Below are 57,612 nucleotides of genomic sequence, written 5' to 3' on the forward strand. Positions count from 1 at the left end.
ATGTTTTTGTTCTCCGGCTGATGTTTTTGTTCTCCGGCTGATGTTTTTGTTCTCCGGCTGATGTAGCAGCTTCCCCAACAAGTGGGGAGCTGCTCACTACCTAGTTTTATTTTTTAATTCCTTAGAAACTTTCTTCCATTTATTCTTTTCCTCTAACCGGGCTTTTTGATCTCGCTTTCTTTTTTCAAAGGCCAGTTCACGCTGGAGCTTTAAATAACTTTGAAATCGCTCATTAACTAATTCCCCGGATTCTAACGCTTCCTGTACGCGGCAACCAGGCTCTGTATCATGTTGACAATCGGTGAACCGACATTCCTTCGCCAATGCATCGATATCTTGGAATGTCGTTTCGATTGCTGAATCTCCTTCCCACAGTTGCAATTCGCGCATTCCGGGTGTGTCGATTAATAATGCTCCGTTTGGCAGAATAAACATTTCCCGATGTGTAGTTGTATGACGACCTTTACTATCAGCTTCCCGGATATCATTGGTTTCCTGCACAGTACCACCGAATAATTTGTTCACTAATGTGGATTTCCCAACACCGGATGACCCTAGTAGCGCAACAGTCTTTTGTGCTGGTAAATATTCCATTAATTCTTCCATGCCTTCTCCGGTTATACTGCTTATTGCAACAATTGGAACGCCCATCGCAACTTCTTCCACTTGAACAGTTATCCGTACCACATCTTCAGGCGTCGACTCATCTAGTTTTGTAAGCACTACAACGGGGGAGGCACCACTTTCATAGGTAGCCAAAATATATCGTTCAATTCTGCGTACATTTAAATCATGATTAAGTGAATTCACAATAAAAACCAGATCCATATTTGCAGAAACAATTTGTCCCTCGGTTTTCAATCCTGCAGCTTGTCTGACAAACTGACTTTCACGGGGGAGAACACGCTGAATAACAGCTTTTCGTTCATCCAATAATTTCTGCGCCTCAACCCAATCACCAACTGCAGGGAAATCGAGCGCAGTAGTTGCTTGATTTAAAAATTTTCCACTCAAATGTGCAAAATATTCCATTTCCCCATCAGAAATACGATAACTATTTTTCTGTACAGCTATCACGCGTGCTAATTTGCCTTTTTCCACATCTTGAACGGAGACATCGACATCTCTTCCCCATCCAAGTTTTTCAATACTATTCAAATACATTTTCCTCCTTACGATTGGAGGAAAAGTCCACATTAAGCTGACCATTCCTCCATTTTGATCTGTGTGTTCAGGTTTTTAAAGATTTGATAAGTTAACATCATAAAACACCACTCCTTTCAAAATAGATGAATAAAATATTCTTATTACACAGTCTATATCGGTTATTATTCCAAAATATTTAAATCTTTCTAACAAAATAATGTAATTCATGCTCTATGCGAAATCCGGCCGATTGATACAAACCGATTGCCTGATCATTATCGGCTGCCACACATAGTTGAATTTCATTGATGGAATCAAATGTAAAAAGCCACTTAACAGCTGTTGATAATAAGTTTTTCCCGTAACTATTTCCTCGATACACTGAGTCGACTCCAATGAATTCAATCGACCCTTCTCCATATTCCGGATTAGCTTCAACATAGGCATATCCAGCTAAACGCTCATTATCTTTTACCACAAATACTTTTTGTGTGTCAGTTAACCGGTCAATAATTTCACGGCCGCTAAAATATGTATCTGGGAAAATCTTATCATGCAGGTCTATGAATGAACTGTGATCTTGTTGCGTTAATTCTTGAGCCCAATACTTTGGCAATTTTTCTGATTGATCCCTTTCGAATAGAAGAATAATTTGATCCCTCTTTTGTTCAAAATCAAGCCTTTCAGCAAATTCCATTGCGAGATTATTTTCGATATCGGAAAAGATACTAACGTATTTTATTTCTGGTGGTATGATGCCTAACAGCTCATCCCACAACCAAAAGGCAATATTCGTATCATATTCCGGATCAACAAACGGACCCCATAACTCTGCTTGTGCATCCTCCAGATCAGCATCAAATCCTAGTAAACCAATCATCTTCCCCTCATCAATCACACCTACAAAACTATTTTCATAGGAAACATCAGTAAGATCGGTAGACAAGAAGTCAATAACCTCCTCTACATCTGTTCCACAGTACCCAATGTGATGTTCACTCTGCCGATTTAAATCCACTATAAAATTCGCTGCGTCCTTAATTGACATATCTTTTCCACTAATTTTGTTCATTGGTCTCTCTCCATTAAAGTTTTGAAACAATCTACATACAGTATTCGCCATTAATACAATTAATCCTTCTTAAAACTAAAAAAACAGATGTGCCTATCCACATCTGTTTTCTTATTCTATCGTTTATTCATTTCATTAGGAACTGAGTTATGACGAAGGTTGCGATCTAACCCAGCAATTTGCTCCATATCCGTTTCGCTAAGTTTAAAATCAAATACATTTAAATTTTCTTCCATGCGAGACGGTGTTACTGTTTTTGGAATAACAACGACATCAGATTGCAAGTGCCAGCGGAGAATAATTTGTGCTGGTGTTTTTCCATACTGATTGGCCAGCTCTTGGATAACACTGTCCTGCAAAACGTCAGTACCATTCATTAACGGACTGTATGCTTCTACCCGAATACCGTGCTTCCTGCAGAATTCTTTCAATTCCTTCTGTTGTAAATATGGGTGACATTCTACTTGATTAACAGCCGGAACAACATCACATTCATCCATTATCCGCTCTAAGTGTTCGATATCAAAGTTACAAACTCCGATCGCCTTAGTACGCTCATCTTTATAAAGCTTTTCTAATGCTTTATATGTTTCAACATATTCATCATATTTTGGTGTTGGCCAATGAATTAAGTAAAGATCCACATAATCCAGACCAAGTTTCGCAAGACTTTCATCAAATGCCTTTAGCGTATTTTCATAGCCTTGATCACTATTCCACACTTTTGTAGTAATGAAGAGATCTTCACGCGAGATATTGCTATTTGCCAATGCTTCTCCAACACCACGTTCATTCCCATAGACTTTTGCAGTATCGATCAGACGATAACCGGTTTCTAACGCTTTTTTTACTGAAGGTGCCGCTTCTTCATTTGGAACCTTCCATACACCATAACCTAGCTGCGGCATACGGAGGTCATTGTTTAGGGTAATGTATTGCATGGACTTACTTCCTTTCTTCAATTATTTATTCTTTAAGCTTATCGTTGAATAGGTTCATCTTCAAGAAATTGAATTATTGCCTAAATAAGAAAAGCGCAAGCGCCCTTACAGGCTAAAAACGCGACGTCCTGTCGCAACGCCTGCACTAGCACGTCCTGTGCGTTGTAACAACGTACAAACTGGAGCACTCTGGGACTGCACTCCGTTAGTCCCACCAAAATGACTCGCAATGAGATAAAGGAAACATGCCACTAAAAAAGGGGGATGCCGGCGCCTGAGCGCAAGCCGGTTTTAGTCGGCCTTCCTTCAAATCTAAGCCGATGTTGACTTATCGTAGTGCATTGAATACTCCCCTCAAATAACAACACACGAAGAAAAAGCGAATTAATTTTTTCGAGGAGAGGAGTGTGAAGTTTGAGACTGCGCTAAATGCTCGTCCCACCGAAAAGATCTGCTAGTTGCTGGGCGCTGGAGCTGGACATGGCCTACTCCGGGACTACGATTACTCATTCCCCCACCGAAAACCCTTGCCATGAACTTAATTGCGCCTGAATTTTTATACTTTCCTAGCTTTTTAAGAAATGCAAAAGTTGACCCGACCGTACTACAACTGTTTGCGTTTTTATCAATTCACACAGTAAAATTTCCATACACCGCGTCCGTCACTCTTTGTAACTCATTTGGGTTCAGCTCTACTTGCATTCCTCTTTTTCCGGCAGAGAAGATAATGGTATCCAGTGATTCAGCCTGTGCTGCCACATAAGTTGGAAAATGTTTTTTCATTCCAATCGGGGAACAACCACCGCGAATGTAACCTGTCGTGTCTTCCAGTTCCTTCATCGGCAACATTTCAACTTTTTTATTGCCACTGACTTTAGCTAATGCTTTCAAGTCCAGTTCGCTTTCAGATGGGATACAGGCAACAGTAGGACCTGATTTATCACCAATCGTCACCAGCGTTTTGAAAATCTTCTCATGTGGCTTATCAGCCCGATCTGCAGCTGAAATCGCATCTAAATGTTCTTCATCCCAAGCGTATTCATGTACGTCATAAGTAATCTTTTCTTTATCTAATATCCGCATTACATTTGTTTTCTGGATTCTTTTCTTTTTCATCTTAGATTCCTTCCTTTGGATGACCATCTATATCGAGCTGTATTTGCACACATCTTATCCTATAGTAAGCTAATTATAATTACACAAATCATCTTTCCTTTATTATATTAAGAGGTGTATTTATGTCAAAACGGCAAGCAATACAGAGTTTGACTAACTTGGGGAAGGCACTTGATAACTTGAAGAAGCATTAGATGAAGATACCAATTTAACATTTAAACAGGCGCAAGATTCGTCTTGCGCCTGTTTTTCTACTTTCTATCGTGCATTCATTTCACTCGGCTCAGGCCCTTTACGCTGATTACGGTCAAGCTCGGCCATTTTCTGCATATCTCCATCACTCAATTCGAAATCGAACACATCGAAGTTTTCCTCAATGCGTGATGGTGTTACAGATTTCGGAATCACGATGTTGTTATATTGCAAGTGCCAGCGAATAATAACTTGTGCTGGTGTTTTACCGTGTTGATCTGCAATCGCTTTTACTTCAGCACTATTTAAAACATCTCCTCCGCTCATCAGTGGACTCCATGCTTCTAAGTAAATATCATGTTTTTCACAGAAATCTTTCAGTTCTTTTTGCTGTAAGAATGGGTGGCATTCAACCTGATTTACAGCTGGTACCACTTCACACTCATCCAACAAGCGCTGTAAATGTTCAATATTGAAGTTACAAACACCAATTGCTTTCACACGACCATCTTTATATAGCTTTTCCATTGCCTTATATGTCTCTACATATTCATCATATTCAGGTGTTGGCCAATGAATCAAATAGAGATCCACATAATCCAATCCTAGTTTTTCTAGACTTGTATCAAATGCCTTTAGTGTATTTTCATATCCTTGATCACTATTCCAAACCTTTGTTGTAATAAAAAGATCTTCTCGTGGCACATCACTATTTGCCAATGCACGCCCAACCCCAAGCTCATTTTCATATACTTTTGCTGTATCAATTGAACGAAATCCAACTTCCAGTGCTTTAGTTACCGATGGTGTTGCTTCCTCATCCGGTACTTGCCATACACCGAATCCTAATTGTGGCATCTTCAAGCCATTGTTTAGTGTAACGTATTGCATTTCATCGACTTCCTTTCTTGCTGTAGTGTAGTTTAGTTTACCATAACCCTTTATTAGAAAAAAGCGTTCAAAACAAGAAGCACATCTTGATTAGGAAGTTGAAAATGAAAACATTAGCGAAAACAATTACTAACTAACACAGGTCCAATTTAGTTATTACGTTTTTCTCTGGCAAACGTATAGCTACCTTCGTATCTAGTCAACTTTTTGTCAGCCAGCCAATAAGTAATCGGAAACAATTGATTCAAAAAATAGCGATCATGGGAAACAGCAATGATGGTTCCAGTAAATTGCGTAAGCGCCTCCTCCAGCACTTCTTTTGATTCAATATCCAAGTGGTTAGTCGGTTCATCCAGGATAAGCAGATTGTGATTCTGATGAACTAATTGCGCCAATCGTAACCGCATTTGTTCCCCACCGCTCAAGCTTTTAACCTTTTGAAATACTGTTTTTCCGTAAAAGAGGAACTTGGCTAGTATCCCGCGAGCTTCTCCTTCCGTCACATGGACCTGATCCCGGAATTCGTCCAATATTGACCGCTCACCATTCAACTCAAGCATATGCTGGGAGAGGAATCCAACTGATAAATTGCTGCCTGATTCTATCATCCCCTCATCAGCCTTCTCCATTCCTAAAATCATCTTCAGTATAGTTGACTTTCCGCTTCCATTCTCACCTACAATCGCAATCCGCTCCTGAAAACGCACATGCATATTAACTCTGGAAAACAGTTCCTTTTCATCGAATCCCTTCGATACATTTTCCATAACAAACACATCTTTACCACTGCGTTTATCCATCTGAAAATCAAGATCAATTTTTCTCTGTTCTAATATTGGTCTTCTCATGATTTCCATCCGAGCGAGTGCTTTCTCCATACTTTTTGCTCGGCGATGAAGCCCATCATTAGGCGGATTTGCTTGATTGGCCCACTCTTTCAGCTTTTTAATCGTGTCTTTCATCTTTTTTATTTTCTTTTGTTGATCCTGATATTGTTGAAATTCCCGTAATAATCGAGTCTCACGTTCCTTTACATAATCCGTGTAGTTGGTCGAATAACGAATCAGCTCGCCTTGATCCATTTCGAAAATGGATGTTACGGTCTCATCTAAGAAATATCGGTCATGCGAGACGATCATGACTGTTCCCGCATATTGCTTGATAAAATCCGTCAGCCATTCAATCGCTGGTAGATCCAAATGATTGGTTGGTTCATCAAGTAGAAGTAAATCGGGCTCTGTTAATAACAGTTTGGCTAGCCCAACCTTTGTACGTTCACCGCCACTTAATTGTTGCCATTTCTTTTCAGCTAAATCGGTTAGTTGCAACCCACTCATGATCCGTCTTATCCGAGAATCAATTTCATACCCTCCATCTTCTTGGAACTTTTCCTGCATAATTCCATATTTTTCAATAATACGTTCTAGTTTATCTGGGTCTGTTTCGTGCGACATGGATTGTACTAAATCTACCATTTTCCTTTTTACTTCATTAGTAGATGAAAAAACATCATACAGAATTGCCTCGACTTTCTCCACTGGATCTACCTCTGGGGATTGTTCTAAAAGTCCGACCTTTAATCCCTTTTTCCAAGTAATAGTCCCTACTGCCGGCTCAGTCTTCCGTGCCAGCAAATCAAGTAATGTTGTTTTACCTTCTCCATTTCTTCCAATTAAACCGATTCGATCCCCTTGGTTTATTTCACATGTTAAATCACTAAAAATCATATTCGCACCAAATGTCTGTGTTACGTTCTGTAAGCTTGAAACAATCATCTTCTCTTCCTCCGTATTGAAGAGATCTTACCCTTTTAAAAACTCGAAAAAAAAGACGACAGAGCAAACAACTCCACCGTCTTTTTAGCAATTCCGTTCGTGGATAGATGTCTCTTACTGGTATTTTTTCCATATATTTCTATTAAAAAAGTACACACTTGTCCCTTGAATGGAAATATCGGAAAAAATTGCATAACGCATCCAAAGGTATTCTTTGAACTTGGTTATGCCGCTACCAGTATGAATCATCTTATCCACCTCCTTTTTTGAATTATAATTAGTTTATTAGAAAAATTTCACGAAGTCAATGGCTAGAAGTAAACTTAGATTAGTGTGGAGACAAATGGATAGTTAATGTACCAAAACGTAATTAGCTTTCACCAGGGAATTTAACGGCGATAATAACTAAATCATTTCCAATACGCTTGTAATAAATTTTAAATTTGTTAAGAACTACTCTAAACGCACCCTTATATTTACCTTTTCAACTACAAATCTCCTACTGATCATTAAATTAAAAAGTGCTTTCTCTAATATAATTCCGATGTGAAACGTCTCGATCTAAACGATAATAACTTATTTTTCACAGGCGATGGCCAAATTACCTTCATTTTTGAAAATCCTCTTTTGATAAGGACTTTAATAAATCAGAAGTTGTTTGAGCATCACCTCTCTCATAGGCCTCAAGACTTTCGTGGATCATCTTCTTTAAATCTCCATCATTTTCGATTTCGTCTTGTAAAGAGCTATCATCGTTCTGATAAACCAGGGTAAACTTTCCTTTCTCAGGTACTAAGAACTGTAAAATGGAATTTTCTCTATCCATTTTGTTAAGTTCAGAAAATAGTTCATTAGCGGTCTTTATATTCTTCATTGTAGGAACCTCTCTCCTTGTTATTATCAGTTTACTTCGATAATAAGTTATTTGCAATTTACTGAATGGCTATAAAAATTGCATTTGAGGTGCTTTTTCATCAAAAATATCAATTCCCATACAACGACGAATTATATTTCCGTTTTTTATGAAGGAAAAACATCATTATAATTAGAATATATCAATATAACAAAATATTTTTTTCGGAGGAGAAACTATGTCATTCCAATTCATACTAAACGAAGCAACCATTAGCGACATGCAACAGGCCATGGAATCCGGCAAACTGACGTCAAAACAACTGACCATAATGTACCTAGAGCAAATCGCCAAATACAATAACACCAGCCAAAAAATAAATGCCGTTCTTGAGATTAACCCTGATGCATTGCATATCGCCGAAGCACTTGATACGGAAAGGGAAAAAGGCAACATTCGCGGACCACTTCATGGAATCCCGATTTTATTGAAAGACAATATCAGTACGGGTGATAAGACGCATACTACTGCAGGATCACTTGCACTTGCAAACCATTATGCCACTGGGGATGCTTTTATCACGAAAAGGCTTCGAGAAGCAGGGGCAGTACTGCTAGGGAAAACCAATTTAACCGAATGGGCAAATTTTATGGCAGCGAACATGCCTAACGGATTTAGCTCCATAGGTGGGCAAGTGTTAAATCCTTATGGGCCTGGGAAATTTGATGTGGGTGGATCTAGTTCCGGATCTGGCGCCGCAATCGCTGCAAATTTTTCTGCCGGAGCAATCGGTACGGAGACAAGTGGATCAATTATAAGTCCGGCAAGCAGTAATTCATTGGTTGGAATTAAACCTACAGTTGGGTTAGTTAGCCGCACTGGTATCATCCCAATTGCAAATAGCCAAGACACAGCTGGTCCAATGACACGAACAGTAGAAGATGCAGCCATTTTGCTTGGTGCACTAGCAGGAGTTGATGCAAATGATCCAGCAACAGAAATAAGTAAGGAGATCGTTACGGATTACACACCGTTTCTAAATGAGAGCGGGCTAAAATCCAAACGTATTGGCGTGTCACAGCAACATCTTAAGCACTTCACCGATGATGAAATAGCTATTTTTAATAACGCATTAGCGAAAATGAAAAAATTAGGCGCAGTAATCGATGATTCTATTAAACTTCCGGTTGACCTTCCACAGTCAAGTGTCATGTTCCACGAGTTTAAAAATGGATTAAACGCATATTTGGCGGATCTATCGTCAAATGTCCCTGTTCACTCTCTAACAGACGTGATTCATTATAATTACACACATGCTAAGGAAGCGCTAAAATACGGCCAAACCGTATTACTAGAATCCGAGGCAAAAAGTGGATTGCTGACAGAGGAACAATATATTATAGACAGGTTATCGGATCTTAGACTATCCCAGGATGAAGGAATTGATAAGGTCATAACGGAGCATAATCTGGATGCATTACTCTTTATCAATCATGGTGGCTGTGATATTGCAGCAAGAGCAGGTTACCCTTCCATCACCATTCCAGCCGGTTATACAACAGGTGGCAGGCCAGTAGGAATAACGTTTACAGGTCACGCGTTTTCGGAGTCGCAACTGATAGAATTAGCCTATGCGTATGAACAAGCAACGAAACATAGGAAAGCGCCTATATTGAGATGATAAACTTTAAAACTGTGGTCTACGGGACATGGGGACAGGTTAGGTGTCCCAGTTGAGTTTTGAGGCGGGACATGGGAAGACGGGTGGGACACTTAACCTGTCCCCATGTCCCAGTCCCAAACAATCGCACCTTTCTGCTCATCGTGGTTGATCTGTACGTCAAAATTGTGCTTGCTGTAGAAATACTCTAGTCGGTTAACATGGTCGAAGTCTCGCTTTACAATGTCCCCTGTTATATATTGGACATTTTCGTCACGGGCCATCTCTTTAAGATGCTTCATCAGGACAGATCCGTATCCTTTATTTTGCTCCCCTTTTATATCCGCAATATGCAGCGTATCGTCTCCTTTAAACTCAACCTGAATTGCGGAATGCCACTTACCACGATAGGAGGAGTTACAGTCATGTAACATCAATTGAAAAGTATCTTCCTTTTTATCTGCATAAATCACGACCAATTGCTCATCTCTAGCCCGATCAATGCTAATAACTTCTGACTTTTTAGCAATTTGTTTCATATTGTTTTGCATCCTTGCTAATTGTACTTCTAGTGTATCCAATTCTTCTTTTATTTCCGTTTTATCTTTTTCCTTTTCCAAAAAGGCCGAATAAGTCATTTATCTCACCTGCCAACTTAAATTCATTCCGTTTCAATGCACACAATTTGCTATTCTACTAGAATAATTGCTTTGATTTCAAGTGTTAGAAAATTATGTTTCCGAAAATAAAAATAGTACTTAATACTTAGACGAAGTATGCCGATATAATAAAAAAATGTGTTTTTGGGGGGATTGTATGAAGAAAAATAAGGTAAAGAAACCAAAGGCAACTAAAAAGACTGAAAAGGTACGTAATTGGCATAATATGACGATTGGCAAGAAATATGTGACTGTTTTTTTGCTGACAGCGGTCCTGTTTTTAATTGCCGGTGGTATCGTATATTTACAGTTATATAAAGGACAGCAAGATATTGATGCCATAGAAAGAAGAAGTGCACGCACGAATGACATGTCCAAAATGGCTGAACTTATCCAAGCAAAAGATGTACAAATTGCGGACTTTATTATTACTGGTAACGAAAAATACGTCAATGAATTCAAAAAGTACCAAAAACAATTTAATACGCTAGAGAGTAAGATTGAGCCCAAAATGGATACAGAGAAACAAAAAGAGCTGTTTGCTGAGATTCAAAAAGCGGATCAAAAGATTAATGATATGTTTCTAAACGATTTGACTGCGTCCATTGATTCTGGTCAGGAGTACATGACACAATCACTAAGGGATCAATCAAGCACGTTGAGGATGAAGAACACAGAACGAATGGGCGAATTAATGGAAATTGTGAATCAGTCACAAACAAAGGCTGTTCATAGTGCAAAATCCAATATGACCTACAGTATTGTAACACTTGCTATAGCAATCGCATTAGCAATAGGAGTCGGGATTCTTTTGATGATTGTTATCAGTAGAAGGATAACAGGTAATTTAAAGAAGGTTGTCGGTATCACATCACAAGTAGCAAATGGAAATTTGTTAATTGAATCAATGGATTATCATGGCAAGGATGAAATTGGGCAATTATCCAATGCAGTGAATCAAATGAAAGATAACATCCGTAACATTCTAGTTAAGGTATCATCCGCTTCTGAATCTGTTTCATCTAGAAGTGAAGAATTGACGCAATCATCCAACGAAGTAAAAGAAGGAAATGAGCAAATTGCTACAACGATGCAAGAAATATCATCCGGTGCGGAAACACAAGCAAACAGTGCATCAGATCTGTCAGAGAACATGAATGACTTTGTACAGAAAGTGCGTATTTCGGAACAAAATGGGCAAGAGATTGCTACAAATTCAGACAATGTCCTTGCACTAACAACAGAAGGTGCAAACATGATGAAAAAATCTGTTGATCAAATGAAGCGAATTGACACGATTGTTACGGAAGCAGTTGATAAAGTACAGGGATTGGACAAACAATCCGATCAAATTTCCAAATTGGTCCTTGTTATTAAAGATATTGCTGATCAAACGAATCTTTTATCACTGAATGCAGCAATTGAAGCTGCTAGAGCAGGTGAACATGGGAAAGGATTCGCAGTTGTTGCCGATGAAGTAAGAAAACTTGCCGAACAGGTAACAGATTCCGTTACAGAAATCACAGGGATTGTCACAAATATCCAAACAGAGACAGATAACGTTGTCAATTCTTTAAACACAGGATATAACGAGGTTAAGGAAGGAACTGGCCAAATTGAGGCCACCGGTAAAAGTTTTGAAACAATCAATGAATCCGTGTCCGATATGGTTCATAAAATCTCTGAAATTTCAACCAACCTAAAAGATATTGCGGAAAACAGTAACGATATGAACAATCTAATCGGGGATATTGCTTCTGTTTCAGAGGAATCAGCAGCTGGTGTTGAACAAGCAGCAGCATCTGCACAACAAACATCCAGTTCAATGGAGGAAGTTTCAAGCAGCGCTGATGAGCTAGCTAAACTAGCAGAACAGCTTCATGATGAATTAAGAGTATTTAAACTGTAAATAGAAGGCTGCTTTCGCATAGATTATTGCTAGCTGTCCACAACAATCTTTTATAAAACTTTCAATAGGAAAACAGCTACTTCTCAATGAAGTAGCTGTTTTCCTATTTATTCTTCCCATGATACAAAAAGCAGTCCATCGTATGATCATTCACCATTCCAGTAGCCTGCATGAATGCATAACAAATGGTCGGTCCAATGAATTTAAATCCACGCTTTTTCAAATCCTTGCTCATTTGTTCTGATTCCTTAGTCGCAGCAGGAACTTCAGCATGTGTAGCCAAGTCATTTAAAATAGGCTTACCACCAACAAACTGCCATATATAAGAATCAAACGTGCCAAACTCCTCCTGCACCTGCAAAAAAGCTTGTGCATTTGTTATAACTGAATGGACTTTCCGTTTGTTCCGGATTATTCCTTCATCCTGGAGTAACCCATTTATTTTACTTTCATCATATGCACTTACAACTCTCGGGTCAAAATTATCAAAGGCGACACGATAATTTTCCCGTCTTTTTAAAATCGTAATCCAGCTTAATCCTGCCTGTGCCCCTTCTAAACAAAGCATTTCAAACAATTCCCGATCATCATGGGTTGGCCTTCCCCATTCATCATCGTGATAATCAATATAAATTTGATCTGATGTTGCCCATTCACAACGCTTCTTCATTGTTTGTATTCCCCATTCTATGTTTACTCAGCATCCTTTTCTACTTCGTTTTCTTCATAGGATATCCAATCACTGAAACTCCCAGGATATAGTTTCACATTTTCATAACCAGCCAATTTTAACGCTAATACGTTGGGACAGGCTGACACACCAGACCCACAAGAGACAATGATCTCATCATCTTTGGAAAGTGCCGCAAAATGAGAAGCTAGCTCCTTGTCCTTCTTCCACAATCCGTTTTCATCAAGTACATCTTTCCAAAAGTAGTTTTTTGCCCCAGGTATGTGACCAGCTTTTGCATATAATGGTTCCGTCTTACCTAAGTACCGATCGTTTGCACGCGAATCCAGCAAGATAGCTGACTCACTTTTCAGCTTTTCCTTTACACCATCGATATGAACAACTTCATTTGTAAGTACGGATGGTTTAAATTGTTTCACCGATGGGACTGGGATCTTATTCGTCGTTACATGGCCTTGTCGCACCCAACCTGTTAAGCCGCCGTCTAAAATATGTGACTGTTCATGACCGGCATACTGAAGTAGCCACCATAATCTTGCTGAAAACATGTCGTTATCCTGATCGTAAATGACAACAGCTGTTTCATTGTCAATGCCGATCTCACCCATTTTTTCCGCAAAGTCGTTCATATCAGGCAATGGATGGTTGCCCCCATGCTCTTTCACAGGTCCTGATAGATTTTTGTTCAAATCCAAGTAAACCGCACCAGGGATATGAGATTTTTCATATGCTGTTTTCCCTGCTTTCGGATCAGTCAGGGAAAATCGGACATCAATAATTACTGTACTTTCCGGATGATTCTTCAAGCGTTTTACCAACCAATCAGAAGATACCAAAACTGACATGAAAATCCCTCCATTTCTTATTTCCATCATAACAATTTAGCCATGTAATATTCATCCTTGAAAACTCCTTCAATACATAAGGAATGTTTTTTCACACCTTCTATCACAAACCCAGCTTTTTTATATAGGCGAATCGCTGCGTCATTTTCGATAACAACCGTTAGCTCTAGACGATGCAGTCCGTGCTCCCGTGCCCATTTCTCTGCCTTTGTAAAAAAGGCTGTACCAATTCCTTTCCCGCGTTGTTCCCTAAGAATTCCGATAACCAAATAGGCACTATGTCTTGTCCGATTCACCTTACCACCAACAACTAAAAAGTAGCCAACCAATTTATCCGATTCTTCGGCGACTAAAATTATTGAATTGTGCTCATTAGTGAAAGTTGCGATCATTTTCTTCAGCGATTCCTCCGTTGTTTTTCGTTCATTTGCGTCATGTAGCATATACTTACTTTCACTATCCACCTGTTTGATCAATTGCAGTAATGCTTCTTTGTCATGTTCCTTAACTTCTCTGATCATCGCTTTCCACCTCACCTTCCCTACCTAAAAAACAGTTCGACAAACGTGATGCTGATACCTTTTCATTACAAAAAATAATCTACCTTGTGATATGCTTATTTTAGGAAAAGTGTTCAAAAAACTCCAAATTAGAAGAAAGAACATCGAAGTGATGCGGGATTCAGCAGCGAAGAAACAAACCAACCAAGAAATTCATCGCTTTCATTTGGTGGCTTTTTGAACAGCCTTCAGAAAAAGGAGATGACTGAAAATGAAAGACGAACTAATCAAACGGTTCACTACATATGTTAAAGTGGATACACAGTCAAACGAGGATAGTGAAACAACCCCATCAACCCCCGGCCAGTGGGATCTTTTAAACATGCTTGCCGATGAGTTGAAGCAAATTGGTATGTCCGATGTAACGATCGATGATAATGGGTATTTGATGGCGACGCTACCTGCCAATTCGGAAAAAGATATTCCAACGATTGGGTTCCTTGCCCATGTAGATACAGCAACAGACTTTACCGGAAAAAATGTCAATCCACAAATCATCGAAAACTTTGATGGAAACGATATCGCGCTTAACAAGGATGTTACGTTATCAGCTAAAGACTTCCCGGAACTGCCTAGTTATAAAGGGCATACATTAATTACAACTGATGGAACAACATTACTTGGAGCGGATGACAAAGCTGGTGTCACTGAAATTATGACGGCAATGGCATATCTAATTAACCATCCAGAAATAAAACATGGAAAAATCCGTATTGCTTTTACACCAGATGAAGAAATTGGCCGCGGACCACATAAATTCGATGTGGACCGATTCAATGCTTCTTTTGCCTATACAATGGACGGCGGTCCCCTTGGTGAACTGCAATATGAAAGCTTTAATGCTGCTGCAGCGAAAGTTACTTTTAAAGGAAACAGCGTACATCCCGGAACAGCAAAAAACAAAATGATTAACGCAGGACGTTTGGCAGCTGAATTTATCACCAAATTCCCAGAAGCAGAAACACCAGAGCAAACGGAAAAATATGAAGGATTTTACCATCTAATTTCGGTAAATGGTGATGTAGAAAATACCAATGTCTCCTATATTATTCGCGATTTCGACAAAGACAATTTTGCCAAACGAAAAGAAACAATGGAAGCGAATGTACAAGCAATGAAGGACAAATACGGAGAAAATACAGTGAAATTGGCCATGAAGGATCAATACTACAATATGGGTGAGAAAATAAAACCGGTAAAAGAAATTGTTGATATCGCATATCAGGCAATGGAAAATCTAGATATTAAACCAATCGTTCAACCGATTCGCGGTGGTACGGATGGATCCCAGCTATCCTACAAGGGACTACCAACACCTAACATTTTCGCTGCCGGTGAAAACTTCCATGGTAAATTCGAATATGTCTCCGTTGACAATATGGAAAAAGCGACAAATGTAATTGTAGAGATTTGCAGATTGTTTGAAGAACGGGGTTAAGCTATTTGCTGTCAGGCTCTCCAGCCGCCCCCGGAAAGCGAAGTGTATTTCCGTAGCGGTAATTACCGCTGATTTTATTTCAACTACGAAATTATAAAGCGACAAACTTTACGAAAAGGGTTTTTTGTGAAAAATTACTCATAACGTTTCCTCCATCCTCGTGCTATAATAGTAGACGGTAAATTTAGCACGAAAAAGGGAGATTTTATTCAGATGGTTAAAAAGTCGCTGCCCGTCTTCATCATGGTGATCATGGGTATTTTCATTCTAACAGCATGTACAAATGAACAACAATTAGACCAGAGTGAAAAAAAGGATAACGACGGTACAAAGAACACAGAATTAGTACTGCCAGATCCTCAATTAAAAGAAGGTTCGAAGGGTGAGGATGTAAAACAATTAAACAGCATACTCGCTAAAATTGGCTACACAATCACTGAAAGCAACACGTTCGATTCTGAAACAAAACTAGCAATCAAAGACTTTCAATCACAGCAAGTTAAACTCGCCGCGACTGGCATTTATGATCAGGACACAAAAAAATGGCTAAAGAAAGCATTGGATGGAACATTTAAGATAGAACCCGGGAATGGATTCACAAAAGAGGATGTGACAGCCAGCAAAGCTGAAACCATTACGGTAACAAATCCGAAAGATACGCTTGTCCTGGTGAATAAACATCACGCATTACCAGCTAATTTTGAACCGGAAGATCTTGTTATTCCAAATGTCCGCTTTCCGTTCACAGAGGATATACCCAAAAAATATATGCGCAAAGAAGCAGCTGGTGCACTTGAGAAAATGTTTGCTGCTGGTGATAAAGCTGGAATAGATTTATTTGCGCAATCAGGCTATCGTTCATATGACAGACAGCAGAACTTGTTTGATGCCTATGCTGCAAAAGATGGTATGGAAGCAGCAAACAAATATAGTGCACGACCTGGTGAAAGTGAGCATCAATCCGGACTGACAATGGACATTACAAGCCCTGACATAGACTATCAGTTAACGATTGAATTTGGTGACACCGATGAAGGAAAATGGGTCAAAGACAACGCACACAGATTCGGATTTATCATCCGATACCCAGAAGACAAAGAAGCAATCACTGAATATCAATATGAACCATGGCATTTACGCTACGTAGGGAAAGATGCCGCAACAGTTATTTATGAAAAACAGATCACGCTTGAGGAGTACTTAGGCGCAGTGTAAAACAGGAAAAGGTCCTGCATCCGTTTGGGTGCAGGACTTTTTTATTTCCTTAGAGGGAAGCCGTAATAACTTTAATCATACGTGCTGATGTAAATGTTTTTGAATGAAATTGATTGTTTTTGGTTGTTTTATGTAACTGCTCCCCTTATAATAAAGTTATTAAAGGAAAAAAGGATGCTGCATAATGCTCACGACCGAACGATATGAAATGATTTTGCAATTACTAAGAGAGAAACAAACCATAACCCTTCAAGATATTATTGATGCTACATCTGCTTCCGAGTCAACCATAAGACGGGACCTAACAGAACTTGAAAGCCAACAAAAATTAGAGCGTATTCATGGTGGCGCAACACTAACAGAACGTAAATTGCAGGAATACAGCATTTCCGAAAAATCATCCAAAAACCTTCAAGATAAAATTACAATTGCAACTTATGCAGCTGAACTTGTAGAAGAAGGTGATTGTATTTTCCTTGATGCTGGGACTACAACATTACAAATTATCCCTTTTCTGCAAAACAAAGATGCTGTTGTTGTAACCAATGGACCAACTCACCTAGATTCACTAATGAAACACGGGATTACCACCTATTTAACTGGTGGGTTTGTCAAATCAAAAACAAGTGCACTAATCGGTCAACAGGCGGTACAGTCCCTACAAAATTATCGATTTGACAGATGTTTCCTAGGTGTCAATGGCTTTCATCCAGAATACGGGTACACAACTCCCGATCCTGAAGAAGCGCATGTGAAACAAGTTGCAAGTTCTCTGGCTAAGGAAGTTTACGTACTGGCCGACTACACGAAACTAAATAAGGTGAGCTTTGCAAAAATAATCAACTTGAATGCAGCAGAATTGATTACAAATAGTATCGAACAACAGGAACTATTCGCACTATCTCAAACGACAAAGGTGGTAACAACATGATTTATACATGCACAATAACCCCATCAATTGATTACACCGTTTATCTACCGGAATTCCATACTGGTGAATTAAACCGTAGCAAAGACGTGTACTATTATCCGGGTGGTAAAGGAATTAATGTTTCCCGAGTGCTGAAAAGGCTCGGTAAAAACAGTACCGCCTTGGGATTCTCTGGTGGTTTTACTGGTGGATATATTACCGACTTTTTAGAACAAGAAGGAATTCAAACCGATTTTATACCCACCTCAGAAATCACACGTATTAATGTCAAAATTAAGGCAGATAAAGAGTCCGAATTAAATGGGCCAGGCCCTGTAATTACACCGGAACAGCAAGAAGCATTACTAGCTAAAGTTAAGACATTGCGTGAAGGAGATTGGTTTATTTTAGCTGGTAGCTTACCTGATTCCATTGCCCAATCCTTTTATCAGGAAATGGCGGATATATGTAAACATAATAACGTACATTTCGTCCTTGATACATCTGGTTCAGCACTGAAAAATTTAATCAAAACAAAACCATTTTTAATAAAGCCCAATCAACAGGAACTTGGTGAATTATTCGATACAGAAGTCACAAGCATTGCCAAAGCAGTCCAACTTGCAAAACAAGTTGTAGAAAAAGGTATACAGCATGTGATTGTCTCGATGGGTGGCGACGGGGCTATTCTAGCAGCAAAGGATCATGTTTTCATTGCAAAGGCCCCAAAAGGAGCTGTCGTCAATACGGTAGGTGCCGGAGACTCACTCGTTTCTGGTTTTATTGCTTCCTATTTAAATGATGACGATCCCATCAAGGCGTTTCGTTATGGTGTAGCAAGCGGCAGTGCAACAGCATTTCAGACGGATTTATGCCAAAAGGAAGATGTGATAAAACTTTTGGATAGCGTTCAAATTATTCCATTCCAAGATTAGGATGTGATCTCAGTGAAAATTACTGACTTATTAAAAGAAGATACAATAAAATTGGATTTACAGGCAACTTCCAAATCTGAAGTATTGTCCGAATTAGCTGACCAACTTAACAGAGCTAATCGGCTAAACGATAAGGATGCATTTCTTAAAAACATTTTTGAACGTGAAGAACAAAGTACTACTGGTGTTGGTGAAGGGATTGCTATTCCCCATGCTAAAACTGCAGCAGTCAAAACACCAGCCATTGCGTTTGGTCGTTCTTCAGACGGGATAGATTATGACGCACTCGACGGGCAACCCGCTCATCTTTTCTTTATGATTGCGGCGAGTGAAGGAGCAAACAATGCCCACTTAGAAGCACTATCACGTTTGTCAACATTTTTAATGGATCCAAAATTCCAAGAAAAAATGTACCAGGCTACAACGAAAGCGCAAATTTTGGAAGCGGTCAATGCCAAAGAAACAGAATTAGATGGCCCTGAAGAAGCAGACGAAACTACTAGTAACATTTTAGCCGTAACAGCTTGTCCAACAGGGATTGCGCATACGTATATGGCTGCAGAGAAGTTATCCGAAACTGCAAAAGAAATGGGAATTACCATTAAAGTAGAAACGAATGGATCGAGTGGTGTAAAAAATCGCTTAACAGATCAGGAAATCGCTGACGCTGATGCTATTATCGTTGCTGCTGATACAAAGGTAGAAATGGAGCGATTCAGCGGAAAGATCGTTATCGAAACAGGTGTCGGAAAAGCTATTCATGAAGCGAATGACTTATTAAATCGAGCTATAAATCAAGATGCACCGTTATATCAAGGGGAAGGCACAAAAGAGAAGTCGAAGTCAACTGACAAAGAGCAGAAAAGTGGCTTTTATAAACATTTGATGAATGGTGTTTCGAACATGCTGCCATTTGTCGTTGGGGGCGGAATTTTAATTGCCTTATCCTTTTTCTGGGGAATTAACTCCGCCGATCCGGACAGCTCGGAATACAATGCGTTTGCTTATATGCTGAATACAATTGGTGGCGGAAAAGCCTTCTTCCTAATGGTTCCTGTACTTGCCGGCTTCATCGCTTCTAGTATTGCCGATCGTCCTGGTTTTGCACCAGGTATGGTTGGTGGTTTAATTGCTACAACCGTTACGGGAGCAGAAGGTGCTGCAGGTGGTTCCGGATTTCTCGGTGGACTTATCGCAGGTTTCCTCGCCGGTTATGTCACATTGCTCGTCAAAAAGGCATTCGAAAAATTACCAGATTCATTGGAAGGCTTAAAACCGGTCCTATTCTTCCCATTGTTTAGTGTTGCAATTACCGGATTAATCATGATGATAATCAACCCACCATTAACGAAAATTTACACAGGCCTAACAGCATTTTTAGAAGGCATGGGTGGTACAAACCAAGTACTGCTTGGAATTATCTTAGGGGCAATGATGGCCGTTGATATGGGTGGCCCCGTCAACAAAGCCGCCTACACATTCGGCATTGCCATGTTAGATGCACAAAACTATACGTTTATCGCAACAGTAATGGCAGCCGGGATGGTACCACCACTTGGCATGGCACTTGCAACAACGTTATTTAAAAAACGCTTTACCAAACAAGAACGCGAGGCAGGAAAAACATCTTACGCACTTGGAGCTTGTTTTATCACGGAAGGTGTTATTCCATTTGCCGCAGCCGACCCAGCCCGGGTAATTCCATCCGCTATGGTTGGAGCTGCTGTCACAGGCGGACTATCGATGCTATTTGATATCGGACTCCGCGCACCACACGGCGGTATTTTCGTAATCGGATTAGTCGATGGCGGCCTTGGAAAAGCGTTACTATATCTATTAGCAATTATCATCGGATCTATTGTCACAGCCCTACTCGTTGGGTTGTTAAAAAAGAATATCGAAAATGCAGCATAAAAGTAATCGAGCACCATCGGGTATGGTGCTCGATTTTTTATTCGGGGGCTTTCCGCGTTCATTCGGCGACTTTCTCCGTTTGTCCGGCGACTTTCCGCTTTCTTCCGGCGACTTCTCCCTCTCTTCCGGCGACTTTCCGCTTTCTTCCGGCGACTTCTCCCTCTTTTCCGGCGACTTTCTCCGTTTGTCCGGCGACTTTACCGTTTTTATAACGTGAACACCCCTAAAACGGCTTGGTGATCATCAACGCAATCACGATTAAAAAAATAACATTCTCTATTCGTTCATAAAAAAATAACTTCTTCGATAAAACATAGTACTCGTCTGGAATGTCATCACCAGTATAACTCTTCAGCAATGCTTTGATCGGCTTCGACCTTGGTGACAGAACAGTTGGGCCAAAACCAAGTGCGATTAAGAAAAGTATTAAACTTGTTACATACCAACCAGCATGGAATAGATACGGGTTCAAAGCTCCCATCCATAACCCGGTTACGAGTAACAATGTCCCCCCGACCATCACAAAAATGTGTAGCCGATTTCGTATCGCATAAGCGTGGCGTAATTCCGACATCGTAGTTGCCTTTGTTACAATATAAATCATGACAAAACCAGGTCCCATTCCTAATATTGCAGAAAAAATATGTATAAAGACTAGAAACATATAGAATGTCACGGGTTATTTACCTCCAACTAACAAAATCTACCTATATTATTATCATACACTAACTAGCACTATGTAGCGCTGTGACATTCGCCACTATCCATAATTTTTTTTGTAAAAGCTTTGTGTCTTGAATTGTTGTTTAATGGCAATTTCCATTCTTACCGATTTATCGGTGGGTAACACTTTTTATTGGTACCCGCCTCATCTTGCGTTGGTTTCGGTGAGTTTACTGCTTCAAATCATCAAGTTTTTCTCTAATCGACTTTATTTTTTCAAGTGTTTGCCTTTGCTCTACCTCATCATCCATCGCATCCATTGTCAGTAATTGCGTCAGTTTAAGTTCGAACTCGCGGATTTCATTTTCCTTATGCACATCCTGCTTTCTCAACATTTTATGCTCTAGAAAGGAATCATAATCCCCATGATAGTCAACAATGTCACCATTACCTAGTTCAATAAATCGATTTGCTACTCTTTTTATTAAATATCGATCATGAGAAACAAGCATGATCGCCCCGGGGTAGGAAGCTAATACCTCCTCCATCATTTCTTTTGTATCCACATCTAAAAAATTCGTTGGCTCATCCAGGACAAGAAGGTTTGCTTCACTGAAATACAAATGAAGAAATGCGACACGGCATTTTTCTCCCATGCTTAGATCGTTAATTTTTTTGAATACAGTTTCTCGTGAAAATAAAAAGCATCCAAGTATGGTCCGTGCCTCTGATTGCGTCATGCCCGGCAATTCCAGCATGCTATCAAGGATTGTTTTATCGCCATCTAAATTGTCTAGCTCTTGGGCAAAGTAGCCAATTTTTGTTTGTGGATTATACATCACCGCCCCTTGCATTGGTTGTAGTTTGCCAATAGCGAGTTTCAGCAGTGTCGATTTACCAGAACCGTTTGGGCCAACAACAGCAAGACGATCCCCTCTATTTACGGATGTTGTAAAATCGGAAAAAAGCATTTCTTTGTCATGATAGGAAAACGTGACATTGTCGATATGCAAAAGTCGTCTTGCCGAAAATCCACTTCCTTCCAAGTTTAACTGCAGTTGCTTATCGGATTGCGGTTTCGCTACTCGATTTGTTTCCAACCGTTCTAATTCCTTTTCCTTTGCTTTAAATCGGGACACATTCTTTTTCGCTTTTGACCGTGCAAAATCGTTCTGTCCTGCAGCTTTATGAGCTTGTTGAAACCACCGCTGATACCGCTGGATAGTTTGCAGCAGTTCCTCTCGCTTTTGCTTCTGTTTCCGGTAAAGGGTTTCCTGGGTTTGCTGTTCTATTTCCTTTTGTCTGCGATAGTCTGTATACCCACCGGCATATCGCCTGCATTCATCCGAGGTAAGTTCATAGATTTGATGTGCTGTTTTGTCTAAAAAGTACCGATCATGGGAGACAAATAGTACTGCTCCGGAAAAGTTTTGCAACCATTCTTCCAGCCACTCCATTGTCTCTTTGTCCAAATGATTTGTCGGCTCATCCATCAAAATGCATGCCGGGTTCTGCATCATCAGACGGGCTAACTGTACACGTGTCTTCTGCCCACCACTTAACTGCTGAAAGGAATTTTCCCATGTTAACTCATCTAGGTTAACCTCTTGTAGGCACCTTTCTACTTCACTTTCAAGGTTATATCCGTCCAATGTTAAAAACTGATTATAAATCGTATTATATTGTTCTAGTAATTCAGTATTAGAATTGTCCAATTGTCCTTGAATTTGTTCAAGTTCTTTTTTTAAGTAATAGCGTTTTTTTGCAGCCGATTGAACATAATCAATCACCGTAATGGATGGATCAACATTCGGTTCCTGTTCAAGCATACCCCATTGCTCTAGTGGAATAAACCGCGTTATGTCACCATCCTCGAATTGTAACCGTTCAAGCAATCCATTTAATAATGTCGTTTTCCCTGAACCATTCCGTCCAAATAATGCGATATGCTCCCCCTTTTTAAGTTCTAGATCAATATCATTAAATAGTGTTTTTCCGTTCCATTCCTTCCGAAGTCCCTTTGCTTTAAAAATAAACATATCCATTCCCCCACTCATTTTTTTCATAAAAAAACACAGGATTCTGTCCTGTGAATGAATGCAATGGAGACATGGATATACCAAAATAAAAGCGGTGGATAAAACAGCCGAGTGGTCGGTCAAAACACACCTTGGCTATCAAAGTTCCGTAAAGTACGGTTATCCTGCAAAAAGTACACACGTATCCCATTTGTTTCATTCACAGAAACGTTATCTTGATACTATTCTCAAGATTAATTGGAATAAACGTGGGTTTACTTCATCGCAGGATAGAACCCCCTTCATGTATTATTGCTTTTATCATAACGATGTGAATTGTTACTGTCAATAGTTTCTAGAAATTATGATTGTTCCTTCCAAATTTTCATCGGATCCTTTTGTCCGTCACTTAGTGGCATTTGTTTCATTTTTATTGATCGTTCTTCCTTTGCCTTTTGCAAATCCTCATAAATTGCCTTTGACTTTCCCAATCCCGCTTCAACCGCATCATCGACTGAATTGCAGTAATAGACCTGATCAATCCCGGCAAAACTCATGGCAGTTAAACACATTAGACATGGTTCACCGCTTGCATACATGGTATACCCCTCTAAAACAGTCGTATGCATCTTTTTCTGTGCACGTCTTATTGCCATCATTTCCGCATGCCCACTTACGTCAAAACGCTTATGTAATTCGTTCACCCCTTCTGCCACAAGATGGCCATTTTTGACTAATACAGCTCCGAACGGCTGACCACCTTCCTGCACATTTTCTGTTGCCAATTCAATAGCACGTTCCATGAATTTATCCATCATGCATCCGCCTTTATTTTTGACTTGCCTGCATTATATCATTACATAATGAATTTTACGTTTCTTTTAAAAAATGAAACTATTCCGTTAGAATAACTGCATTTTCTAGCTTAAATTTCATCCAATTTCACCGTCACCATCCGAAAATGACCCAATTCAGGCTGATTGACAACCACATTTAAACCAAAACTTTCTAATCCGCCAATCAGCGGCTGGCTTGGTGTGGCAAATGGATTTCGAATATCGTCCCTACTGGAGCTTGCTTTACAATCAAAAATTTCATTTCACGGATGCTCCCCCTTAAGAATCCGCTCACGAACATCAATGACAGCTCGCTTTCCTTCCAACTGCACATCTAGCAATTTATTCACCACGATCTACCATAGGAATTTGGTTCACTACTTAACATTTCATAACAAGAATGGAAACATCGCTTAATGCTTTCAGTGCATGTCTTTCTTTTGGATCCATATGCAGAATCGTTTCTGCATTAATGGTGTGTGTCTCATTATTTATTGTGAATTCCACACTACCGCTTTTCACAAAAATGAACACGTGCTTTGGTGAATCATGTTCTTTTACTATTTCACCTTCCATAAGTTTGATATGCATAATTTCCCGTTCATCATCGCGGAAAACTCTTTTAGCTTCCACTGGCTTCGTTAGTTCATGTGAAACAGAAATAAGTTCCATTTAGGTCACTACCCCTCCAACAATTTTATAGTTCCTAGTTTAATCACCCATAGTATATCTAAAACATCCATGAAATAACGTGATGATCATCACACTTAATTTATATTTATGAGACGCTTTCCTTTTCAAAATTTTTATTCCTTTTAATTTCGCATGATATAAACTGTGTACTAATTACCGCTACGGAAATACACTTCGCTTTCCGGGGGCGGCTGCTGAGCCTCCTCGTGCTAACGCACTGCGGGGTCTCACCGATGCCTTTCCTCCCCCAGGAGTCTCAGCGTATTTCCTCCGCTGGGTATAGTGCGTTGCAATTTCCAACATCTATTGCTGGATCAAATAACAAAAATTATAGTCCATTTTTAATATAATTGATTTTCGTTTCGGGTAGTCGACTCCTCGAAAAAGAAAAGCACTTTTCCTTCGTACGATGTATCGCTGTCGAAGCTTTCCATGTCCTATGGGGTCTTCAGATGGTTCCTTTTCCCATTGGATTCCCGCATTTTCCCGAGCCTTAGAATAACTTCCTAATCAAATGAGAAGAAAACCATGAAACATTGATACAATAACTACTCTCTAACCAGAAAACCACTACCAGCGGAGGCAGAATACTTAGACTCCTTGAAAATACAGATCCATTTTCTACGTGCGATGTAACGCTGCCGAAGCATTCCTTGTCCTGTGGGAACAGCACGTGTCCGAAGACCCCGCAGTAAGCGCACTTTGCTTCCAAGGGGGCTGAGGCCGTGCCCACGGAAAGCGAAGTATTCTGCCGTAGCGGGTTAATGCACTCAGACCCATTAAAGTTAGAGATAGCATCGCGAAAAAACTTTTCACTAATATCCACTGTTTGCAGAAAACAACAATCTTTTATAAGCTAGCTATTTTCCAAAAAGTAAAGAAAAACTAATCTTTTTTGATTTAAATTACCTTTTCGGTTACACTTACTTTAATTGATAATAATTATCATTTATGCATTGAAATGACATAGGAGATGATTTAGTGGAAGAAGTAAAAGAACAAACTACGATTGCAAGCGTTATCCGCGAACGACGATCCGTAAAAAAAGGCTACAATAATAAACCTGTTACAAAAGAAGCAGTATTGGAATTATTAGAAGATGCAATTTGGGCACCAACCCATGGGCTACGACAACCATGGCGCTTTATTTTTGTCGGACCAGAACAAAAACAAAGCTTTGCCAAGCAAGTTGCTACAACCTATCCAAAAGAAAGGCAGGAAAACCGCGAAGAATATCTAAACGAACCAAATGCATTCCTCGCTATCATTATGCAAGTTCCGGAAACCGAAAAACAATACGATGAAAACTTCGGTGCCACCGCAAGTATGATCCAAAACTTTTGGCTGTTAGCATGGGAAAAACAGCTTGGTGTTGTATGGAAAACAAACCCCCACATATACGACCCGAAAATGAAGGAAATCTTAAATGTGGGCGAAGATGAAAAAATTGTTGGCCTTCTACATCTTGGCTATTTTGATAAAGGGCCAGTCAAAAAAGATAGAATTTCGGTTGTTGAGAAGTTTTCGACGTTTAAAGGATAACGTAAGTAAAAAGACATCAAAGGTTTTTATAACCTATGATGTCTTTTAATATTTCACCTATTCCTCATCCCAAACCGCACTTTTCAGCATTCTATCATTCTCATGACGCTCTATTGCTAGCTCAATCAACTGATCAATCAGCTCCGGATAAGAAATACCGCTCACTTCCCATAGTTTTGGATACATACTGATTCTAGTAAAGCCTGGTAACGTGTTCACTTCATTCACATAAATGTCACCGGAATCTGATAGGAAAAAGTCAACGCGTGCAAGTCCTTCACACTGAAGTGTAGTGAATGCATCTACTGCAACTTGTTGAACTTTTTTCACCATTTCCTCAGACAACTCAGCCGGTATTGCCAATTCCGCGCCTTTTTCATCAATATACTTCGATTCATACGAGTAAAATTCTGTATTTGGCAGAATTTCACCTGGTAAAGATGCAATGGGTTCTTCATTGCCAAGTACTGCACATTCAATTTCACGGCCGACAACACTTTCTTCAATGACTACTTTATGATCATATTGAAATGCAGCCGCAATTCCCTTTTCAAACTCTTCCTTAGTAGAAACCTTGCTGACACCAACTGATGACCCTTGATTTGCCGGTTTAATAAACATTGGCGTTCCCAAATGCGCGACAATATCTTCATAAACAATTTTATCTTTCTTCGCCCTCGTAAACGCAAACCCTTTAGCAACATTTATACCTGATGCCTCTAACAGGCGTTTGGCAATTTCCTTGTCCATACAGATCGAGGAGCCTAATACACTTGGGCCAACAAAAGGGAGATTTGCGAAACGCAGCATCCCCTGCAAACTACCATCCTCTCCTAACGTCCCATGAACAATCGGAAATACCACATCTAGTTGATCAAGACTTACAGCGCTTGTTGCATTAATCAGCTGATTTCCGTTCTCACCTGGAACAATTGCCACATTTTCATTTGATTTATTTAACTGAATTAATTTCGGGTTTTCCGCATTTAATAAATAGGAGGATTGGTCATTCAAATGCCATTTCCCCTGTTTATCAATACCAATTAATACAACATCATATTTATCTTTATCAATTGCTTCCACAATGTTTTTCGCTGACTGTAGGGATACTTCATGTTCTGCGGATTTACCGCCAAAAATAATTCCCACTTTTTTCTTTTTCATTAAGAGAACTCCCTTTTATAAAAAATTCATATGTATTTAAAATAGCATAAAACAGCTTGTTTGCGACAGTCGGAATCAAATTTAAGATAAAATATTTCACTCCTAAAATTTGTACTACTGTGGATTTGTCTTTTAAAAAACAGCCTTTACTTATAAAGGAATGAGAACCATTAGAAGCTGTTTTTGATTTTTTCATTAAATGATAGCAAAATGGGTATAATTGCGGAGTTAACCCGTTTTAATGGAAGGATTGATGATCAAGAACAAGCTATGTATGGGGAAACCTTAAGAGATGATTAGAAATATGTCAGCGCACTACTGGTAATGAGCAGTACGCTTTAGGGTGTTGACAAGTTATCTTTTGAGAATACAACAGAATACGTCCATATTATTAAACTCGTTCAATTCCGTTCAAATCATAATAGACATTTTTTGCCCTAAAGGGGGAAGGATTTGTATACTGTAATTTTAGTTTCTCAAAATCACTTATTCGTTTTGGGAAGTAATAAGGTTTGTCAAACTTTAGTTTATCGTCTCTAAGCCACCCTGGAACTTCTATGCGATGAATTTGTAAATAATAATCTATCAATGGTGATACCTTCGTTAAATACGTCAACTCTGCATCACTACATGAATTTATATCCATTGGTATACGCAGATTCTCCATAAATTCCTTGTCTTTTGATTTTAACAGTTCTAATAGTTGGTTTAAACTCGTGTCCTCATCTGAATACGAAAATAAGGATTGTAAATACTTATTTCCAATCATAGCCTAAGTCCTCTCCTAAATATTTTATAAACGTCATTTGCCTTTCACCGATAAGCGTTAGTGGTATATAATCACTAAAGACATTAAGAAGTTCTTTTTTTGTTGTAATGTTTAAATCTTTACAAAGTATATAGGCATCAAAAAAATCTTTAGAAGGTTCAGGTCTGGCAGCTAATAGTTTCATTGCTAGCAACTGTTCAGCCTTAGGTTTCAGTATTTTTAAGTTTGAGTAAATTTTGTAGGTCTCTTTATTTTCTTTAAGAATGGACTTTAGTGGTTCTTTAATTTCCTCATTTATCCATCCATCAGAAAGATTAAAAGTGAATTTAATAAGGTTTAATATATTTTCTAGCAATTTTGCATTTGCTTCGCTAAATACGCAATCAATATCTTTAGTGGCTGGTCTATTGTCATACACTATTGTCATAATGGAATCGCCATAAATAGTCAGCTCAAGCTGAAGCTGGTTTTCTTTCAGTCGTTCGTTTAGATAATCAAATATGTTTAACAGTTTATCTTTATCCATTAATCCAATATTATTAGATTCCGTCATACTACTCCCCCCTGAATTGCAGAATTTCTGTACATATTAATTATACCATTTCTGGTACGATTTATAATCTGTTCTTATATAGTCACTGCACCATGGTCAGATACTTACCACAAAAAGTAAAAGCTGTTTCTAAAAGATTGTTGTTTTTGAAGTTGTGTCTAATTAATATTTTTTCACAAGCAACAAAAAATGCGAAAACAGACAAAGTAAAAAATGGTTAAGAAAAAACTTCTTGCAAAAATTCATCTTTTCCCCTTGACATCTAAAACCAAATCCCCTATTATTAATCTCAATAATTAAATTCACGAACAGTGATGACGAAGAATAGTACTCTTTCCAAGTACTTTTAGAGAGCTGGTGGTTGGTGTAAACCAGTAGTATTGGTTAGATGAATGGACTTCTGAACTTCCAAACCGAACCATATTTGCAGTAGGCTTTGGCGAACGTCTCATCGTTACAAGAGACAAATATTAAGTAATGATACTTGATATTACCAAAGCGAGCTGTTTTTTAGCTAATAAAGGTGGTACCACGGGTTCCTCGTCCTTTTGGGATTGGGGGACCTTTTTGTGTACCCAAAATACGTAACTGCATATATATAAATCGCTGAGTAAGAAGAGTAAGCTTTACCTGAAGCGTTATAGAGAGCCGGTGGTGGTGTAATTCCGGCACGTGGATAAAAGCTGAATGGCCTTACAAGAGGTTTCTTGAACAAAAGTAGGGAAACACGGAGCTCCGCCGTTATACGGATAGGATATAAGGATAGTCGTATGCACTAGGCATGGCCGTTGCTGTAGAAAAACAATGGTTTACTATCCCGTATCCGAACAAGATGAAAGCCAGCATCAGCCGGTTTTCAACAGAGGTGGTACCGCGGTCACAATCGTCCTCTATAAACACATCCACATGTGTTTATAGAGGACTTTTTTATTTCTAAAACAAAGTCGGAAACACACTAGTCGCTGGGCGCTCGATCCGGACGTGGCCTAACATGAATACAAAACGAAAGGGGTTTTAACAAGTGACAACACTCCCATATAAAGTAATCAAGCAAAATGCCGATACACTAACACCGATCACGATCTTTAGCCGATTAACCGGAAAGAAAAAATTCCTGCTCGAAAGTTCATTCCAGCATGAACAGAAAGGAAAATTTTCATTTATTGGAGCAAATCCATATCAAGAAATTATTGGCGAAGGGAGCACTACAAAGGTTTTGCACCATGATAGTGGCGAGCAGAAAGAATTATCCGAAGAGCCATTACAGTATGTCCAAAAACATTTGCCAAAGATAGAAACAAATCTCCCCTTCCCTTTTTACGGCGGGGCTATTGGGTATATTGGTTATGATGCCATTCGGCAATTCGAGGATATTGGTGAAGCTTTGCCGGATGAGCGGAGCATGCCAGATATTCATCTGATGTTCTACCAAGATGTCATTGTATTTGAGCACCGAACCGAAACCGTTTATTTGATTGCTATAAATCTTGATGGACAGCCAGAAAAAGCACTCGATGAGCGTCTAGGACATTTACAGGATGTACTAAACAATAATCAGAAAATATCTGGTACTGATGAAATTGATCCTGTTTATTTTCGACCGGAAATCACAGAAGCTGCTTTTAAAGAAAAGGTTAGAACCGCCAAGGAGCGGATTCAGCGAGGAGACATTTTTCAAGTTGTGTTATCGCAACGGATGAAAGCCAAATTTTCCGGCAATCCCTTTTCCTTTTACCGAAAGCTAAGAAAGGCAAATGCTTCCCCTTATATGTTTTATATCGATTTTGACGATTATCTCGTATTAGGTGCATCACCAGAAAGTTTAATTCAAACGTCCGGTAATAAAGTTATTACCAATCCAATTGCAGGAACGCGAGCTCGTGGACGGACAGAGGAAGAAGAAGCGATGCTGGAAAAAGAGCTTCTCACAGACGAAAAAGAACTTGCGGAACACCGGATGTTGGTCGATTTAAGCAGAAATGATCTTGGCCGTGTATGCGAGGTTGGCAGTATTACAATTCCAACCTATATGAAGATCGAAAAATACCAGCATGTGATGCACATTGTCTCCGAGGTTCATGGAAAGTTGAAGATGGGGATGTCAAGTTTAGAAGCACTGAGCGCCTGCCTCCCAGCGGGTACTGTGTCCGGGGCACCAAAAATCCGCGCGATGCAAATCATTAATGAATTGGAAGAAACGAAACGTGGTGCCTATGCTGGCGGAATCGGCTATATCAATTTCAATCACGATCTAAACATTGCACTTGCCATTCGTTCGCTTGTCATTAAAGAAGAAATTGCCTACTTGCAGGCTGGTGCTGGAATTGTGTACGACTCAGATCCGGAAAAGGAATTTCAAGAAACATTACACAAAGCAAAGTCATTAATGGAGGTGGCCCAATATGATCTTACTCATTGATAACTATGATTCATTCACGTATAACCTGTATCAATATTTCTCAGAGGAAAACGAACAGGTCAACGTTGTCCGGAATGATGAGATCAATTTAGCAGAAATAGAAGCATTAGATCCGGATGCAATCGTTATTTCGCCTGGTCCCGGATTACCAGATCAGGCAGGTATTTGTATCAAAATGGTCAACACTTTTTATAAAAAAATACCCATTTTAGGTGTTTGTTTAGGCCATCAAGTTATTGCCGCTGCATTAGGGGCAACGATCAAACAGGCGGATACGATCAAGCATGGAAAAACATCAAGGATTACCCATAACGGGTTAGGTTTATTCAGTTACTTATCTCAGCCGCTAGAGGTGATGCGGTACCATTCACAAATCGTTGATCAAGCGTCCCTCCCGATGGAGCTTGAAATTACTGCTACATCATTAGATGACAATGAAATTATGGCAATCAAGCATCGGAGGTATCCAGTATATGGTGTACAATTCCACCCCGAATCAATCGGAACCGATACTGGGAAGAACATTATACAGAACTTTTTAGCAGAGATTAGAGAGGAGACTAGGTATGAGAAATTATCTTGAAAAATTGGCAAATAAACAAGACTTATCGTTGAGCGAGGTGAAAGAAGCAGCTTCCCAATGCTTCACAGACCAAATTTCAGACAGTGAAATTGGAGCGTTTCTCATCGCATTACGCGCAAAGGGTGAAACAGCGGAAGAGATTGCCGGACTCGTTCAGATTATCCGCGAACATTCATTACAAACAACAAACAGCATACCAAACGCGATGGATAACTGTGGAACTGGCGGTGATGGCTCCAATAGTTTCAACATTAGTACTACCGCTGCATTTGTCATTGCTGGTGCCGGTGTTACCGTTGCAAAGCATGGCAACCGCAGTATTTCAAGCAAAACCGGCAGCGCAGACGTTTTGGAACAATTGGGCATTTCACTAGCATTATCAAAGGAACAAGTAGAAGAGATTTTAAGCGAAAATAAAATTGCTTTTCTATTTGCACCAAATGTCCATCCAAAAATTAAACGCTTCATGAAGGTTAGAATGGATTTGCGAATTCCGACGATCTTCAATTTAATCGGGCCACTAACAAATCCTGTTGAACTAAACACACAATTACTCGGGGTGAACCGGCGTGATGTGTTACCAATGATGGCAGAAACGTTAAACAAACTTGGGCGTGAGCGCGCGATTGTTATTAATGGTGCGGGGTACATGGATGAAGCATCACTAGCCGGCGAAAACCACATTGCATTGCTTAATAAAGGAAGCGTGACTTCGTTCACCCTTCACCCTTCAGAAGTGGACTTACCTGTTTACGATAACGACCAAATCCGTGGTGGAGATGCCAAGAAAAACGCCGAAATTTTACGTAACGTTTTAAATGGAGAACCAGGCCCTCATCTTGACACCGTCCTATTAAACGCTGGACTTGGCTTATATGCAAATGGTGCAGCAACAACGATCCAAGAAGGTGTCGCAATGGCCAAAGAAAGCATCATGTCAGGTGCTGCAATGGAGAAATTGCAAAACTTAATTTCTTACAGTAAGAAAATTCATAGTGAGGCGATATAAATGACGATTTTAGATGAAATTTTACAGCAAAAGCGTAAGGAAATAGCACAATTAAAAGCAGTCGGGGGTGAGTTTGCCCATACATCCGAACAAACAACACCTTCCATCAGAAAGACGTTTATGGACTCACAAAATATGAACGTCATTGCCGAGATTAAACGAGCATCACCGTCTAAAGGTGCCATCCATATGGAGGTAGATCCGGTCGAACAGGCGAAGCGATATGCGACATTGGGCGCAGGAGCCATATCTATATTAACCGACGAAACGTTTTTTCATGGATCAATGGATGATTTAAGAGCAGTACGGGCAGCAGTAGACATTCCTTTATTATGCAAGGATTTTGTAATTGATGAAGTCCAGATTGATCAAGCAAAAGCAGCCGGAGCGAATATTATTCTTCTTATCGTTGCCGCGTTGGAAAAGGATCAGCTGCGGAAACTTTACAACTATGCAAAGAATTTAAACCTGGATGTACTCTGTGAGGTGCACAATGAGGAGGAAATGGAGATTGCCGTAGAACTTGATGTCGACATTATTGGGATTAACAATCGTAATCTAAAAACCTTTGAAGTTGACCTGCATGTGACGGAAAAACTTGCGCCAAGGCTCCGAAATTCCGCCACTTTACTAATTGGCGAAAGTGGGGTCAAATCACTTACTGATGTGGAACGATTGAAGAATGCTGGTGTGAAGGGTGTATTAGTTGGCGAAACATTAATGCGTTCTGATAACCTAACCAAAACATTTCAAGACTTGCGGGTTCCGTTTACAAAAGGACAGATCCCACATGCTCGTTAAAATTTGTGGGATTACAACACACGTAGCAGCAAATACAGCAGTTAAGACGGGGGTGGATTTTATTGGTTTTGTATTTGCCCCTAGTAAGCGTCAAATAACGCCTGATAAAGCCTCAGAGCTAGCGGTCACTCTTCCTTCGACAGTTAAAAAGGTTGGTGTTTTCGTAAATGAGTCATTGGAAAAGGTAAAAAGCATTGCTGAACAAGTTGGTCTCGACTTCATCCAATTACACGGAGATGAATCACCGGAATATGCAAAATCGTTAGCTATCCCAATTATAAAAGCTTTCTCCATGAAACCGGAAAATTTTGCGGTGATAGAATCATTCCCATGTGATTACTATTTGCTAGACAGTCCAAAAGGGGCAAATCGTGGTGGAAACGGCACGACATTTGACTGGGAATTGCTCAGGGAAGTAAATCTTGATCCAGAAAAAATTATCCTTGCCGGTGGTCTCCAGCCAGAAAATGTACAGGATGCGATTGCAGCTGCCCGTCCTGCCGGCGTTGACGTTTCGAGCGGTGTAGAAACAAATGGACATAAAGACGTGAACAAAATCAAACAATTTATCACAAACGCAAAACGAAAGGATGAGCAAATTGACAACATATACAATGCCTGATAAACAAGGACGTTACGGGAAATTTGGCGGCAGGTTCGTACCGGAACTACTAATGCCTGCTTTGCTAGAATTAGAGGAAGCATATGAAAAAGCAATGAAGGATCCTGCATTTACCGAGGAACTAGACTATTATTTAAAGCAATATGTTGGACGGGAAACGCCATTATATTATGCCGAAAACATCACTAACCAACTTGGCGGGGCAAAAATCTTCTTAAAACGTGAGGATTTAAACCATACCGGTGCACACAAAATCAACAATACAGTTGGGCAGGCATTACTGACTAAACGAATGGGAAAACGAAAAGTTGTCGCGGAAACAGGTGCTGGACAACATGGTGTCGCAACAGCCACTGTTTGTGCACTGCTTGATTTGGAATGTGTCGTATTTATGGGAGAAGAAGATATCCGCCGGCAAAAGCTAAATGTTTTTCGGATGGAATTATTAGGAGCCAAGGTCGAAAGTGTCTCACAAGGTAGCGGTACATTAAAAGATGCTGTCAATGAAGCACTGCGTTACTGGGTCAGTCATGTGGAAGACACCCACTACATTTTAGGATCCGTTGTCGGTCCACATCCTTTTCCAAAAATCGTCCGCGACCTTCAATCCGTCATTGGATCAGAAACTAGGAAACAAATGCTGGAACAGACTGAAAATCTACCAGATGCTGTTGTTGCATGTGTCGGCGGCGGTAGTAACGCAATGGGGATGTTTTATCCATTTATCGAGGATGAAACTGTAAAATTGTATGGTGTTGAGGCTGGCGGTGCAGGAATTGCCACGAACAAACACGCGGCAACATTAACCGCGGGAGATATTGGTGTACTTCATGGAACGATGACACATTTATTACAGGATACCCACGGGCAAATACAGGAAGCCTTTTCGATTTCAGCAGGCCTTGATTATCCTGGTGTTGGCCCAGAGCACAGCCATCTAAGCGATACATCACGTGTAACCTACACGTCCATTACCGATGATGAAGCGTTAAAGGCATTCCAGTATTTATCCAAAACGGAAGGAATTATTCCAGCATTGGAAAGTGCTCATGCAGTCGCATATGCGATGAAGCTGGCAAAAGAAATGGATGAAACAAAGTCACTTGTCATTTGTCTTTCAGGACGTGGCGATAAAGATGTGGAACAAGTAAAAGCTGCTTTGGAGGGGAATAAAAATGGGTAAACAACGTATTGAGGAAGTTTTTCAGGAAAAATTAGCTGCTAGTCAAAAATTGTTTGTTCCCTATATTATGGCTGGTGATGGAGGGTTAGATTGTTTAGAAGAACGTTTGCTGTATTTGCAGGACTGTGGTGCTTCTGCAGTAGAGCTTGGCATCCCCTTTTCTGATCCAGTAGCAGACGGCCCAACTATTCAAGAAGCAGGTATTCGAGCACTGGATAACGGGACAACGCTCGCCTCTGTTTTCAAGACATTAGAAGGCGTTAGGGATAAGCTTAGCATGCCAATCATATTTATGGCCTATTTAAATCCGATCTACAAATATGGCATCGAAAAGTTTGCTGCGGATTGTGAGCAGGCAGGCGTGGACGGTATTATTATTCCCGATTTACCACTTGAAGAAGAAGCACTCATGACCGGTAATTTACAAGAAAAATCAATCGCATTGATCCGCTTGGCATCTTTAACCAGCCCAGAGGAACGTCTTCATGAAATAGCCAACCGGACAGAAGGCTTCTTATACGCTGTTTCGGTTAAAGGAACGACCGGAGCCCGAGCTACCCATCATACGAATATAAAGGAATACTTGCAAGGGTTAACAGAAATGACTGATGTTCCTGTTTTAGCAGGGTTTGGTGTATCGAACCCAGATCAAGCAAAGGAACTAGGATCTGCTTGTAATGGGGTTATTGTCGGAAGTAAAATTGTGGAGTTATTGCATCATGGGAAGTTGGATGAGATTAAACAGTTGATCCAGGAAAGTATCCATAATACCGGTGTTAGTTCCGGTACACGCTAATTTTTGTCGAATAAAAAAGTGCATCTGCATGCTGAAGCTGACAGCAGCCGATGCACTTTTTTAATGCAAAACCAATCATTTTCCCTGCCTTCTCTTCGCTTCATCATAATCCTCCTGTGAAATCTCCCCTTTTTCCAGTCTTTCTTTCATCAGATCAAGTGAACCACTCGCAGAATTTTTGCCAGCCCGGAAACGATAAATAATAAACAGTAAAATAATCAATATAATAATTGAAAATACTAATCGAGAGGAAAATGAATCGAATGTGAACATAGTTTTATTATCACCTCTAAGTATCTTTTACCTTTTTTGTCTTATCCTAATCATTGTTTAATTTATCCCCAAAAAGGACAAAATAGTAATATATAATGGTTGTAATTGGAGGAATTTGAATTGAAACGATTCATACATATTATCCTCGCATTGTCACTATTCATACTATTAACTGCATGCGGAAGTCAACAAAATGATAGCAATGCCCCTAATGATGATAGTGCCAATTCAGATGCGCAGGACCAAAATAATAATGCAAATAATAATGATGAAAATAAAACAGATATGGCCGAGATGATGGGAGAACTGGATTATGCTGATTTCGAATTGGAAGCTAGCTATAGTAATGATAAGGAGTACGAGGTAGAAATTGAACGGGAATACAATACCGAATTCGCTGATGCAAAAATAGAAGACTCAGTAAATGATGTTTATAAGAAGGGGGAGGAAGCCTTTCATGATCTCTACCCTAAAGTCAAAAAACTTTCCATTACCCAGGATACAAAAAAGGCAGAAATTATTGATCAGATTTTAAAAGCCTTTGACCTACCAAATGATTATACAAAATTCGAAGTTGAAATTACCTTTAAGGATAAGACAAAACTTGAATACGAAGACAGAAAATAATACAAGGCCTTCTATTATGATTAGAGGCCTTTTTGCTCTTCTTCATTCCGTAACTAAAGCGTCATCCATGCTCGATCATTGCTCCAGTCAATTTGAACAGGCAAATCAAAAAGGCGCGATAAATGTTCTTTTGTTAACATCTCCTCTCGTTTTCCCCTACCATAAATCGTTCCCTGCTTTAGCAAGAGTGTATGTGTAAAAATAGGCATGATTTCTTCTATGTGATGGGTTACAAACAGGATCGTTGGTGCATTTTTCTGTATAGCTATTTGGTTAATAGTATTCATTAATTCCTCACGAGAAATAAAATCAAGTCCGTTTGTTGGTTCATCTAATATAAGTAAGTTCGGTGATCCCATCAAACCTCGTGCGATAAGGATCTTTTGCTTCTCCCCCTGAGAACAAGTTTGATAAGTTCTTCCCCGTAAGTGACCGAAGTGAAGTTGTTCCATAATTTGGTAGGATTTTTCAAAATCATCTTCTGTTGGATTTTCATACAACCCGATCGACGCAAATTTTCCGCTGACAACAATATTCTCGACGCGCTCTGTCTCCTTCATTCTTTCTTGAAGGGATGAGCTAACCCAGCCAATTGATTTTCGCAACTCCCGGATATCCGTTTGCCCGAACGACTTCTCTAGTATGCTGACCCTTCCCTTCGTTGGCCAAATATAGCCGTTTATCATGTTCAATAAAGTTGTTTTGCCTGACCCATTTAGTCCAAGAATAGCCCAATGTTCTCCATTTACAACCTCCCAATCGATATCTGATAAGATTTCTTCCCCTTGCCTTTTCCACGAAACTTGCTGCATATCTACTATTTTATTCAATCCTATTCCTCCCCCGCTCTAACAAACGCATCTACCAATCACATTTATTACGAAATTTTCTTATATATTACAGATGGTTAATTACAAAAACAACCTATTTGACCTAATTTTTAGATTCCACTATGCAGCCTCGAACTTCTCGGTCCTATTCATCCTCTTTAACACGCACCATAAGCAGGAAAATTTCCGGAACAGATAAATTTTCCAATTTGCTTTACAATTTACATCTCTCCCTTTACTATAGAATTGTTAAATAAAATAAAAAAATCACTAGGGGAGCTTTTTTTAGCTGAGAAGAACATCTTCGTTCTGACCCTTCGCACCCGATCTAGGTAATACCAGCGTGGGGAAGTGTAGTCGCATGTATCATTCATACAAACGGGCTGCATTCCACTGGGTGCAGCCCATTACTTTTCAGGTTATTAACAGTACCAACATCAACATAAGGAGGCGATTCATGTGCGTGATGAATGGCTATTTATCGATACTGGGATATGTGATGCTGCGGTTAATATGGCACTCGATGAGATGCTGTTGCAATGGCATAGTGAGGGGAAAATACCACCAATTTTGCGTTTCTATCAGTGGTCTACCCCAAGCCTTTCCTTAGGTTATTTTCAGGATGTCGATAAAGCAATTGATTTGCAAGCATTAGACCGTTACCAGATCCCCCTTGTTCGCCGTCTAACAGGAGGAAGCGCTGTTTTACACGATGATGAGCTAACTTACAGCATTATCATTGCAGAGGATAAACCATATATCCCAGCATCAGTCGGAGAGGCTTATTACATACTTTCAAAAGGGATTTTTGCAGGGTATACCAAGTTAGGTATTACAGCAAATTATGCAGAAACAAACAAGGCAGAAAAGAGCCGCTCAGCCGTATGTTTTGAAAAACCTGCGTTGTATGAATTAATGGCTGACGGTAAGAAAATATCGGGAAATGCCCAGACACGCCAAAAAGGGGTACTACTGCAACACGGATCGATACCAAGATCAATCAATAAAACAATGCTTTTTGATTTGTTCCACTTTCCAAGCGAGGAAATCCGGGAAAAGAAAAGAAAGGCTTTTGATCAAAAAGCAACAGCTATTAATCAAGAAACAAATCAACATGTATCTATGGACACCATGAAAGACGCGTTTAAAAGAGGCTTCGAAACAGGAGTAGACATTGAGCTATTTCCATTCGAACTAACCAATGAACAATGGAATGAAGTGTACCAGCTTGCTGAAATAAAATATAGCAGTAACGATTGGAACTTCAAACATAATCTAAGGAGCGTGTACTAAATGGCTAAACAAGAGGAATACATACGGAAACCGGAATGGTTAAAAACGAAAATCAACACAAACCAATCCTACCGGGGACTTAAGAAACTAATGCGTGATAAGAAATTGAATACGGTTTGTGAGGAAGCTCGCTGTCCAAATATCCACGAATGCTGGAGTGAACGAAAAACGGCAACATTTATGATTTTAGGTGATACCTGTACCCGCGGCTGCCGTTTCTGTGCAGTAAAAACCGGATTGCCAAATGAACTAGATTGGGGAGAACCCGCTCGTGTTGCTGAATCCGTAGCGATCATGGGCTTGAAGCACGTTGTCGTCACAGCCGTAGCACGGGATGACCTAAATGACGGCGGTGCAGCCGTATTTGCGGAAACCGTTCGGGCAATCCGTCGGGCAAACCCTGGTTGTACCATTGAAATCTTGCCATCTGATATGAAGGGTGATTACGAAAGCCTGCATACACTAATGGATAGTGAACCAGATATTTTTAATCATAACATTGAAACCGTACGCAGATTAACCAAACGAGTTCGTGCACGGGCAATGTATGATCGTTCATTACAATTGTTACAACGAGTGAAAGAAATTGCTCCGAATACACCAACGAAGTCTAGCATTATGGTTGGACTGGGTGAAGAAAAGGAAGAAATCATCCAAGCAATGGACGATTTGTTAGCACATGATGTGGACATTATGACAATCGGACAATATTTACAGCCTACGAAAAAGCACTTAAATGTAGAACGCTATTATCATCCAGACGAATTTGCCGAGCTAAAGGAAATTGCTCTAGAAAAAGGTTTCCGCCACTGTGAATCAGGACCGCTTGTCCGCTCTTCCTATCACGCTGATGAGCAAGTAACACAAGCATCAGCACAAAGAAGAATTAACTACATGAAGGGTGTTGAGGAACAAGAAGCTAAAGCGGTGGATTTCAAATCTTGGTTTTTTAATCAAAACTAGAACGAAAACGGAAGCCCATACAAGGGGAAAAAATAACCGTGCAGCCATAAAATTATGGTTGCACGGTTAAAACTTTTTAGCATATTAGTTGAAGAAAATGCAAAAATGTATTATCATTTTTCTTGTGATTTTAAATGATCATGATTTTACGCTGGTGTAGCACAGTTGGTAGTGCACTTCACTCGTAATGAAGGGGTCGGGGGTTCAAATCCTCTCACCAGCACTGACGAGGGTTCAAGCCACTTTGTTGTGAAGAGGTCTTGAGCACATTACATTTTCAACCTCCCATGAGCTTAACACATGGGAGGTATTTTTATGTTAATTGAAACTGTTCAAAAGGAATTCATTGCAGACAAACGATTTGAAGGTCTGAAGGAGAATTCAATCATTAGTTATCAGAACTTGTTCAGGCACTGGAATGAATGGTTGAACGCCAAAGAAATCATACACATTGAGGACTTATCACAGCGGATTATCAAACGTTATTTAATCTATTGCACAGACGAACTTCAGAATAAACCAAAGACAGTGAACAGTAAATTGAGATTGCTTCGGGTATTCGCTAAGTGGCTATACTTGGAAAAACTCACTGATTCCATTCTTACCCAAGGTATAAAGACACAGCGAGAAGACCAGTCCCCCAAAATTGTTCGGACAGATGACTTGAGACTGCTGCTCTCCCACTTAAGAAGAAATAAACGAATTGAAAAAACCTTTACAGCTAGAAGGAATTACATCATTGTACTAACACTTATTGGAACTGGATTGAGGGTAGGAGAGCTTACTCAATTAACTTGGAGTGACATTGACTTTCAGGAACACACAATTAGAATACAAGTCTCAAAGAGCCGTAAAGCACAACAAGTTCCATTAAGCGATGCTTTAGCTCGTGAATTGTTGGATTGGCGGCTATTTTTGGCAAACGAGTTTGACTCACTCCCCCGAGCTGCTTTCACTACAGAGAAAGGAAATCCAGTAAGTCGAACAGCTATCCAGAATGTGTTCAAACGCTTGAAGAAAACACTTAATATACAAGGTCATTTATCCCCACATGCTATGAGAAATTATTACCTGAAGACACTTGTTTCAAATGGAGCTAACCTTTTTGAAGTTCAGAACCTTGCCCGACACTCTGATATTGCTGTAACTAGGCAATACATTGGATATATGAACAAGGAATTGAAAGAAACGGTTGACAAATTCTCTCCGTTGAATGATTTAATTTAAGTCGACCTTTTATAAACAATAACCAATTTCGTTATTGTTGTAGCGGTAAATAATTAAGTATAAACCAGCAGCCTAAACCACTAAGGGTTTAGGCTTTTATCATCTTTGTCAAATCAAACTTTTCATCCTATTTTTAATCTTCTAGTAGCTTTATAATTTTGGTCATAAAAAGCTCATTCTCCATAAATAACTTGTATAAATAAAATCCCATTTTAAAATACAATTGTACCATTACACAGGGGCTACTTGTTCCGATATATATATAATCAAGTCATCCTCTTCCAAACTTACCTTTCCAAAAAGAGTAATTAAATTTTTTCGTTTTTGTTCATTGTTAAGATTTGTATTCAAATAGATATTTTCACCAATTACTCTTGGTTGATTATTAAATTCATTTTTATTAAGCGAATGGAACCTTTTAGACATTAGTTCTTCCTGATTTATAGCTTCTAAGAAAGCATTTATATCAAGCTCATAGATTTTTTTTATAACTTTATAATATAAATCTGAAAAATCTTTAACCTCTTGTTTTTCCGTTAGAAATTCAAAAGATGAAGGTCTTAAACTTGTCCAATCGTCATCTAAAGATATAACTGCTTTATTATCATCAATTGATGTAAACAAATCTAATTCGGGATAGTTCCAAGCTTCTTGGGCATACTCAAATAATTTGTTAGCTCTTTTTACAATTTCTTCTTCATTCCATGTATCCAAGTTTTTTAATTCCTTATTTAATCTCGCCACACTGTCTCTAAATCCGCCTGGTGTATCTCTTTTTTTAGTGAAAAATTTATTACTCATATTTTTGTTATATCCCGTTAAAGTCAAGTTTCCTATTGTATGTAAATAAGTATTGTGTATTTCTTTCCAATTAGGTCCAAGTGCGTTTATCCATTCATCACTAAGTTTTGGAGATTGGGGTAAAATATGTTCAATTGTGATGTCTGCGTCAATATGTAACCTTTCTTTGGATTTATTATTTTCTAATTTAAATAAAATATATTTTCTGTTTTTAGGGCTTAAATTATAGATATCTTTTACTATAAATGACCTTTTAAATTCATCGTTATTAGGAAATCGATGATTACCCTTTTTATTGGCAAGTATCTTCTCGAAGGAAGTAACATGGTCCCCTCTATCAATATCTTTAATGAGACTTACAAACACTTTATTTAGCCCTTGTGTTGGGTACCCACATATTACCCTTCTGATTAAATAACTTTCTATTAACCGTAGCAGATATATAAAATCTTCTTTAGTTAATAAGTTGTGTTCATAATCATAGTAGAGTGGAAGGATTAACGGATGAATTATTTTAATGTCAATACTATCAAGGTCTCTTAAACATTCATTTATTTCGTAATCCTTTTCATTACACCTTAAAATCCGTTCGTAGTAACCCGCAAACATTAGTAAATCCTTCATCAAGTTCTCTATGGTTTCTGGCTCACGAGAATAGTATTGATTGAAGTATTTCTTAAAGTCTGTGTAAACGGCTGATTTTTTAGGTATTTTCTTTGTTTTGAAAGTTAAATAATCCCTAATGAAGGCGGAAAGTTCCTTATTACTTTCATCTTCTTTAAGTTTTATTTCAATTGGAAACCAGTACTGATTATAAATTTGTTTTTGAAAAGTTGATTTTAAATCCATCAACAAAAAGTTTCTTATTAAATCTGCCTCAGTCAGCTTTTCTCCTGTTGAGTTTAAACTCTCAAAAATTAGTTGAGGGTTATCATGTTCTCTTTCTAAAGATACTTCTACAATTATAAGCTTAGCTATTCCTTCGTAAAGTTTTTCAATATCAATTTGCCCACTCTTAATAGAGTCGTAAAAATACATATAGTTATCTAAAATACAATGATATTCAATTTCTATCTTTGTTTTATTTATAAGGGAAGAATATATATCTCTGTCTTGCTTTGTTAATTGAAGCTTAATGTATTCTTCTTCTTTCTTATTTGTATTTACTAGGTATTGATTTATTTCGTCAGAAGTAATTGAGGGATAGGGATTTTCATCTAGGTAGTTTTTTAGTGCTAATAACAGTAAAGAAACAGTTGTTAATCTCTGTTGCCCATCGATGATAGTTAGCGGTTTTACCCTTGTTACAGGAACGTTTTGGTCAGAAATATGAACTATAGAACCAATAAAGTGATTTTTACTATCTGTATTACTAGCTTTTAAGATATCGGAATAAAGTTGTCCACAATGGATACGTGTCCATTTATAGGTCCGTTGGTAAACAGGTATTACAAATTGTTGATTTTGTATTCTTAGTAAATGTAGGATACTAGTTTGAGAGGCTTGCAAGATTGAATACACTCCTTATTGGTAAAAATATATTGTTTTAATTATATAGTATATTTAAAGCATGATAAAGGACTAAAAGACTATAACGATGTTAAAAGAAATCACCTCAAAATAATATAGCGTCAAAAAGACCGAGGTATTTAATCACTTGTAAATTTTCATAACGTGTGAGTCAACCAACTATAGGAATAGCCTATTTCCAAGCCTAGTGAAAATGTGGTAAATCACCCCCAACACATACACTCAACATAAAGAGAGACCCACTAAATAGTCTCTTGTAATTGCTTAGCATTTAATTCATTTTTTCTGTTAATCAATGTTCGCTTCTTTATTCCCGTTATTTCTTCGACTTCTTTGTATGTATGTTTCTTAAGAAGTTCTAGAGCATGCAGTATTTGAGCTTTAGAGTGTTTTCTAGGTCTTCCTTCTCTAAAGTCATCCCGCTGCTTTGCAAGAGCTTTACCTTCTTGAGTCCGTTCAACAATCATATCTCGTTCAAACTCTGCAAATGAACTTAGTATGTTGAAAATGAGTCTGCCTGTTGGGGTGTTTTCTACTAGTCCCATATTAAGGATATGAACCTTCACCCCTCTTGCAAATAAAGCCTTAACTGTTTGAATACCTTCTACCGCTGACCTTGCAAACCTATCCAACTTTGTTACAACTAATGTATCACCTTCTTGTAATACCTCAAGCACCTTGTTGAACTCAGGTCTATCTGTTTTAGTACCTGTGAACTTCTCCTTATATATAACCTCGCAACCTTCCGCTTGTAACGCTTGAATTTGAACCTCTAAATCTTGTGCTATTGTTGAAACCCTTGCATAACCATATTTCATTGTTTTATCCTCACTTTTCATTGTTCATTTATCGCACTATGTATTTGCACCTTATGAAACCAATTATAGCAAGGTCATTAAAATAGTGCAATAACTTTCAAGTATTTGCACTATCAAAGTAATCTTTAACAATTTTATTTGGATTGCATTGATGTATTATTTCGGGTACAGCCCCCATTGATTATGTCTATCGAACAACACCAGTTTATTACTATACTACCCAAATCAAACCTATAATTTGAGTCGTACCGGAAATTTATAAAATGCTCATTTGTTCTAGAAGGGGAGGGAAAAATCGCTTGGAAGCAAAAAGGCTTGTGTTGACTTTCTTTACTCTTGGTGGGTTTGTTTTGAGGTACTTTCAGATAAGTGTGATTTTACAATGATAAGAACTTTCAAACATAGAAAGGCGATTTCCAGTTTCTCAAAGGAATCGCCTTTTTATTTACTTTATTAAAGCACCTATAGTTTAAGTACAGTTGTTCACAACCCCTTAAGTGACCTTATATTAATTATACTGTTCTACTAAAGAAAGAATTGCAATTAGATATTCATTTATTTTTTTAAACTCTTTTTGTTCCCTTTAGTTTCGGAAATATTATAATATGGCTTGTTTGCATGCCGATGAACCAAAGTTAATATATTGTAAATTTGGAGACTAAGACTCTGCTTACAATTTGTAGATTATTTTAATATAGATTACTGATTAACAAATATGAACGCTTACTATTGTGAATTTAAGGCAAGCTCAACTTTTACATAGATTCCTAAAACACTTTTATAATTAACGGGTACTCCACTCAAAGTGTATGAAATGAGTCAGAACATGCCTATTATCGACATTACTATCGAAGTCAATAGGGTTTTTATTGTGCTTTTCGCTACTTTACCATCCAAATTCATGTTCATTATGTGAGTCGTATCGGATATATTACAAGAAAAGATGTGGAGCTACATGCACTTATATCAAGCGACTTCACAGAATTTTGTCGTGACGAAAAATATTTAGCGATCGGAAATTACATACTCATAATATTAATCTTATGTTAAAATGGTAACGATTGGAAATGGGGAAATTACTTTTTGGGGGAAGAAGAGTATGAATGACACAAGTTTAAAAGTAGTGTGGCGTATAGGTAAGCAGATTGGAGACCCAAGTGGTTTCGGAAAGGTATTCGAGGCGAAAAAGGAAGTTAATGGTGAAACACAAAAAGGTGAATATGTTATAAAAAAATTAGTAAAATCTGACGAAGATTCAATTGCACGTTTTAAGAGAGAGGTTAGGTATTTAACGAAACTTGACCATCCGAGAATTGTAAAAGCTGAGGGCTACGGTTTAAGCACTAACCCATATTTTTATGCGATGCTTAAGTACGAAACAAGTCTACAAAGCATAATCCCGGAACTATCGGAGGATTATGAACGGATTCAAATAATATTTAATAGGATATTTGAAGGTCTAGAGTATTTACACAATGAAGGATATTATCATAGAGACTTAAAACCTGCAAATGTACTATATAACTCCGATAGCGACTTAGTTTTATGTGATTTAGGACTATGTATTAATTTCGCTTCAGATGATTCCACTAGACTAACTGTAACAAATGTGGGTATTGGAACACGATTCTATTGTTCTCCTGAGCAAGAAGCGGATTTAAAACACGTAGACCAACGAACGGATATATATAGCGTGGGAAAAATGATATATGAAGCTTTTACTGGAGAGCGTCCATCCATCCTAGATTTTAATCAGCTACCTGCTGCTATGCAATATGTGGTAAAAAAGAGTACAAAAGAAGATAGGAATGAAAGATTTGAAGCCGTTGATGAATTACGCCAACATTTTAATACAGCAATGGAATTGTTAATTGATGCAACCTCCAAAGACGATTTACTTTCTGTAATTAACCAAGTTAATTCTGTAGCTGATTTTACATTACTAGGGAATGATTCCCTAATTGATAAATTGGCTCATTTACTTGATGGGATTGGTGATGAGGTAGAGTTACAGGAAATGATAATGAAAATATCTGGAACTGTTTTTAGGCCGCTGGAGGATAAATTCCCGGACCTTTTCAAACAACTAATGAATGAATTTATCCAAACCATTAATAGTCAGGGTTGGCCATTTAGTTACACTGATACACTTGCAAACAAATTTGAGGAAATTTATTCAAATATACGGGATATAGATATCAAGGGTGAAATTTTAAAAGGAATGCTATCCCTTGGTACGGGCCACAATAGATGGTATGTTATGCATAAGTTTATAAAATTATTGGAGGAAATAGACGACGAAGCTGAAATGCATTCTATATATCATATTTTAAGTTCTGAGGATTATGACTTAAAAAGGATTAACAGTACAATAAATATTGATAAAAATGATTTAAACCCTATTATAAGAAGGTTATTTGAGTTTTAAAACATGGTCCTACAGGGAAAGGTTTATAAAAACAATTATACACCTTTTCCTTTTTATAACTTACTTCAACATCCAACAAATGGTTATTCTCCCAGTATTAATTTTAACTTAACCATAATATTTTTGTAAAACGGGTCTGCTATTGTTAGTTTAATTGTCGCGAGATAAAATAAATTATAAGAGTAGTTATAAGCAGTAATAAAAGACGGGTTTTATTAAAAGACAAGGCTATAAATGTAACTATGCTCTAGATACAAATCAATCTCCCTACTGCTAAATAAAAAGGGATAACCCCTCTCAAAGTCATCCCGTACAACTCTAATTACAATACCACACCTAGAAGGTCATAAACATCTTTAGAGATATCATCTCCTGTTTTTACCTTCCCGCTAAGATTCCGTTTCATATCGGCAGTATAATCAAAAAACGGAGCAACAGGTTCATTCATAAATCTTTCTTGTCTATCTTTCTCAGTCTGTATTTGATGTCCCGCATCTCTTAGATTTTTCTCATTCAACCGACTTAAAATTAAACCTGTCGTACCGTTTGGTAGAGTGTCGATATCTACCCCTTCCATTGCATTATGAATCGCTTTTACAACCGTTTCCGCTCCATGCTCCTTGGTTAAATGGTTTAGCTTTTTAGCCGAGTTATTATTATGTTCACCTTTATAATGAGTAAACCATTTTTCGATATCTGCATCAGTAATAAATATCGTTTGCTTTAATTCTTTAGGTGTTCCTTTTGTAGCTGCCGATTTCGGTTTATCAATCGTAACAGCCCCAGCCACATCAGTAGAGAAATATATCTTTAACACCTCGTTATTTAGATAATAGCGGTTTACATTTCTCTCTTTACTTCCTTCTTTGTACGACCTTTGAACCGCCATTAATCCTTTTTGTTCTAATACTTGAATATGACTTTTAACACTTCTTTTTGATATTCCTGTAATGTTAGCAATGCTTAAGATAGGAGGGAAAGCGTATATTCGACCTTTTTCATCTTTTGTTTGAGACTGAATACTCATATTCCTAAATGACACCAACGCACCGTATACTAGCGCTTCTCCTAACTTCAATTCATAATCTTTCATTAAACTTACGTTAAACTTGATAAATCCTGTTTTTGGATTTTCCATCATTATGCCTTCTTTCTCTGTCTATTGAAGTCATAATGATTGCCTTCCTTAAAGCCTTAATCCCCTGTTTGCAAAAGAGAGATAGAAGAGAAATAGAATAGAGCTAAGCGACTAGGAGCGCAAGCGACCCTGATTATTTATTCTCTTATTTAATCCTCTAATGATTCCTCTTATATTGTGCAAGTTTCGCACTACCCTTTTTCATTTTTTGCACTACCCCTCGTGCAACCATTTCACTAAGGTAGTGTAAGTTTTGCACTATCTCACTATATCATACTTAGAATCTACTGTACCAACTACTCAGTAAACCTAGTTCATCTCTAGAGCCACAAGGTAGTGGGGGCAATTCGAATTTACTTTCCAAAAAAAACCACTAGTATTTTTCCACCTAGTTTAAAAGCCATTTCTTGAATATTTACGTTACCCTCAGTAATGACAGATAACGTCCATTTAAGATGATGAATGGTATACTGACTTTATATTCCAAAATAAAAATTAACCCAATTTATAATAGTATAATCAGACCATTTAAGTTCATTATGCTTCGGATTAAGAGTTTTAATCAGAAATTGTTCAAGTTTTTCTGTTGTACTCTTACGGTTATTTGGCAAGGTAAGAATTTCAGCCCACTCTATTTCTTGGTAAAAATAATTCGTATTCAGGCTTTTCCCTCTCATATGGTCAAAAACCCTGTTTAGAATCTTGCTGCTCATTCCAACATATAACAACGTACCATTCTTATCGTACAGTCGATAAATGCCGTTTAATTGAACAGGAATTCCGCTTGATTTTCTAATTTCTCTTATCCCTAATTCAATATCAGATTTCTCTATAAAGAAGATATTATTACCTGTATCAATTTTAAGCATCAAATATCTCTCCCTTCTTATTTTTACAATTGTATTTTCAACAAAACTTGTATCTATTTATATATAATACACAATCAATATGATGGTGTTCCACATACACAGTAAGATAGGAATTACGAGAAAACTAAAGTAAAGGTGAGATAAGGAAAGGTAATCTAAGCTTAGTCACTAATTTTGAAAGTTTCGAGGCAGGTTCAAAAAATTTCTTGATAGTAGTTTTTCATTTAATATGTATGGTAGAAGGGTTTGCAGAAGGCATTGGTACATAAAAAAAGTAACCCATCCTGCCTTTTTGACCGAAGAATAGGGGTATAGGTCACTTTATTGTTAATAATAAAACATATAACTGATATTCAACTATATAGGAGATATGTCTAAGGAGAGAAAGATGATAAATGTTACTGAATAGTAACGCTCATAATCCGTTCCAAGTCTATAACAATAAAAAACCATTATTGACAAGATATCCTGTCTTCTTTACAATATAATTGTATTAAAATAAATGTAAAAAGCTCATGGGAGCTTAATTACTTAATGCTGTGGGATATGTTGAACATTACTCCTTTGTCACACTCGTAATGAAGGGGTCGGGGGTTCAAATCCTCTCACCAGCACCACTTTTCCCTTGGAGAAGTACCCAAGTACGGCTGAAGGGGACGCACTCGAAATGCGTTAGGGCGCACTACGCGTCGCGTGGGTTCGAATCCCACCTTCTCCTCCATTACATACATAATCACTTTCCCTCATTACTTATAAAATCCAATCGAATGAAGAAAAAATACCCCAACAATCGAAAATATAAATCCAGTTAGCAATATCAAGATTGGCGTTTTAAAATTTTTCTTATCTTCAAACCAGGCAATAATCGCAACTCCAAGAATTAATAACATACTCAAAAACACTGCTGCAAAAGGATTCGTCGGTGTTATCCAATCATACCAATGTACAAAATTCATAACCATCGCCCCTTTTTAGCTTATCGTTAATATGAGAAATACTTGTCTTGCGGAGCCTCCATGATAAACGGGCACCTTTGTCCTGCTGTAATCATAATCAATTCATGCATTGCCCGTGTACAAGCTGTATAGAAAAGTGTTCGATCTGATTCCAAGGCATATCTCTGAACAGATGCATCCGGAATGATGACAGCATCAAATTCAATCCCTTTTGCCAAATAAACCGGAAGAACCAATATCCCCTTTTCAAAAGTACGCGACGCTTCATTTAGCTGTTTCACCGGCAACTCAGATTTCAGCGTTGCAAAAATGGTTTCACTTTCCTGTTGCGTTTTACAGATAACCGCAATCGTCTCATGCCCCTTACCCTTTAATTCCTCTATTTTTATTTGCAATGTTTTATTTATATCTACCTTATCGTTAACTTCCACAAGTTCCGGCTTTTTTCCTTCCCGATTAAACGGTTCAATTATGTCTCCAGCAGGGGCAAAGTATTTCGTGAACGCTACAATTTGTTTTGTGGAACGATAACTTTTTGTGAGTACAATTCGTTCATGACTTTCAGCTGAGTTTTCTGGAATAAGCGGACTTCCTTGAACGGCATGCGTATATATCGCTTGATTAATATCGCCTAACAAGGTCATTTTCGTGTAAGGAAATACACTTTTAATAAAAGCAAACTGAAATGGTGAATAATCCTGTGCTTCGTCTATAAACAAGTGGCGAACTGACCGATCAGCACTGTCCCCCAATATTTGGCCTTGAAAATACACATATGGTACAGCATCTTCCCATGATAGAAAATTCCGGGAGAGCTCTGAAACAGTTTGTTCACTAATACGATCCCAATGTTCCGGCACTTCTTCTGGGCTCCATTCTTTAAAAAACTTTCGGTACGTTGCAAACACATTAACAAATTTAAACTGTTTTATCCGCTTTTTCAGCACAGAAAAGACTTTTTTCACAACTTCTCTTCGTAAAAATTCCTCTTCCGTACCAGTTGCATATAATTCCTCCGTCTGATCCTGTTTTTGTATATGCTTATATGCTTCTAAGTAATCCTCTTTATCTAGTAGTTCAATTTGCTCCATAACCCAGTCTTTACTTTGCTCTTCCCGCTGTTGCTTTCGTATTTTAGCAAGCAGCCATTTTGCGACAAGCTCCATTTTATTCGGTATTGCAATAGTCGAATCCAAGGAATAAAAATAATCTTGAATTTGTTCTTTTGAAATAAGAACTTGCTTGCGAAATGAAATAGTTTTAAAAAGTAACCCCTCATTCGCTAAATCAGCAACAAATTCATCCACGTGTTGTTTAAATTTCAGACTTGATTTGTAGTCAATACCTTCCATTTTTGTATGATATTGATCATCCTGTGCTCCAGCTAACTTATATTCCATATACTGAAATGGTGATTCTATTGATTGTTGTTCCCCGACTTTTGCTTCCAAATATTCATGAAATGTCGTCTGTCTTACATTTGCTTCTCCTAATTCCGGAAGTACGTTGGAAACATAACTGCTAAACAAAGGATTCGGTGATAACAGGATAACATTTTCAGGAGTTAACGTTTCACGATATCGATACATTAAATAGGCAATTCGTTGTAGCGCTGCTGATGTTTTTCCACTTCCAGCAACACCTTGAACAATTAATAATTTATTTTTTTCATCGCGAATAATTTTATTTTGCTCTTTTTGAATAGTAGCTACGATGCTTTTCATTGTTGTACTTGCATTATTGCCCAGCGCTTGTTGCAAAAGTTGATCACCAATTGTTACACCGGTATCAAACATTCCATTTAGTATACCGTTACGAATTATAAATTGCCTTTTTAGTGTGATTTCGCCGCTTATTGTTTCATCTACTGTTTTATATTTAGCTTCACCCGGAGAGTAATCGTAATAAAGGCTCGAAATCGGTGCTCGCCAATCATAAACCAAAAAATCCTCGTCCTCATTGTCCATTAATGAAGAAATCCCAATATAGATTGGTTCACTCTCGGGTTCTCTTTCCTCCCAAAAATCAATCCGTCCAAAATACGGGGAATTTTTAAGTTGTTTTAATGTCTTTAACTCTTCTCCTATTTTGCCATGAAACCTTTCTCTTTCTGATAATAGCTCTGCCTGTTGTTTAATGCTTGCCTGGGTTTCTATTACATCATCAGGTTCATCCAGGTTAACCGTTACATTGTCCCAAAAGTTTTTTCGAAGGTCGATGACACTTTCTTTTAATCCAGTAGCTTTTGCATACAGTCTCACTTCTCTTTGGTTAATCTCATCAATAACCTCATCAACCCGACGCTGTTCTGCTTCACGACTTTCATTTTTACTACTCATCATATCGCCTCCGTTTCACCTCTAAAATTAATCCTTTGACTTTCAAATGCAAGTGTGTTATGATAACAATGGATGTTTATTTAATATAATATGATTTAATCACATATAAACTATATTACTACTTTTACAACTTCAATGCAACCGTAAAATTGGAGGTTTTTTTAATTGGGAGAGTTTAAGGAATTAACGTCGATTGATATGCTAAAGAACTTCATATACAACAATCCATTAACCTTTCTGTTTATTTCCCAACCTAATTGCAGTGTCTGTCATGGCTTATTTCCCCAAGTGAATGAATTAATGACTCATTATCCAAAAATTAAACTAGGTCATGTTAATGCTGAACAAGTAAAGGAAGTAGCCAGTCTGTTTTCTGTCTTCACCGTACCAGTGCTTTTATTTTTCGTCGATGGAAAAGAATATATACGGGAAGCAAGGATTGTTCATCTTGATCAATTAGATGAAAAGATTAATAAAATATATAAAAATGTATGTAGCTGACTTATGACGCAGCTACATTTTTAATTTTCTTCCCCATATTTACAACCCCTAAAGGCAAGCATAAGTTTCGTTTTCTAACATACATTTATCTACAGATGTGATTCATTTTGTTATATTGAAAATGCGATTAATAATTTTTCCATTATTAATATGCACTTGATTTGTACAATAAATCAAAGGAACAAAAATAGTTTCATTCACAATTATAATGAAAAGAGGTTTAAAACATATGAAAATACTTATTGTTGGTGCTAGTGGCACAATCGGAAAAGAAATCACAAAAAAATTGGCGGGTGATCATGAAGTCATCCGTGCTGGGCGAAATGGCGCTGATGTTCAGGTTGATCTCACATCCGTAGACAGCATTAAGAATATGTACGAGAATGTTGGCGAAGTCGATGCGGTAGTAAATGCTTCAGGTGGCGCTAATTTTGCCACTGTCACGGAATTAACACCCGAACTAAATGAAAAGGGAATTGAGAGCAAACTGAAAGGTCAAATTAACTTGGTATTATTAGGCTTAAACAATGTTCGTGACAATGGAAGCTTCACCTTAACAACTGGTATCATGATGGACGATCCAATACGACAAGGGGCCTCAGCAGCAATGGCTAATGGCGGTGTAAAAGCATTTGTAAAGTCTGCCGCAATTGAGATGCCTAGAGGAATTCGGATCAATAGCGTCAGTCCAAATGCCGTTCAGGAATCATGGGAAAGGTTAGAAAAATTCTTCCAAGGATTTGACCCTGTCCCTGCAAAACGTGTCGCATTAGCTTATAAGAAAAGTGTCCTAGGCGCACAAACCGGACAAAACTATGAAGTGTATTAAGACTTATCGAACGGAGGTGAGGGAAGTCGCGCTAGTCGCTGGGCGTTGGACGTGGCTATCATGCCCAAGAATAAATTAGGCACCAAATTTTTATGTTTTCCATATCGCAAAAAACTTGCTTATGATTAATTTCATAAGCAAGTTTTTCCTTTTACTGTATCACTACATTATACAAAGATAATTCATACTCATCATTTCCAGCGGCTGGATCTTGCTTGACTATTTCACCTTTATACAATGATTTGCCTGATTCAAGGTCAGATACTACCAAATTTGCTGATGTTTTTAAATTGGTAAGGTGTTGCAGTGCATACAATTTGCCATCTTTTATTTGAAAGGATGGTTTTACATCATCAGAACCTGATATTTGTATCGAAATTTTCCTTTCAACCGTTTGATTCTTTAAATTATACGGTGTAACCACTATCCCGTTCTTATTCGTTTCAAAACCATAGATCGATGTTCCATCAAACGTATTAAACTTATGTCCTCGAATTTTTTCGGGTAGTTTGACCGCTTTTTTCTTACCTGTTTTAAAATTATATGCAATCAATTCATTGCTTTTTTCCTTTGATGTATACGTCCCATCTTCAAGTTGCACCTGTTCTCCCACGAACTTATTAAAAACAGCATATTCATGGGCATTCATAAAGTCTGTTTCATTTAGTAGAGAAACATCTGTATACATATCTTTCTTTCCCGTCTGTCCCGCTGCCGATATGATCGTATCATCATTAGTCAATCCATTCGTTTTCACATTAAATTCATACACATGAATCTCGATATTATTGTAATCTGTTAGTGAATTATGTGTAAGCACCTTTAATTTATCATTCACCATTTGTACATCTAAGACTTGTATATAATTGATGTCCGCACTGTTTGGAACACCTAAAGTAAATGTAGTTGTTTTATCACTCTTTTTATCCAAAACGGAAATCTCAAAATCATAGTCCCTTGGTCGTAGTGAACTAATTTGATAGGATACATCGCCATATGCAAGAAAATCTTCATTCTCAAAATAAGCAGCAAGGTTAATCCCTTTCCCGCGCATAAAACTTCGATGCTCTTTTCGGAGTTGCCCAATCAAGGACTGTGTTCCCTTTATTCGATCAAAAAATGAACGTTCACTATCATATAGCGACCCATCTGCTGTTATTTCCAAATTTTGATTTGTTGAACCGACTTGCAAACTACCACTTACATTTAGGTTTTCTATTTCCTTTTCATCACCATTTTGCTTTTTAATAACAAATTCCGGATATTGGCTTGCCGACACAGCGGACTGAATATAATACGTTCCGATAGATAGTACAATTACGGTCAAAATAGCAATGGCTTTCCAATATTTTTTCATCATGATAGTCCCCTCCTCACACTCTTATTCTTTTATTTAATAAAAATCCGCTCATCCAAATGGAACCTACAAGAACGATTAATCCCATAACCGTCTCCAATGCTAGCATTTCCAGCGGATAAAAATAGTTCATTTGTAAAAGTTTTTCTAAGAGAACAGGAGCAAGGAAGACAACGATAGCCACAACCCCGTATGCGATTCCCATAAAAATCCCCTTCAATCGATAGCTCCGTTCAAAGAGTATTGCCGTAAACAGGACAGCAACCGCCATCAAACCAGCACCATAATATAGAATGAACTCGATAAAACTTTGTGGAATAATAAGGGTTAACTCGGGCATATTTCCAATAACATCTTTTATACCCATATCCATCCGAAACTCTTTTGGCACCATCCATTTTAAAACGGTACTCTCAATTGGCAATAAAATTAATTGAAGTGCCACAAACCCAAACGTGGTTATTAAGATGGTTGTGATTTTAGCAAAGAATACGTTTAGCCTTGCCGTTGGTAGCATCAGTAATCGATAGATAAACGTGTTTTTCCCAAACCAATCACGATACCAAATGAAAAAGATGTAAAACGCTATCGCTGCAATACACAATGCAATTGGGCCAAGGAACCATACACTTCGAACAACTTGCTGCAAACTCATCGGCCCCGTCTCCGATAGAAATTGCGCTTTTGGTATCATATCCTCATTAATCGCTTCATTCGCTTCTGCTAAGTAACCTTTTGATTTGACAATAACGCCAGCAATTTGAGCAATAATTGTGATTGCCAAAAGGACCACATAAATTTTTGCAAACCGATTGAATTCAAAACTGACCAGCTTCATATATCGTTTCATCCTTGGTACACCTCTCTCATTACATCAACTACAGATTTCCCTTCCTCTTCTCGGACCTCTTCTGCATTAAATTGCTTCAGTACAATTCCATTATCTAACAACACTACCTTATCGATTAAATGTTCAATGTCGTTAATTTCATGGGTCGTGATGATTACCCCTCGATCTTCAATTAAATGGCTAGTAAACACTTCGGCGATTTGTTCCCTGCTAAACATATCGATCCCAGAAAATGGTTCATCCATTAATATGAAATCAACATCCATTGCTAAGCCAAGCAATAGATTCACTTTTGCTGTGTTACCTTTCGATAGATCAGAAATTCGGTCGGTTTCTTTTAACTTAAAAAATCCAAGTAATTCTACTGCACGTTCCTGATTCCAGCAGTCGTAAAAATCATTCATAAATTCCATTGCGTCTGCTATCCGCATTTGCGGTAACATGGTAATTGCATCAGGAATAAAGGTTACTTTCTCGAAGCTGTGTTTATTGATTTTTTCCCCGTTGATTAAAATTTGTCCGCCATTAATCGGCGTTAATGCCATGATTGCATTTAAAATCGTCGTTTTCCCCACACCATTTATTCCGATCAGACAAGTGATTTCGCCCTTATTCGCTGTAAATGAAACATCATGTAGTACTTGCTTGCGACCAAATTTTTTCTTCATGTCTTTTACTTCAATCATGTGATAACCCTCCTATTCATTGCTTTCTGTATATTTTTCTTTCACCATATCGATTACTTCTTCAACTGGGACATTAATAGAACGGATGGAGCTTACAAAGGATTCCACCGCTTCTAAAATAAGCTCTTCTCTCACCGCTCCTAAGATCTGTTCGTCCTGTGTAATGCGGCTAGGCAAATTTCGCTCTGTATAAATCAAGCCTTCCTCCTCCATTTCCTTATATGCTCGTTGCGCAGTATTTGGATTTATCTTCAATTTGTTCGCTAATTCGCGTCGTGATGGAATTTCCTGTCCAGGTTCAAGCATTCCTGTTGCGATTTCTTCTTTAAAGTGACGAACAACCTGCACATATACAGGATCCCGATTATTAAAATTCACTTTCCTCATAAACACAGCTCCTATATTTCTCAGATGTGTAGCTTTTTCGGATGTGTATTATGCGATTAATACACCAAGGCTATAAAAATGTGTATTAAGCAGTTAATACGCCCTTGAGATGTATTATATGGTTAATACACCATGTTTGTCAACAAGGAATTTTATCTTCTGTTAAAGGTAGTTACCCCATTTTTGAAATAGGCTGTTTTCTAATAGATTAGGACTGCGATTACTCTTCCCATCGAAAGCATTTGTTGTTTTTTACACAATATATATAAACTGCGCAGTAACATTTAGTGTGACTTCCACCCCTTCTATATAAGACGAGTGCTAATCCAGCGCTGCGGAAAAATACTCGCTTTCCATGGGGAACGCTTCAGCCTCCTCGCTCGCAAAGAACGCTCGCTGTGGGGTCTTCAAACTGTTCCTTTTCCCATTGGAGTCTCGCATTTTTCCGCAGCTTGGAATAACTTTCTGTTCAAGTGATAAGTCCTCGATACGTTGATTTTATGGGATATAACCACTTGATAATCAGAAAATCACTAA

Annotated in this window: 54 protein-coding genes, 2 tRNA genes, 1 riboswitch and 2 other annotated features; of the genes, 25 read left to right on the top strand and 31 right to left on the bottom strand. The window is 38.4% G+C overall.

All coding sequences use genetic code 11. The features are described 5' to 3' along the window. Positions 1-96 precede the first annotated feature (96 nt). The 8 genes from rsgA to ACW2QC_RS16395 form a co-directional block, all read right to left on the bottom strand. The gene (gene rsgA / locus ACW2QC_RS16360) at positions 97-1,158 is read right to left on the bottom strand and encodes a ribosome small subunit-dependent GTPase A (RefSeq protein ID WP_457545016.1); all 1,062 of its coding nucleotides are present in this window, start codon (positions 1,156-1,158) and stop codon (positions 97-99) included. Between the two features lie 184 nt (positions 1,159-1,342). Then, positions 1,343-2,218 (bottom strand): GNAT family N-acetyltransferase, encoded by an 876-nt coding sequence (locus ACW2QC_RS16365; RefSeq protein ID WP_457545017.1) that lies wholly within the window; start codon positions 2,216-2,218, stop codon positions 1,343-1,345. Between the two features lie 116 nt (positions 2,219-2,334). After that, positions 2,335-3,159 carry an aldo/keto reductase gene (locus ACW2QC_RS16370; protein ID WP_457545018.1) on the bottom strand — a complete coding sequence of 275 codons (825 nt, stop codon included), beginning with the start codon at positions 3,157-3,159 and terminating at the stop codon, positions 2,335-2,337. Between the two features lie 630 nt (positions 3,160-3,789). Further along, a complete protein-coding gene (gene ybaK / locus ACW2QC_RS16375) occupies positions 3,790-4,275 on the bottom strand; it encodes a Cys-tRNA(Pro) deacylase (RefSeq protein WP_457545019.1) in 486 nt (161 codons plus the stop codon). A gap of 258 nt (positions 4,276-4,533) precedes the next feature. After that, positions 4,534-5,358, bottom strand: a complete 825-nt coding sequence (locus ACW2QC_RS16380; RefSeq protein ID WP_457545020.1) for an aldo/keto reductase — start codon at positions 5,356-5,358, stop codon at positions 4,534-4,536. A 149-nt stretch (positions 5,359-5,507) separates the two neighbouring features. Next, positions 5,508-7,133: a ribosomal protection-like ABC-F family protein gene (gene abc-f, locus ACW2QC_RS16385; protein WP_457545021.1), complete on the bottom strand. Its 1,626-nt coding sequence runs from the start codon at positions 7,131-7,133 to the stop codon at positions 5,508-5,510. A gap of 114 nt (positions 7,134-7,247) precedes the next feature. After that, the gene (locus ACW2QC_RS16390; protein ID WP_457545022.1) at positions 7,248-7,382 is read right to left on the bottom strand and encodes an RAxF-45 family protein; all 135 of its coding nucleotides are present in this window, start codon (positions 7,380-7,382) and stop codon (positions 7,248-7,250) included. 358 nt (positions 7,383-7,740) lie between these two features. Next, positions 7,741-8,007 (bottom strand): hypothetical protein, encoded by a 267-nt coding sequence (locus ACW2QC_RS16395; protein ID WP_457545023.1) that lies wholly within the window; start codon positions 8,005-8,007, stop codon positions 7,741-7,743. A gap of 217 nt (positions 8,008-8,224) precedes the next feature. On the opposite strand from ACW2QC_RS16395, the gene ACW2QC_RS16400 reads away from it, so the two are divergent. After that, positions 8,225-9,667 (top strand): amidase family protein, encoded by a 1,443-nt coding sequence (locus tag ACW2QC_RS16400; RefSeq protein WP_457545024.1) that lies wholly within the window; start codon positions 8,225-8,227, stop codon positions 9,665-9,667. A 92-nt stretch (positions 9,668-9,759) separates the two neighbouring features. On the opposite strand, the gene ACW2QC_RS16405 is transcribed toward ACW2QC_RS16400, so the two are convergent. After that, positions 9,760-10,284: a GNAT family N-acetyltransferase gene (locus ACW2QC_RS16405; RefSeq protein WP_457545025.1), complete on the bottom strand. Its 525-nt coding sequence runs from the start codon at positions 10,282-10,284 to the stop codon at positions 9,760-9,762. A 178-nt stretch (positions 10,285-10,462) separates the two neighbouring features. Here ACW2QC_RS16405 and ACW2QC_RS16410 point away from each other — a divergent pair, with 178 nt between their 5' ends. Beyond that, positions 10,463-12,214, top strand: a complete 1,752-nt coding sequence (locus ACW2QC_RS16410) for a methyl-accepting chemotaxis protein (RefSeq protein ID WP_457545026.1) — start codon at positions 10,463-10,465, stop codon at positions 12,212-12,214. Positions 12,215-12,317: 103 nt separating this feature from the next. On the opposite strand, the gene ACW2QC_RS16415 is transcribed toward ACW2QC_RS16410, so the two are convergent. From ACW2QC_RS16415 to ACW2QC_RS16425, 3 genes are read right to left on the bottom strand one after another with little or no spacing between them, the layout of a single operon-like run. Then, on the bottom strand, positions 12,318-12,884 hold the full coding sequence (locus ACW2QC_RS16415; protein ID WP_457545027.1) for a DNA-3-methyladenine glycosylase I: 567 nt from the start codon (positions 12,882-12,884) through the stop codon (positions 12,318-12,320). 23 nt (positions 12,885-12,907) lie between these two features. Continuing rightward, the gene (locus ACW2QC_RS16420) at positions 12,908-13,750 is read right to left on the bottom strand and encodes a sulfurtransferase (protein WP_457545028.1); all 843 of its coding nucleotides are present in this window, start codon (positions 13,748-13,750) and stop codon (positions 12,908-12,910) included. 26 nt (positions 13,751-13,776) lie between these two features. Further along, positions 13,777-14,271, bottom strand: coding sequence for an N-acetyltransferase family protein (locus ACW2QC_RS16425; RefSeq protein ID WP_457545029.1), 495 nt, complete (start codon positions 14,269-14,271; stop codon positions 13,777-13,779). A gap of 250 nt (positions 14,272-14,521) precedes the next feature. Here ACW2QC_RS16425 and pepT point away from each other — a divergent pair, with 250 nt between their 5' ends. The 6 genes from pepT to ACW2QC_RS16455 all read left to right on the top strand — a co-directional run bounded on the left by pepT (position 14,522) and on the right by ACW2QC_RS16455 (position 20,939). After that, positions 14,522-15,748 (top strand): peptidase T, encoded by a 1,227-nt coding sequence (gene pepT, locus ACW2QC_RS16430; RefSeq protein WP_457545030.1) that lies wholly within the window; start codon positions 14,522-14,524, stop codon positions 15,746-15,748. Positions 15,749-15,961: 213 nt separating this feature from the next. Then, positions 15,962-16,963: a D-alanyl-D-alanine carboxypeptidase family protein gene (locus ACW2QC_RS16435; protein WP_457545031.1), complete on the top strand. Its 1,002-nt coding sequence runs from the start codon at positions 15,962-15,964 to the stop codon at positions 16,961-16,963. A gap of 184 nt (positions 16,964-17,147) precedes the next feature. Continuing rightward, entirely contained in the window at positions 17,148-17,894 is a 747-nt protein-coding gene (locus ACW2QC_RS16440; protein ID WP_457545032.1) for a DeoR/GlpR family DNA-binding transcription regulator, read from the top strand. Continuing rightward, positions 17,891-18,808 carry a 1-phosphofructokinase gene (gene pfkB / locus ACW2QC_RS16445; protein ID WP_457545033.1) on the top strand — a complete coding sequence of 306 codons (918 nt, stop codon included), beginning with the start codon at positions 17,891-17,893 and terminating at the stop codon, positions 18,806-18,808. Before ACW2QC_RS16440 ends, pfkB begins: the two co-directional genes overlap by 4 nt. 12 nt (positions 18,809-18,820) lie before the next feature. Further along, entirely contained in the window at positions 18,821-20,722 is a 1,902-nt protein-coding gene (locus ACW2QC_RS16450) for a PTS fructose transporter subunit IIABC (protein WP_457545034.1), read from the top strand. Continuing rightward, positions 20,712-20,939 (top strand): hypothetical protein, encoded by a 228-nt coding sequence (locus ACW2QC_RS16455; protein ID WP_457545035.1) that lies wholly within the window; start codon positions 20,712-20,714, stop codon positions 20,937-20,939. The genes ACW2QC_RS16450 and ACW2QC_RS16455 overlap by 11 nt, the downstream gene beginning before the upstream one ends. A gap of 6 nt (positions 20,940-20,945) precedes the next feature. Here the strand turns inward: ACW2QC_RS16455 and ACW2QC_RS16460 are convergent, their stop codons facing one another. The 4 genes from ACW2QC_RS16460 to ACW2QC_RS16475 all read right to left on the bottom strand — a co-directional run bounded on the left by ACW2QC_RS16460 (position 20,946) and on the right by ACW2QC_RS16475 (position 24,911). Next, complete coding sequence (locus tag ACW2QC_RS16460; protein ID WP_457545036.1) at positions 20,946-21,398, bottom strand: DUF2269 family protein; 453 nt, start codon at positions 21,396-21,398, stop codon at positions 20,946-20,948. Between the two features lie 217 nt (positions 21,399-21,615). Next, the gene (gene abc-f / locus ACW2QC_RS16465; protein ID WP_457545037.1) at positions 21,616-23,424 is read right to left on the bottom strand and encodes a ribosomal protection-like ABC-F family protein; all 1,809 of its coding nucleotides are present in this window, start codon (positions 23,422-23,424) and stop codon (positions 21,616-21,618) included. Between the two features lie 341 nt (positions 23,425-23,765). Beyond that, complete coding sequence (locus ACW2QC_RS16470) at positions 23,766-24,218, bottom strand: nucleoside deaminase (RefSeq protein WP_457545068.1); 453 nt, start codon at positions 24,216-24,218, stop codon at positions 23,766-23,768. 402 nt (positions 24,219-24,620) lie between these two features. Beyond that, entirely contained in the window at positions 24,621-24,911 is a 291-nt protein-coding gene (locus ACW2QC_RS16475; protein WP_457545038.1) for a cupin domain-containing protein, read from the bottom strand. A gap of 1,002 nt (positions 24,912-25,913) precedes the next feature. Here ACW2QC_RS16475 and ACW2QC_RS16480 point away from each other — a divergent pair. Then, entirely contained in the window at positions 25,914-26,474 is a 561-nt protein-coding gene (locus ACW2QC_RS16480; RefSeq protein ID WP_457545039.1) for a nitroreductase family protein, read from the top strand. 57 nt (positions 26,475-26,531) lie between these two features. Here the strand turns inward: ACW2QC_RS16480 and ddlA are convergent, their stop codons facing one another. The 3 genes from ddlA to ACW2QC_RS16495 form a co-directional block, all read right to left on the bottom strand. Next, entirely contained in the window at positions 26,532-27,638 is a 1,107-nt protein-coding gene (gene ddlA / locus ACW2QC_RS16485) for a D-alanine--D-alanine ligase (protein WP_457545040.1), read from the bottom strand. A gap of 391 nt (positions 27,639-28,029) precedes the next feature. Beyond that, positions 28,030-28,407, bottom strand: a complete 378-nt coding sequence (locus ACW2QC_RS16490; protein WP_457545041.1) for a hypothetical protein — start codon at positions 28,405-28,407, stop codon at positions 28,030-28,032. Further along, positions 28,394-28,960 (bottom strand): DUF6036 family nucleotidyltransferase, encoded by a 567-nt coding sequence (locus ACW2QC_RS16495; protein WP_457545042.1) that lies wholly within the window; start codon positions 28,958-28,960, stop codon positions 28,394-28,396. Before ACW2QC_RS16495 ends, ACW2QC_RS16490 begins: the two co-directional genes overlap by 14 nt. A 305-nt stretch (positions 28,961-29,265) precedes the next feature. After that, positions 29,266-29,511 (top strand) — a binding site (T-box leader). A gap of 46 nt (positions 29,512-29,557) precedes the next feature. Further along, positions 29,558-29,854 (top strand) — a binding site (T-box leader). Between the two features lie 127 nt (positions 29,855-29,981). Here ACW2QC_RS16495 and trpE point away from each other — a divergent pair. The 7 genes from trpE to trpA are packed head-to-tail and all read left to right on the top strand — an operon-like array spanning position 29,982 to position 36,373. After that, positions 29,982-31,379 carry an anthranilate synthase component I gene (gene trpE / locus ACW2QC_RS16500; protein ID WP_457545043.1) on the top strand — a complete coding sequence of 466 codons (1,398 nt, stop codon included), beginning with the start codon at positions 29,982-29,984 and terminating at the stop codon, positions 31,377-31,379. Then, positions 31,363-31,962 (top strand): anthranilate synthase component II, encoded by a 600-nt coding sequence (locus tag ACW2QC_RS16505; RefSeq protein WP_457545044.1) that lies wholly within the window; start codon positions 31,363-31,365, stop codon positions 31,960-31,962. The genes trpE and ACW2QC_RS16505 overlap by 17 nt, the downstream gene beginning before the upstream one ends. Continuing rightward, a complete protein-coding gene (trpD, locus tag ACW2QC_RS16510) occupies positions 31,946-32,971 on the top strand; it encodes an anthranilate phosphoribosyltransferase (RefSeq protein ID WP_457545045.1) in 1,026 nt (341 codons plus the stop codon). Before ACW2QC_RS16505 ends, trpD begins: the two co-directional genes overlap by 17 nt. Beyond that, entirely contained in the window at positions 32,972-33,772 is an 801-nt protein-coding gene (gene trpC / locus ACW2QC_RS16515) for an indole-3-glycerol phosphate synthase TrpC (RefSeq protein WP_457545046.1), read from the top strand. Continuing rightward, positions 33,762-34,394 (top strand): phosphoribosylanthranilate isomerase, encoded by a 633-nt coding sequence (locus ACW2QC_RS16520; RefSeq protein WP_457545047.1) that lies wholly within the window; start codon positions 33,762-33,764, stop codon positions 34,392-34,394. The genes trpC and ACW2QC_RS16520 overlap by 11 nt, the downstream gene beginning before the upstream one ends. Further along, positions 34,372-35,577, top strand: coding sequence for a tryptophan synthase subunit beta (gene trpB, locus ACW2QC_RS16525; RefSeq protein ID WP_457545048.1), 1,206 nt, complete (start codon positions 34,372-34,374; stop codon positions 35,575-35,577). The genes ACW2QC_RS16520 and trpB overlap by 23 nt, the downstream gene beginning before the upstream one ends. Beyond that, positions 35,570-36,373 (top strand): tryptophan synthase subunit alpha, encoded by an 804-nt coding sequence (trpA, locus tag ACW2QC_RS16530; RefSeq protein ID WP_457545049.1) that lies wholly within the window; start codon positions 35,570-35,572, stop codon positions 36,371-36,373. The genes trpB and trpA overlap by 8 nt, the downstream gene beginning before the upstream one ends. A gap of 75 nt (positions 36,374-36,448) precedes the next feature. On the opposite strand, the gene ACW2QC_RS16535 is transcribed toward trpA, so the two are convergent. Next, positions 36,449-36,646: an SHOCT domain-containing protein gene (locus ACW2QC_RS16535; protein ID WP_457545050.1), complete on the bottom strand. Its 198-nt coding sequence runs from the start codon at positions 36,644-36,646 to the stop codon at positions 36,449-36,451. Positions 36,647-36,766: 120 nt separating this feature from the next. Between ACW2QC_RS16535 and ACW2QC_RS16540 the strand changes: the two genes are divergently transcribed. Beyond that, a complete protein-coding gene (locus ACW2QC_RS16540; RefSeq protein WP_457545051.1) occupies positions 36,767-37,273 on the top strand; it encodes a YusW family protein in 507 nt (168 codons plus the stop codon). 53 nt (positions 37,274-37,326) lie between these two features. Here ACW2QC_RS16540 and ACW2QC_RS16545 read toward each other — a convergent pair whose 3' ends face one another. After that, positions 37,327-38,103, bottom strand: a complete 777-nt coding sequence (locus tag ACW2QC_RS16545) for an ABC transporter ATP-binding protein (RefSeq protein ID WP_457545052.1) — start codon at positions 38,101-38,103, stop codon at positions 37,327-37,329. A gap of 262 nt (positions 38,104-38,365) precedes the next feature. Further along, positions 38,366-38,470: riboswitch (TPP riboswitch) on the top strand. A 92-nt stretch (positions 38,471-38,562) separates the two neighbouring features. Here ACW2QC_RS16545 and ACW2QC_RS16550 point away from each other — a divergent pair. The 4 genes from ACW2QC_RS16550 to ACW2QC_RS16565 all read left to right on the top strand — a co-directional run bounded on the left by ACW2QC_RS16550 (position 38,563) and on the right by ACW2QC_RS16565 (position 41,586). Then, a complete protein-coding gene (locus tag ACW2QC_RS16550; protein WP_457545053.1) occupies positions 38,563-39,396 on the top strand; it encodes a lipoate--protein ligase family protein in 834 nt (277 codons plus the stop codon). Further along, complete coding sequence (gene lipA, locus ACW2QC_RS16555) at positions 39,397-40,359, top strand: lipoyl synthase (RefSeq protein WP_457545054.1); 963 nt, start codon at positions 39,397-39,399, stop codon at positions 40,357-40,359. Between the two features lie 150 nt (positions 40,360-40,509). Next, a tRNA-Thr gene (locus ACW2QC_RS16560) sits at positions 40,510-40,582 on the top strand. A 92-nt stretch (positions 40,583-40,674) separates the two neighbouring features. Beyond that, positions 40,675-41,586, top strand: coding sequence for a tyrosine-type recombinase/integrase (locus ACW2QC_RS16565; RefSeq protein WP_457545055.1), 912 nt, complete (start codon positions 40,675-40,677; stop codon positions 41,584-41,586). Between the two features lie 231 nt (positions 41,587-41,817). On the opposite strand, the gene ACW2QC_RS16570 is transcribed toward ACW2QC_RS16565, so the two are convergent. Together ACW2QC_RS16570 and ACW2QC_RS16575 are read right to left on the bottom strand one after the other, a co-directional pair. Then, positions 41,818-43,896, bottom strand: coding sequence for a DUF262 domain-containing protein (locus ACW2QC_RS16570; RefSeq protein ID WP_457545056.1), 2,079 nt, complete (start codon positions 43,894-43,896; stop codon positions 41,818-41,820). Positions 43,897-44,159: 263 nt separating this feature from the next. Then, positions 44,160-44,735 (bottom strand): recombinase family protein, encoded by a 576-nt coding sequence (locus tag ACW2QC_RS16575; protein ID WP_457545057.1) that lies wholly within the window; start codon positions 44,733-44,735, stop codon positions 44,160-44,162. Between the two features lie 1,099 nt (positions 44,736-45,834). Here ACW2QC_RS16575 and ACW2QC_RS16580 point away from each other — a divergent pair. Then, the gene (locus ACW2QC_RS16580) at positions 45,835-47,163 is read left to right on the top strand and encodes a serine/threonine-protein kinase (RefSeq protein WP_457545058.1); all 1,329 of its coding nucleotides are present in this window, start codon (positions 45,835-45,837) and stop codon (positions 47,161-47,163) included. A 322-nt stretch (positions 47,164-47,485) separates the two neighbouring features. On the opposite strand, the gene ACW2QC_RS16585 is transcribed toward ACW2QC_RS16580, so the two are convergent. Both ACW2QC_RS16585 and ACW2QC_RS16590 read right to left on the bottom strand, forming a co-directional pair. Then, entirely contained in the window at positions 47,486-48,304 is an 819-nt protein-coding gene (locus ACW2QC_RS16585; protein WP_457545059.1) for a helix-turn-helix domain-containing protein, read from the bottom strand. Positions 48,305-48,777: 473 nt separating this feature from the next. After that, a complete protein-coding gene (locus ACW2QC_RS16590) occupies positions 48,778-49,170 on the bottom strand; it encodes a GIY-YIG nuclease family protein (protein WP_457545060.1) in 393 nt (130 codons plus the stop codon). A 627-nt stretch (positions 49,171-49,797) separates the two neighbouring features. Between ACW2QC_RS16590 and ACW2QC_RS16595 the strand changes: the two genes are divergently transcribed. After that, positions 49,798-49,891: transfer RNA gene (locus ACW2QC_RS16595), tRNA-Ser, on the top strand. A gap of 25 nt (positions 49,892-49,916) precedes the next feature. Here ACW2QC_RS16595 and ACW2QC_RS16600 read toward each other — a convergent pair. Together ACW2QC_RS16600 and helD are read right to left on the bottom strand one after the other, a co-directional pair. Next, positions 49,917-50,126, bottom strand: a complete 210-nt coding sequence (locus ACW2QC_RS16600) for a hypothetical protein (RefSeq protein ID WP_106495110.1) — start codon at positions 50,124-50,126, stop codon at positions 49,917-49,919. 26 nt (positions 50,127-50,152) lie between these two features. After that, positions 50,153-52,465, bottom strand: coding sequence for an RNA polymerase recycling motor HelD (helD, locus tag ACW2QC_RS16605; RefSeq protein ID WP_457545061.1), 2,313 nt, complete (start codon positions 52,463-52,465; stop codon positions 50,153-50,155). 165 nt (positions 52,466-52,630) lie between these two features. Between helD and ACW2QC_RS16610 the strand changes: the two genes are divergently transcribed. Continuing rightward, positions 52,631-52,966 (top strand): thioredoxin family protein, encoded by a 336-nt coding sequence (locus tag ACW2QC_RS16610; protein ID WP_457545062.1) that lies wholly within the window; start codon positions 52,631-52,633, stop codon positions 52,964-52,966. 229 nt (positions 52,967-53,195) lie between these two features. Beyond that, entirely contained in the window at positions 53,196-53,795 is a 600-nt protein-coding gene (locus ACW2QC_RS16615; RefSeq protein WP_457545063.1) for a short chain dehydrogenase, read from the top strand. A gap of 151 nt (positions 53,796-53,946) precedes the next feature. On the opposite strand, the gene ACW2QC_RS16620 is transcribed toward ACW2QC_RS16615, so the two are convergent. The 4 genes from ACW2QC_RS16620 to ACW2QC_RS16635 are packed head-to-tail and all read right to left on the bottom strand — an operon-like array spanning position 53,947 to position 57,075. Continuing rightward, positions 53,947-55,155 (bottom strand): hypothetical protein, encoded by a 1,209-nt coding sequence (locus ACW2QC_RS16620; protein ID WP_457545064.1) that lies wholly within the window; start codon positions 55,153-55,155, stop codon positions 53,947-53,949. A gap of 13 nt (positions 55,156-55,168) precedes the next feature. After that, positions 55,169-56,002 carry a hypothetical protein gene (locus ACW2QC_RS16625; protein ID WP_457545065.1) on the bottom strand — a complete coding sequence of 278 codons (834 nt, stop codon included), beginning with the start codon at positions 56,000-56,002 and terminating at the stop codon, positions 55,169-55,171. Further along, the gene (locus ACW2QC_RS16630; protein WP_457545066.1) at positions 55,999-56,688 is read right to left on the bottom strand and encodes an ATP-binding cassette domain-containing protein; all 690 of its coding nucleotides are present in this window, start codon (positions 56,686-56,688) and stop codon (positions 55,999-56,001) included. The genes ACW2QC_RS16625 and ACW2QC_RS16630 overlap by 4 nt, the downstream gene beginning before the upstream one ends. A 12-nt stretch (positions 56,689-56,700) precedes the next feature. Beyond that, positions 56,701-57,075, bottom strand: coding sequence for a GntR family transcriptional regulator (locus ACW2QC_RS16635; RefSeq protein ID WP_457545067.1), 375 nt, complete (start codon positions 57,073-57,075; stop codon positions 56,701-56,703). Between the last annotated feature and the right edge of the window lie 537 nt (positions 57,076-57,612).

It is taken from the genome of Virgibacillus sp. FSP13, from assembly GCF_054048505.1.

Coding starts and splice junctions, on each gene's coding strand:
- ACW2QC_RS16365 (WP_457545017.1), bottom strand. CDS start 2,218: ATGAACAAAATTAGTGGAAAAGATATGTCAATTAAGGACGCAGCGAAT.
- ACW2QC_RS16370 (WP_457545018.1), bottom strand. CDS start 3,159: ATGCAATACATTACCCTAAACAATGACCTCCGTATGCCGCAGCTAGGT.
- ybaK (WP_457545019.1), bottom strand. CDS start 4,275: ATGAAAAAGAAAAGAATCCAGAAAACAAATGTAATGCGGATATTAGAT.
- ACW2QC_RS16380 (WP_457545020.1), bottom strand. CDS start 5,358: ATGCAATACGTTACACTAAACAATGGCTTGAAGATGCCACAATTAGGA.
- abc-f (WP_457545021.1), bottom strand. CDS start 7,133: ATGATTGTTTCAAGCTTACAGAACGTAACACAGACATTTGGTGCGAAT.
- ACW2QC_RS16390 (WP_457545022.1), bottom strand. CDS start 7,382: ATGATTCATACTGGTAGCGGCATAACCAAGTTCAAAGAATACCTTTGG.
- ACW2QC_RS16395 (WP_457545023.1), bottom strand. CDS start 8,007: ATGAAGAATATAAAGACCGCTAATGAACTATTTTCTGAACTTAACAAA.
- ACW2QC_RS16400 (WP_457545024.1), top strand. CDS start 8,225: ATGTCATTCCAATTCATACTAAACGAAGCAACCATTAGCGACATGCAA.
- ACW2QC_RS16405 (WP_457545025.1), bottom strand. CDS start 10,284: ATGACTTATTCGGCCTTTTTGGAAAAGGAAAAAGATAAAACGGAAATA.
- ACW2QC_RS16410 (WP_457545026.1), top strand. CDS start 10,463: ATGAAGAAAAATAAGGTAAAGAAACCAAAGGCAACTAAAAAGACTGAA.
- ACW2QC_RS16415 (WP_457545027.1), bottom strand. CDS start 12,884: ATGAAGAAGCGTTGTGAATGGGCAACATCAGATCAAATTTATATTGAT.
- ACW2QC_RS16420 (WP_457545028.1), bottom strand. CDS start 13,750: ATGTCAGTTTTGGTATCTTCTGATTGGTTGGTAAAACGCTTGAAGAAT.
- ACW2QC_RS16425 (WP_457545029.1), bottom strand. CDS start 14,271: ATGATCAGAGAAGTTAAGGAACATGACAAAGAAGCATTACTGCAATTG.
- pepT (WP_457545030.1), top strand. CDS start 14,522: ATGAAAGACGAACTAATCAAACGGTTCACTACATATGTTAAAGTGGAT.
- ACW2QC_RS16435 (WP_457545031.1), top strand. CDS start 15,962: ATGGTTAAAAAGTCGCTGCCCGTCTTCATCATGGTGATCATGGGTATT.
- ACW2QC_RS16440 (WP_457545032.1), top strand. CDS start 17,148: ATGCTCACGACCGAACGATATGAAATGATTTTGCAATTACTAAGAGAG.
- pfkB (WP_457545033.1), top strand. CDS start 17,891: ATGATTTATACATGCACAATAACCCCATCAATTGATTACACCGTTTAT.
- ACW2QC_RS16455 (WP_457545035.1), top strand. CDS start 20,712: ATGCAGCATAAAAGTAATCGAGCACCATCGGGTATGGTGCTCGATTTT.
- abc-f (WP_457545037.1), bottom strand. CDS start 23,424: ATGTTTATTTTTAAAGCAAAGGGACTTCGGAAGGAATGGAACGGAAAA.
- ACW2QC_RS16470 (WP_457545068.1), bottom strand. CDS start 24,218: ATGGATAAATTCATGGAACGTGCTATTGAATTGGCAACAGAAAATGTG.
- ACW2QC_RS16475 (WP_457545038.1), bottom strand. CDS start 24,911: ATGGAACTTATTTCTGTTTCACATGAACTAACGAAGCCAGTGGAAGCT.
- ddlA (WP_457545040.1), bottom strand. CDS start 27,638: ATGAAAAAGAAAAAAGTGGGAATTATTTTTGGCGGTAAATCCGCAGAA.
- ACW2QC_RS16490 (WP_457545041.1), bottom strand. CDS start 28,407: ATGATTGGAAATAAGTATTTACAATCCTTATTTTCGTATTCAGATGAG.
- ACW2QC_RS16495 (WP_457545042.1), bottom strand. CDS start 28,960: ATGACGGAATCTAATAATATTGGATTAATGGATAAAGATAAACTGTTA.
- ACW2QC_RS16505 (WP_457545044.1), top strand. CDS start 31,363: ATGATCTTACTCATTGATAACTATGATTCATTCACGTATAACCTGTAT.
- trpD (WP_457545045.1), top strand. CDS start 31,946: ATGAGAAATTATCTTGAAAAATTGGCAAATAAACAAGACTTATCGTTG.
- trpC (WP_457545046.1), top strand. CDS start 32,972: ATGACGATTTTAGATGAAATTTTACAGCAAAAGCGTAAGGAAATAGCA.
- ACW2QC_RS16520 (WP_457545047.1), top strand. CDS start 33,762: ATGCTCGTTAAAATTTGTGGGATTACAACACACGTAGCAGCAAATACA.
- trpA (WP_457545049.1), top strand. CDS start 35,570: ATGGGTAAACAACGTATTGAGGAAGTTTTTCAGGAAAAATTAGCTGCT.
- ACW2QC_RS16535 (WP_457545050.1), bottom strand. CDS start 36,646: ATGTTCACATTCGATTCATTTTCCTCTCGATTAGTATTTTCAATTATT.
- lipA (WP_457545054.1), top strand. CDS start 39,397: ATGGCTAAACAAGAGGAATACATACGGAAACCGGAATGGTTAAAAACG.
- ACW2QC_RS16565 (WP_457545055.1), top strand. CDS start 40,675: ATGTTAATTGAAACTGTTCAAAAGGAATTCATTGCAGACAAACGATTT.
- ACW2QC_RS16575 (WP_457545057.1), bottom strand. CDS start 44,735: ATGAAATATGGTTATGCAAGGGTTTCAACAATAGCACAAGATTTAGAG.
- ACW2QC_RS16580 (WP_457545058.1), top strand. CDS start 45,835: ATGAATGACACAAGTTTAAAAGTAGTGTGGCGTATAGGTAAGCAGATT.
- ACW2QC_RS16585 (WP_457545059.1), bottom strand. CDS start 48,304: ATGATGGAAAATCCAAAAACAGGATTTATCAAGTTTAACGTAAGTTTA.
- ACW2QC_RS16590 (WP_457545060.1), bottom strand. CDS start 49,170: ATGCTTAAAATTGATACAGGTAATAATATCTTCTTTATAGAGAAATCT.
- ACW2QC_RS16600 (WP_106495110.1), bottom strand. CDS start 50,126: ATGAATTTTGTACATTGGTATGATTGGATAACACCGACGAATCCTTTT.
- helD (WP_457545061.1), bottom strand. CDS start 52,465: ATGAGTAGTAAAAATGAAAGTCGTGAAGCAGAACAGCGTCGGGTTGAT.
- ACW2QC_RS16615 (WP_457545063.1), top strand. CDS start 53,196: ATGAAAATACTTATTGTTGGTGCTAGTGGCACAATCGGAAAAGAAATC.
- ACW2QC_RS16620 (WP_457545064.1), bottom strand. CDS start 55,155: ATGATGAAAAAATATTGGAAAGCCATTGCTATTTTGACCGTAATTGTA.
- ACW2QC_RS16625 (WP_457545065.1), bottom strand. CDS start 56,002: ATGAAACGATATATGAAGCTGGTCAGTTTTGAATTCAATCGGTTTGCA.
- ACW2QC_RS16630 (WP_457545066.1), bottom strand. CDS start 56,688: ATGATTGAAGTAAAAGACATGAAGAAAAAATTTGGTCGCAAGCAAGTA.
- ACW2QC_RS16635 (WP_457545067.1), bottom strand. CDS start 57,075: ATGAGGAAAGTGAATTTTAATAATCGGGATCCTGTATATGTGCAGGTT.